This is a genomic window from Streptomyces sp. NPDC006309 (genome assembly GCF_040613095.1).
GTDB lineage: Bacteria > Actinomycetota > Actinomycetes > Streptomycetales > Streptomycetaceae > Streptomyces.
The window spans coordinates 168,778-217,983 of the sequence record NZ_JBEXRO010000006.1; the positions used below are offsets into that span (position 1 = coordinate 168,778).

The following is a 49,206-nucleotide window of genomic DNA, read 5'->3' on the forward strand; positions in this document are numbered from 1 at the left end:
CTGCCCGCTCCAAGGCGTGGGCTGTCCGCCTCGTCAAGTGGCCGGTGCCCGGGCGGCAGTCGGAGCCGGGCCCGGCCGTGTGCGGCGGTCGCCGCCTGTCGCCCGCCGTATCCACGCCCGCGTCCACCACTGCCCGCTCCAAAGCGTGGCCTGTCCGCCTCGTCAAGTGGCCGGTGCCCGGGCGGCAGTCGGAGCCGGGCCCGGCCGTGCGCGGCGGTCGCCGCCCGCTGTCCGCCGGATCCACGTCCCCGTCCCTCACCCCGACTCCGTCCCCGTTCCCTTCCCCGACCCCGCGGGATCCACGTCCCCACCCGCCGGAGGGTTTCCTCGGTGAGCACTGAGCACTTCGCGAGCCCCCCCGACGCGCCACGCGTCCTGGTCCTGCGTGCGCTGGGCCTAGGTGACCTGCTGGCCGGCGTGCCCGCGCTGCGCGGTGTCCGCCGGGCCTTTCCCGGGCACCGGATCGTCCTCGCCCAGCCGCCGGGCCTGACCGAACTCGCCCTGGCCACCGGGGCGGTCGACGCCGTGTTCCCGGCCGGGGCACCGGGCCGGGCCGTCCCGGCGCTCACCCACTGGTCGGGCCCGCCCCCCGACGTGGCCGTCGACCTGCACGGCAACGGCCCCGAGAGCCGCGACGCGCTGGCCGCCCTGCGTCCGCGCCGGCTCCTCGCGCACGCCTGCCCGGACGGGCCGCCGTGGCGGGGACACCTCAACGAACGCGACCGCTGGTGCGCCTTCCTGCACGGGTACGGCATCCCGGCGGACCCCCTCGACCTGCGCCTGCCCCGGCCCACCACGCCGTCCCCGGCCCCGGGCGCGGTCGTCGTGCACCCCGGGGCCGCCTCGGGCTCGCGCCGCTGGCCGGGGGAGCGGTTCGCCGCCGTCGTACGGTGCCTGCGGGCGGCCGGACACCACGTGGTCCTCACCGGCGGCCCCGGCGAGGACGCCCTGGTCCGCTCGGTCGCCGAACGCAGCGGCCAGCGCGCCGGTGACGTGCTGACCGGCGGCCTGCCGTTCGCCCGGCTGTCCGCGCTGATCGCCGAGGCGTCCCTGGTGCTCAGCGGCGACACGGGCCTCGCCCACCTCGCGGTGGCCCACGGCACCCGCTCGGTCACCCTGTTCGGGCCGGTCTCCCCGCGCCTGTGGGGCCCGCCACCCGGCCCGGACCACTTCGCCCTGTGGAAACCCGGGCCGCCCGGCGACCCGCACGGCCGCACCCCGGACGCCCGCCTGCTGCGCATCGGCACCGGCGAGGTCGCCGCGGCCTGTCTGATGCTGCTGCGGGACGTCCGCGGCCGGCAGCGGCACAACGGGGAGGTCGCGCATGTCCACTGAGCAGGCACCCGGCCGTGTCCGCACGGCGCCCGCCGACGGCGATCCCCGGGTCACCGTCGCCGTCATCACCCGGGACCGCAGCGCGAGTCTGCTGCGCACCCTGGACGCCCTGGCCGCGCTGCCGGAACGGCCGCCGGTCGTAGTCGTCGACAACTCCCGTGACGACACCACCTACCGGGCCGTGTCCGGCCATCCGGCGATCACCCGCCTGCTGCGGCCCGCCGCCAACACCGGCGCCCTCGGCCGCAACCTGGCCGCCCGGCACGCCCGCACCCCCTACGTCGCCTTCAGCGACGACGACTCCTGGTGGAGGCCGGGCAGCCTCGCCCGGGCCGCCGACCTCCTGGATCGGCACCCCCGGCTCGGCCTGCTCGCCGCCCGCACCCTGGTCGGCCCCGAGGCCGCCGAGGACCCCCTCAACGCCGTACTCGCCGCCTCACCCCTGCCGTCCGAGCCGGACCTGCCCGGCCGCCCCGTCCTCGGCTTCCTCGGCTGCGCCTGCGTGGTCCGCCGCGAGGCCTTCCTCGGCGTCGGCGGCTACCACCCGCTGCTCTTCTTCGGCGGTGAGGAGACCCTGCTCGCCTACGACCTCGCCGCGGCCGGCTGGGGCGTCACCTACGAGCCCTCCCTCAGCGCCTGCCACCACCCCGAGGACCACGGCCGCACCGGCCGTTCCTCCCTCGTCCGGCGCAACCACGTGCTCACCGTCTGCCTGCGCCGCCCATGGCCGGTAGCCCTGCGCGCCGGCACCGGCCTCGCTCTGGCCGCTGCGGCCGGCCGTCCCGGCGCACGCAGTGCCCTGAAGGAGGCCCTCATCCGGTTCCCGGCCGCCCTCGCCCGCCGCCGCACCCTGCCCCCGCACGTCGAACACGCCGCCCGCCTGCTCGACCGGGAGCCGGCGGGCGGCCCGAGGAAAGGCGCCACGCGATGACCGGCACCACCGCGGCCGACGCCCGCCCCCGCACCGTCCCCGACGACCGTACGACCGTCGTCCTGATCACCTACAACCGCCGCGACGAACTGCTGCGCACCCTGACCCTGCTGCGCCGGCTGCCCGAGCGTCCGCCGGTGATCGTCACCGACAACGGCTCCACCGACGGCACCGCCGAGGCCGTCGCCCGCGACTTCCCCGAGATGACCCTGCTGCGCCCCGGCCGCAACCTCGGCGCCATCGGACGCAACCTGGCCGTCCAGCGGGTGCGCACCCCCTACGTCGCCTTCTGCGACGACGACACCTGGTGGGCGCCGGGCAGCCTCGCCCGGGCCGCCGACCTGCTCGACACCCGGCCCCGGCTCGCGGCCGTCACGGCACGGATCATCGTCGAGCCGGACGGCACCGAGGACCCGGTCGTACGCGAACTGCGCGAGTCCCCGCTGTCCGGCCCCGACTGGCTGCCGGGCCCCGCCCTCGGCTCCTTCCTCGCCGCCGCCACCGTGCTGCGCACCGACGCGTTCCGCGCCGGCGGCGGCTTCCACCCGGGGCTCTGGCTCGGCGGCGAGGAGGAGTTGCTCGCCTGCGACCTGCTGCGCCAGGGCTGGTGGCTGGCCTACGCCGAGGACCTCACCGTCCACCACCACGCCTCCGTGCTGCGCGACAGCACGGCCCGTCGCGTCCTCGGGCTGCGCAACACGCTGTGGTTCACCTGGCTGCGCCGCCCGCTCCTGCCGGCGCTGCGCCGTACCGGGCACCTCGCGCGGACCGTGCCCCGCGACATCGCCTCCGTCCGCGCCTTCGCGCACGCCGCCGCCGGGCTGCCGTGGGTGCTGCGCCACCGCGACCCCGTACCGCCGGACCTGGAGTACCGGCTGGCCGCGCTGGAACGGGCCCGCAGGAACTCACCCGCCCGGCGGTACGTCGGGTGAGTTTCGCGACGTACGACACGCCAGGTTGACGTCGTTGCGCCGGCCGACGGGCGCGGGCACAGTGAAGCCCCCGGTCAGGACGCGGCCGGCTGCTCCTTCCGCCCCGCTCAGGAAGCCCGGTCCCCATGGAATCCCGATCACTCACGGACAGCGGTCAGCCGGCCCCGGCCCGCGTCCGCCCCGGCGGTCCCGCCCCGCTGCTCCTCCAGACCGTGCACGAGCACCGCGCCGGGCTCGGCGCCATCAGCGTCCTGAAGGCCCGGGGCACGGTGGACGACTCCAACGCCCGGCAGTTCGCCGAGGCCCTCGCCGAACACGTCGGCCACGCCGGCCAGGCCGCGGAACATCCCCTCCTGGACCTGACCGAGGTATACTTCGCGTGCGCCGCCGCGATGCGCTCCCTGGACCGGGCGACCGGACCCCTCGCCCGGGCCGGCCGGGCGCTGGCCGTCGTACAGCCGCGCCCGCACGTGCGGGAGGCCCTGACGAACGCCGGTCTGCCGGGCGTCCGCGTGCACGCCACGCTGGCCTCCGCCCTGCACACCCTGCACGCTCTGCATCCCGCGCAAACCCCGCACCCTCCGCATTCCCCGCATCCCCCGGCGGACCGGGAACCGGCCCGAGCGGAGCCCGGCGACCCCGCCTGACGCCCGCGTCCGAGCGGGTGCCCGAGCCGGTGCCCGTGCCCCGGGCGGAGGACGGTGCGGTTGAGGGCCGGGGGCCCGGCGTGCAAAGTGGTGCAACGGTCAGGAAGAGGCCGAACGATCCCTGAGTGACGTCCTTTCTGGGGGATGCCATGACACCCTCTTCCACCCGGCCGGCCGCCCCGGCTCCCCTCGTCATCGACTCCTCCGTCGTGGAGGGTCCGTGCGCCGAGGGCGCCCTGCTGCTGCGCATGTCGGGCACCCTGGACGCCGACGGAGCCCAGGCCTGGTCGCACGCGCTGCGCGGCCACCTGGAGCGGGCGGACCGCGCCGGACTGCGGCCCGTCCTCGACATGGCCCACGTCCAGCTCGGCGGCGCCGCCGTGCTGCGTACGCTCAGCGAGACGGCCCGGGCCCGCACCGGACGCCCGGAGCTGATCATCGTCCGCGCCCGGCCCGGCGTGCGCGAGGCGGTGCACCTGGCCCGCCTGAACGGCGTCCGGCTGTACGCCACCCTCGAGGAGGCCCTGCGCGAACTGGGCCGCACCGCCACCGGAACGGAGGAGCCGCCCGCCTGGCGCTCACAGCTGACGGACCCGCTGCGGCCCTCGTACGACGACCTGTACCGAGAGGTCCGCGCGCTGCGCGCCCGGGTGCGCACGGCACCGGTGATCGGCATGGCGCAGGGCGCGCTCATGGCCCGCTACGGCCTGCCGGACCCCGGCAGCGCCTTCCGGGCACTCAGGGAGGCCTCCCAGCGGTTCAACGTGCCGTTGCGCGTCCTGGCCTCCGCCGTGGTGGTGGCCCGGCCCCCGGACGGCGAGGTGTGGTTCCCCGGCCGCCGTTGCCTGCCCGCGCCGCAGCCGCGGATCCTGGCCCGCGGCGGTCGCGACCCGCGCTACCGGCGGCAGATGATCGACGCCGTCCTGCGCGAGGCGCTGGCCATCGGGCGGGCACCCGCCGGATACGTGCGGTGGGTGGACCCGGCCGTCAACGCGCTGACCCTGGAGGCCCACCACGGCTGCGCAGAAACGTTTCTGGACCATCTCGAGCGCGGCGGGGCCGACACCGACACGGCCGCCCGGACCGAAAACCGCCCCGTGAGCGTGCCCGACGTCGCCACCGAGCCGCTGCTCCGCGACGACTTCCGGCGCGCCCTGCTGACCTCCGGCATCCGCGCCGTCCACAGCGTTCCGGTGCCGTCTCCCGCCGGCCCGTGCGCCGGCGTGATCACCGTGCACTGGCCCGAGGCCCGACACCGGCCGGTCGCCGGCGAGGCCTTCGCCCTGCTGGCCGCCGACACGTCGGCCTGGCTCAGCTGGTACCACCGCTCGGTACTCCTGGACGCCCTCGAACACCTGCACAGCGCGCTGACCGGCGGCGAACCGGCCGCACGGCAGTCCGGTCACGCGTGACCTGACGGGACTCTGCGGGGCGCGTCGTCCGGACCGGCCGGCCCGCCGCCCCGGCCGGCCACGAGAGCGGCCCACACGCGGGCCCCGGGCCGAAGGGAGCGCGCTACGCTCCGGGGTATGCGGATCTCCGTCTCCTCCGACATGGACGAACCCGTGGCCCGTCTCCTGGTGGCCGAACTGCGGCGCCGTGGCCACGACGTGCGGGAACACGGCGCGCTGCGCCCGGGGGCCGACGCGCAGTGGGCCGCCTGCTCGGAGGCCGCCGCCCGGGACGTGGCCGAGGACGCGGCCGACCAGGCGGTGGTGTGCTGCTGGACCGGCACCGGCGCCTCCATCGCGGCCAACAAGGTGCCGGGGGTGCGGGCGGCCCTGTGCACGGACGCCGCCACGGCGGACGGCGCGCGCCGCTGGAACGACGCCAACGTCCTCGCCCTGAGCCTGCGCCTGACCTCGGAGCCGGTGCTGAGGGAGATCCTGGACGCCTGGTTCGCCGCCGAACCCAGCCAGGACGCGGAGGACCGGCAGAACGTGGCCCGCGTCGGCCGCCTGGACGCCGCCCGGAAGAATTCCTAGGAGCGCAGGCGGTCCGGCGCGGGCCGGAGCCGATGGGCGGGCTGTTCGGGGAGCTCGGCTTAGGGGCTTCAGTGGGCGCCGAGTCCGCCGCCGCCGAACGAACCGCTGGACCCTCTGCTCCAGCGCGGGCGGTCCTCCGAATCGCTCGGCTGGGAATCCATGTTGGTCAGCTCGTACGGCGTGAGCGGGCGACCGCCCTTGGGGGTCTGCGGCACCTCCGCGCACTCCCTGTTCTGCCGCACCTCGTGCACCGCGCCCTCCGGCGGCAGCTTGGGCTGTTCCTCGGGCCGCGGGCGCGGCGGCTCGCGGTACTTGACGCGGGAGGTCATCCAGAAGCCGCCGCCGAGCAGCGCCAGGAGGGCCACGGCCACGATGAACAGGAAGAGGCTCATCAGGCCGCTCGCCGCGGCCAACTGCATCGATGCGGTGTTCATAGAACAGGGATACCCGTCACGAATGGGTGCGAACCCGGACAAGGCGGATGAATGGTGGGGGTGGCAATGAATTGCCCCCCGACCCGGGGACACGGGCCGCCTCGCCGGTCCGTGGCACCGGTCCCCACCGGTCCGTAGCACCGGCCCTTCCGGTCCGTCATCGGCCCCGGAATCTGGTTTGCGCCCCCACGCCCCGGCTACCCGCACGGTGTGACACCGCCGACTTCGCAGCAGCAGCTCTACCGGTTCCTGGAGGACCGCTTCGCCTGTGCGCAGGCGTGTACGGAGTGCGCCCGGACCTGCGCGGTGCGGGCGAGTCTCGTCGAACCGGACGGCACCGAGCGCCAGGAGCGCGTACGCCGGCTCGGCATCATGTGCGCCGAGGTGTGCGACGCCACCTGCCGGGTGCTGTGCGAGGAGAACCGTCAGGACGAGGAGGCGCTCCGCGTGCGGGTGGAGTGGTGCCGCTCGGTGTGCCTGGAGTGCGCGCACGCCTTCGACGAACACCCCGGTGCCGAGCCGGCCGCGGCGGTCTGCCGGGGCTGCGCCGACGCCTGCGCGGGTTTCCTGGAAATGCTGAAGTGAGCGCCCGTACGCCTTGAGCGCCCGGACGCCCTGCGTGCCCGTATCCCTGAGCGCCCGCGGACCCCTGGGACCCCGTAGGCCACTGGGACCCTGCCTGATCGATGCCGGCGTGTGAAACGCGTTCCACCGCGTGCGTCCGCGTGTTACGAAGGACCATGTCCGCGAACGAGGGAACCCGCGCGTACGACGCCGTCATCGTCGGCGGCGGCCACAACGGCCTGGTCGCCGCCGCCTACCTGGCCCGGGCCGGCCGCTCCGTACTGGTGCTGGAGCGGCTGGACCACACCGGCGGCGCGGCCGTCTCCACCCGCCCGTTCGCCGGGCTCGACGCCCGCCTGTCGCGCTACTCCTACCTGGTCAGCCTGCTCCCGCCCAAGATCGTGCGGGACCTCGGGCTCGACTTCCGCGTCCGCACCCGCGCCATCTCCTCGTACACCCCCACCGAACGGGCGGGCCGGCCGACCGGGCTCCTCGTCGGCGGCGGCGAGCAACGCACCCGGGAGGCCTTCGCCCGGCTGACCGGCGGCGACCGCGAGTACGAGGCATGGCAGCGCTTCTACGGCATGACCGGCCGCGTCGCCCGGCGTGTCTTCCCCACGCTCACCGAGCCCCTGCCCACCCGCGACGAGCTGCGCCGCCGCATCGACGACGAGGCCGCCTGGCGGGCCCTGTTCGAGGAGCCGGTCGGCGTCGCGGTCGAGGACACCTTCCACGACGACCTGGTCCGGGGTGTCGTCCTCACCGACGCGCTGATCGGCACCTTCGCCGACGCCCACGACCCGTCCCTCGCCCAGAACCGCTGCTTCCTCTACCACGTCATCGGCGGCGGCACCGGCGCCTGGGACGTGCCCGTCGGCGGCATGGGCGCGCTGACCGACGCACTGGCCGCCGCCGCCCGCGCGGCCGGCGCCCAGATCGCGACCGGCCACGAGGCCGTCCGGATCCACACCGACGGACACACCGCCGAGGTCACCTACCGCACCCGGGACGGCGAGGGCGTCGCCGCCGCCCGGCACGTCCTGGTGAACGCCTCCCCGCAGGAGCTGGCCGCGCTCACCGGGGACCCGGCGCCCGAACCCGCCGAAGGCGCCCAGCTGAAGGTCAACATGCTGCTCACCCGGCTGCCCAGGCTGCGCGACCCCGGCGCAGACCCCCGCGAAGCATTCGCCGGCACCTTCCACATCGCCGAGGGGTACCGCCGGCTGGCCACCGCCCACGCCCAGGCAGCCGCAGGCGAACTCCCCGCCGAACCGCCCTCGGAGATCTACTGCCACTCCCTGACCGACCCCACCATCCTCGGCCCGGAGCTGAGCGAGCGCGGCTACCAGACCCTCACCCTGTTCGGCCTGCACACCCCGGCCCGGCTCTTCGACCGTGACAACGACGGCGTGCGCGAGGAACTGCTGAGGTCCACCCTCGCCCAGCTCGACGCCCACCTCGCCGAACCGCTCGCCGACTGCCTGGCCACCGATGCCGACGGCCGGCCCTGCATCGAGGCGAAGACCCCGCTGGACCTCGAACGGGACCTGCGGCTGCCCGGCGGCCACATCTTCCACCGGGCCCTGTCCTGGCCGTACGCCGAGCAGGGGACGGGCCGTTGGGGCGTGGAGACCGGGCACGCCGGCGTCCTGCTGTGCGGGGCGGGCGCGGTGCGCGGGGGAGGCGTCAGCGGCGTACCGGGGCACAACGCGGCGATGGCGGTGCTGGAGGAGACCGCCTGAGGCGGCGGACCGGAGCCCCCGGCCCGTCATCGGTGTGCCGGCGACCCGTACGGTGATCCCCGCCCAGGGCGGTTGCGGGAGCCCCGCTGGTCCGGCGGGCCGGTCCCGGCGGTGGACGCGGTGCTTGACCGGCGCGTCCGGCGGCCCGAGGATCGGCTGTCATGACGCAGGGACAGGGCAGCAGCACGGTCGACGGGGTGCTGCGGCGCAGCGCCCGCCGCACCCCGGCGCGCGTCGCGGTGGAGTACGGCGAGCGCCGCTGGACGTACGGCGAACTCGACGACGCCGTCTCCCGCGCGGCCACGCTCCTGCGCGCCGAGGGCCTCACACCCGGCGACCGGGTCGCCGCCTACGGGCACAACTCGGACGCCTATCTGATCGCCTTCCTCGCCTGCTCCCGCGCGGGCCTGGTCCATGTGCCGGTCAACCACAGCCTCACCGGAGCCGACCTGGCCTACCTCCTCGGCCAGTCGGGCAGCGCGCTGGTGCTCACCGACCCGGACCTGGCCGGCCGGCTCCCGCAGGACGCGCGGGTACTGGCGCTGCGGGACACGGACGACTCGCTGCTGACCCGGCTCCCGCAGGCACCGCCGTACGACGGCCCCGAACCCCGCACCGAGGACCTGGTGCAGCTGCTGTACACCTCCGGGACGACCGCCCTGCCCAAGGGCGCGATGATGACCCACCGGGCCCTGGTGCACGAGTACCTCAGCGCGATCACGGCCCTCGACCTCAGCGCCGGCGACCGCCCGGTGCACGCCCTGCCGCTCTACCACTCGGCGCAGCTGCACGTGTTCCTGCTGCCCTTCCTCGCGGTCGGCGCGACCAACGTCATCCTGGACGCGCCCGACGGGGACCGGCTGTTCGACCTGATCGAAACCGGCCGCGTGGACAGCCTGTTCGCGCCGCCCACGGTGTGGATCGGCCTGGCGGGCCGGCCCGACTTCGCCACCCGTGACCTCACCGGCCTGCGCAAGGCGTACTACGGCGCGTCCGTCATGCCGGTGCCCGTGCTGGAGCGGCTGCGGCGGCACCTGCCCCGGCTCGCCTTCTACAACTGCTTCGGGCAGAGCGAGATCGGCCCGCTGGCCACCGTCCTCGGCCCCGGTGAGCACGAGGGCCGGCTGGACTCCTGCGGGCGGACGGTGCTGTTCGTGGACGCCCGGGTCGTGGACGAGAACGACGCCGACGTACCGGACGGCACGCCCGGTGAAATCGTCTACCGGTCACCGCAGTTGTGCGAGGGCTACTGGGACCGGCCCGAGGAGACGGCCGAGGCCTTCCGCGGCGGCTGGTTCCACTCCGGTGACCTCGCCGTGCGCGACTTCGACGGCTACTTCACCATCGTGGACCGGGTGAAGGACGTCATCAACTCCGGTGGTGTGCTGGTGGCCTCGCGCCAGGTGGAGGACGCGCTCCACACCCACGAGGCGGTCGCCGAGGCCGCCGTGATCGGTCTGCCCGACGAGCGGTGGATCGAGGCCGTCACGGCGGTCGTCGTCCCGCGCGGCGAGGTGACCGGGGACCAGCTCATCGCGCACGTGAAGGAGCGGCTGACCCCGTTCAAGGCGCCCAAGCGGGTGCTGTTCGTGGACGCGCTGCCCCGCAACGCCAGCGGCAAGATCCTCAAACGCGAACTCCGCGACCGCTTCGGCGCCTGACCGGGTCCCGCGCCGCCCGGGCCGACGGCAACGGCACGCCGGCCGGCGACCGCGATCCCGTCCTTGCTCCGCAGTACGGGCCGGCGCGGGCGTTACGGATCACGTCGACGGGTGTCCGGCGTCCCGTGGCCGCAGGTCCACGATCCGGCGGATCTTCCCCACCGACCGCTCCAGCGACTCCGGCTCGACGATCTCCACGCCGACCGACACCCCGACGCCGTCCCTGACCGCCGCGACGATCGACCGGGCCGCCGCGTCCCGTACCTCCGGCGTCGCGCCGGGGCGGGCCTCGGCGCGGACCGTCAGCGCGTCGAGACGGCCCTCCCGGGTGAGGCGCAGCTGGAAGTGCGGCGCCACACCGGGCGTGCGCAGCACGATCTCCTCGATCTGGGTCGGGAACAGGTTGACCCCGCGCAGGATCACCATGTCGTCACTGCGCCCGGTGACCTTCTCCATCCGCCGGAAGACCCGGGCCGTGCCGGGCAGCAGCCGCGTCAGGTCCCGCGTCCGGTACCGCACGACCGGCATGGCCTCCTTGGTCAGCGAGGTGAACACCAGCTCGCCGCGCTCGCCCTCCGGCAGCACCTCGCCCGTGACCGGATCGACGACCTCCGGATAGAAGTGGTCCTCCCACACATGGAGACCGTCCTTGGTCTGCGCGCACTCCTGGGCCACACCGGGGCCGATCACCTCGGACAGCCCGTAGATGTCGACCGCGTCGATCGCGAACCGCTCCTCGATCTCCCGCCGCATCTGCTCGGTCCACGGCTCGGCCCCGAAGACGCCCACGCGCAGGGAGGTGCCGCGCGGGTCCACACCCTGGCGTTCGAACTCGTCCAGCAGCGTGAGCATGTAGGACGGGGTGACCATGATGACGGACGGTTCCAGGTCGCGGATCAGCTGCACCTGGCGGGCCGTCATGCCCCCGGACGCGGGGACGACCGTACAGCCCAGGCGCTCGGCACCATAGTGGGCACCCAGGCCACCGGTGAACAGTCCATAGCCGTAGGCCACATGTACGACGTCGCCGGGCCGCCCGCCCGCCGCGCGGATCGACCGTGCCACCATGTCGGCCCACATGAAGAGGTCGTTGTCCGTGTAGCCGACCACCGTGGGGCGGCCCGTGGTGCCGCTGGAGGCGTGCAGCCGGCGGATCCGCTCGCGCGGCACCGCGAACATGCCGAACGGGTAGTTCTCCCGCAGGTCGGACTTGGTCGTGAAGGGAAAACGGGCCAGGTCGGCGAGCGAGCGGCAGTCCTCCGGGCGGACGCCGGCCCTGTCGAACGACTCCCGGTAGAACGGCACGTGCTCATAGGCGTGCCGCAGGGAGGCGCGCAACCGCTCCAGCTGCAACGCCCGCAGCTCCTCGGGCCCGAGCCGTTCGCCCGCGTCGAGCAGCTCCCTCGCATCCGTCATCGGGACGTCTCCCTCGCCAGACTCACATTCCGGACGACCGATCATTCGGTCGCTCTGTTCGGGATCAGTAATTCAGGCCGTCCGGATCCCGGGCAAGAGGGCTGCGGAATTTTTCGGGCCCGGACCGGGCCGGCGGACCCGACGGCGACGGACCGGACGGTGGCGTGCCCGGCCTGTGACGGAGGCGGGGCAGCGTCGCACCGGCCCGCGCGAAAGGGGCCGCGCCTCGCGCGAAAGGGGTCGCGCCTCGCGCGAAAGGCGTTGCGGCCGGGCGCGACGCGCCGGGATGATCACCGCATGCCCAGCTTCAGCGCACCCGACGGCACCCGGCTCGCCTACCACCTGCGCGGCACCGGCGAGCCCCTCGCCGTCCTGCCCGGTGGCCCGATGCGCGCCTCCGCCTATCTCGGAGACCTCGGCGGACTGACCGCGGACCGTCGGCTGGCTCTGCTGGACCTGCGGGGCACCGGGAACTCGGCCGTGCCGGCCGACCCGGCGACGTACCGCTGTGACCGGATGGTCGAGGACGTCGAGGTGTGGCGAGCCCACATGGGGCTGGACCACATGGATCTGCTCGCGCACTCCGCCGGAGCCGCCCTGGCCCTGCTCTACGCCGCCCGCCACCCGCACCGGATACGCCGGCTGGTGCTGATCACCCCCAACCCGTCCCCGCTCGGCATGCGCGCCACGCCCGAGGACCGGCTGGCCGCGGCCCTGCTGCGCGCGGACGAACCGTGGTTCGCACGGGCGTACCCCGCCTTCCGGGCCTGGCTCGCGGACGGCGCGGACTTCGATGACGTGTTCCTGCCGTTCTTCTACGGCCGCTGGGACGACACCGCCCGGGCACACGCCGACGCCGAACCGAAACAGACCGACGACGAGGCGGGCGAGCGTTACTTCGCCGAGGGCGCGTTCACCCCGGACGCGACCCGGACCGCCCTCGCCGCCCTGACCGCGCCGGTCCTCGTGTACGCGGGCGGAGCCGACGGCGGCCCGTGTCCCGGCCTCGCCCGCCGCACCGCCCGCGCCTTCCCCCACGCCGAGGTCACCGTCCAGCCCGGCGCCGGCCACTACCCCTGGCTGGACGACCCGCGGTGGTTCCGCGATCGCGTCGCCGCCTTCCTCGACACCCCGGCGGACACCACCCCGCCCCCGGCCCGGTGAGCCCGGCCGTACGCCCGAAGTCCTCCCCGCGTGCCCTGTCCGCCGTAGCGGCCGGTCGCTAGGCTGACCGCGGAGGACGAACCGGGAGGAGCAGGTACGTGGCCGAGACCATCACCCAGCAGCAGCCGCTCACGGGCTGGGACAAGCCGGAGCTGGACCTCAGCAGGGCCGAGTGGCAGTCCAGCAGCCAGGGCAGGGGCGACGTCCAGATCGCCTTCGTCGAGGGCTTCGTCGCGATGCGCAACAGCGGCCGGCCGGAGAGCCCCTCCCTGATCTTCACCCCCGCGGAATGGGGCGCCTTCGTATCCGGCGCGCGGGAAGGGGAGTTCGACCTCACCTGAACCGGGGATGCCGCCGGCGGATCTCCGGGACACGCGACCGGCAGCGCCCCGCCGGGCCCCCACCTGCGCGAGGCTGTCCCCGGCACGGGGAAAGCCGTGTCGCGGAGGTGAGGAAGACGAGCACTGCGCCGGTCATCGCCGCGGTCGACGGTTCCGGCGGCAGCCTGCGCGCCCTGGACTGGGCCCGGGACGCCGCCCGCCGCCGCGCGGCACCACTGCGGGTGGTGCACGTACGGCAGTACGCCGCCTGGGGCCAGGCCGACGTGCTGGTCGCCGGTCCGCCCGAAACGGAGGGCGATCCCGTGCTCGACGACGTGCGCGCCCGCCTCGCCGAGCACACCGGCGACACAGCCGTGGAGTACGTGACCCTGGCCGGCGTCCCGGGAGCCGTCCTGCCTGAGATCGGCGCCGACGCCCAGCTGCTGGTGCTCGGCTCCCGGGGCCGCGGCGGCTTCGCCGGCCTGCTGCTCGGCTCCAACGGCCTCGCCACGGCGCGGGACGCCGCATGCCCCGTGGTCGTCGTACCGCCGCCGGACCGCGACCGGGGCGCCGCCCACGCCGGACGGGACGGAGAGGAGCACGGCGACCGGCCCGCCGGGCCCGGCTCCCGGGTGGTGGTCGCCGGGCTCCACGCGGACAGCCCCGACCCGGCCGTCCTCGCCTTCGCCTTCGCCGAGGCCGCCCGGCGCGAGGCCCGGGTGCGGGCGATCGCCGCCTACCCGTGGCCCACGCACACCTGGTCCGCGCCCGGCTGGTCCGCGCCGCCCGTGGTCGACCAGGGCGCCGTCGAACAGGAGATCCGCGCCCTCGCCGAGGGCTTCCTGGCCCCGCACCGCGAGCGGCACCCCGGGATCCGCGCCGACGCCGTGGTGCTGCCCGGCCACGCGGCCGGCCACCTGGTCGCCGCGTCCCGGGACGCCGGCCTGGTCGTCGTCGGCAGGCACCGGCGGCGGCTGCTCGCCCCGGCCCGCATGCTGGGCTCGGTCACCCAGGCCGTACTGCTGCACGCGGCGAGCCCGGTCGCGGTGGTGCCGCCGGCCCCGCCGGACGACACGGCCTAGCAGACCCCGCGACGCCCCGCAATCCGCCCGCTGCCGACCGACGCCCCGGCGGCTGTGGTGCGCGGCGCCATGGTGCCCGGACACACCCGAACCTAACGTTCCGTAACCCCCGGCGCTCCAGGCGCCGTCCCCGCGCGGGAGCGGCCGGGACAGGTGTGTCCACCGAAGGAGCCGCCATGCCCCTGCCCCCGTTCAGCAAGGCACCCGGAGCACGACCACAGGCCCGGCTGCTGCCCCGCCTGTTCGCCGTCCTCGCCGTCGTCCTCGGCACCGCACTCGCCGGCCCCGCGCCCGAGGCCCGCGCCGCCGTCACGCTCACCAGGGTGAGCGACTTCGGCTCCAACCCGGGCGCCCTCACCATGTACGTCTACCGGCCCGCCGCTCTCCCCGCCCACCCGGCGGTCGTCGTGGCGCTGCACGGCTGCACGCAGAACGCCCAGACCTACGCCGACAACTCCGGCCTGCCCCGGCTCGCCGACCGCGACGGCTTCCTGCTCGTGCTCGCGGAGACCGGCACCGCCAACAACGCGAACCGGTGCTTCAACTGGTTCCAGTCCACCGACAACCGTCGCGGCCAGGGCGAGGCCTCCTCCGTCCGGCAGATGGTGGGCCAGGCCGTCACCGCCTACGGCGCCGACCCGGGGCGGGTCTACGTCACCGGCCTGTCCGCGGGCGGCGCGATGACCGCGGTCATGCTCGCCGCCTATCCCGACGTGTTCTCCGCGGGCGCGGTCGTCGCCGGCCTTCCCTACGACTGCACCCGGGACAACAGCCCCTACACGTGCATGAACCCCGGCGTCGACCTCGGCCCGGCCGACTGGGCCCAGCGGGCGCGCGACGCCTACCCCTCGTACACCGGGCCGTGGCCGCGCGCCGCCATCTGGTACGGCGACCAGGACACCACCGTCGTACCGCGCAACGCCACCGAACTGCGCGACCAGTGGACGGCCCTGCACGGACTGTCCCAGACGCCCACGCGCACGACGACGATCGGACCGGACGCCACCCGGCAGGACCAGTACCTCGCCCCCGACGGCACGGTCGCCGTCGAGGTCGACCGCGTCCCGGGCATCGGCCACGGCACCCCCGTCGACCCGGGCACGGGCGCCGAGCAGTGCGGCGGCACCGGCGCGCCGTACTTCCTCGACTCGATCTGCTCCAGCCGCTGGATCGCCCGGTTCTTCGGCCTGGACACCTCCGAGCCGGGCGGCTCCGACCCCGGCGGCGGTGACACGGCCGCCTGCTGGACGGCGAGCAACTACACCCACGTACAGGCCGGGCGGGCCACCACCAGCGGCGGCGTCACCTACGCCAACGGCTCCCACCAGAACATGGGTCTGTACAACACGTTCGTCACCCACACCCTGAAGGAGTCGCCCACCGGCTACTTCACCCTCGCCGACACCGCCTGCCCCTGACACACGGTCGGAGGCCGCGAGGGGCCGCCATGGTGGCCGACGACCCCCAACGGGCCGTCATCATGGCGGCCCCGCACATGTCCGGAGCCACCACACCACCCCTAGCCTCCAGCGCGTCCCCAACCCGCCGGAGGAACCGAATGCTTCCCCGCCACACGTCACCACCCGCCCGACGCGCCCGCCCCGCCCGGCGCACCACGCTGGGCGCGCTGTCGCTCGCCGCCGTCTGCTCCCTCCTGGCCACCCCCGCCACCGCCGCACCCGCAGGACCGGGAACACCCGACGGCCCCTGCGCCGGCCGCGCCCGGCTGCACGTCCCCGGCGCCGCCCACCAGCAGGCCGACTGCCTGGACGAACTGACCACCGCCGGCACCGTGTCCTCCGGCCACACCGACCCGGCCGACTACGCGGGTCTCACCCCGGCCGGCCTGCCCACCCCCGCCGGCGTCCCCGGCATCCAGATCGACGGCTACTTCCCGGACACCTCCACCACCAACACCGACCACGGCTGGCACCACGACTCCCAGTTCGTCATCCGGCTGCCCGACCACTGGAACGGCGGCCTGGTGGTCACGGGCACTCCGGGCAACCGCGAGCAGTACGCCAACGACCGGGCGATCGCCGACTGGGTCCTGGCCCGCGGCTACGCCTACGCCGCCACCGACAAGGGCAACACCGGCACCGCCTTCTTCCGCGACGGCCGCCGGCCCGGCGACGCCATCGCCGAATGGAACACCCGCCTCACCCAGCTCACCCGCGCCGCCCGCGCCGTCGTCACCCAGCGCTACCACCGGCCCCCGGCCCGCACCCTCGCCACCGGCCTGTCCAACGGCGGTTACCTGGTGCGCTGGCAGCTGGAGAACCACCCCGAGCTGTACGACGGCGGCGTCGACTGGGAGGGCACCCTCTGGCGCGCCGACGGCCCCAACCCGCTCACCTCCCTGCCCACCGCGCTGCGCCACTACCCCGCCTACGCCGCCGGCGGCCCCCGAGCCGCCGAGGCCGCGAGCGCGCTGCACCGGGCGGGCTTCCCGCCCGGCTCGGAGTTCCTGTGGCCGTACCACCACCAGGTCTACTGGGACCTCACCCAGCGCATCTACCGCGAGGAACTCGACCCCGGCTACGACGGGGACACCGAGGCCGGCACCCCGTTCTGCGCCTCCGGTACCCCCGCCTGCGACGCCGACTACGCCTACCCGGACCGCCCCGCCGCCGTCCACCGGGCGGTCGGCCGCATCGCCCTCACCGGCCGCATCGGCAAGCCGCTGATCACCCTCCAGGGCACCCTCGACGTGCTCCTGCCGATCAGCGAGGACTCCGACGTCTACGCGCGCATGGTCCACAAGGCCGGCCGCGGCTCCCTGCTGCGCTACTACCGCATCGAGGACGGCACCCACACCGACTCCCTCACCGACGCCTTCCCCGGCAGGCTCCGCCCGATGGTGCCCTGCCACCGCTCCGCGTTCACCGCCCTGGAACGCTGGCTCAGCGGAGCCGCCCGGCCGCCCGCGGACCACACGGTCGCACGCCCGGCCGGCGCGGACCCGGCGGCCCTGCTCACCAGCTGCCCGCTCGGCTGACACGCCCCGCCCGCCGGTACGCCGCCCGGCGCCCGCGGGTCACCCGGCGCGGCACGGGCACGTACCATGGCCGCATGTCGTTCCTCCGCCGCCGCAGCGCCACCCCTGCCGGACCCGACTTCGACGTGCTGGCCATGGACCCGGGCGACTGGCCGGGCAACCTCGGCGCGGGCCTGCTGCCCGCCCCCGACGGCACCTGCCAGGGTGTGTTCCTGCGCTACGACCTGTTCGGCGGCCGCGGCCCCGCGATGATCATCGGTAATCTGCCGGAGGGTTCCCCGGCCCGCGACGTGGCCGAGGGCGAGATCCCCTTCGAGGTGGGCCAGCTGCTGCTGGCGCTGGAGAACGACGAGGAGGTCACCGTCGTCGAGACCGAGGACACGCCGGTCCTCCAGGGCGACAACCTCCTCATCGTGCGGCGCCTGAAGCTGTCCGAGAGCCGGGTGTCCTGCGTCCAGTTCGACCGCAGCGACGGCGTCCTCGTCACCATCGCCGCCTGGGACCGCCCCATCACCGACGACCTGTACGCCCTGCTGAAGCCGCTCCCGGCGGAGCTTTTCCAGCAGGGCTGAGAGCGCGGGCCGCTACCGGCGGACCGAGCCCGCCGGCGTCACGTCCGCGGCACGGACGAAGGCGACCCGGTGGCCGTACTGGATCTCGTAGTACAGGTCCTTGCCCACCACGACCCGGTGCGAGTCGGTGGTGAAGGTGACCGCGTAGTAGTACTCGCCGGGCACCTCGTCACCGGCCACGTACGCCTGTCCGGCCGGGATCGTGTACGGCAGCGGCACCACCGACTGGGCCGGGACGTCCGCCGGATAGGCCTCCTTCTCCGGGTAGGCGCGCCCGTACACCGGAACGCTCGTCAGGCCGTCCCTCGGGGTCACCACCAGTCCCCGCGCCGGGACCGCCGCAGGTTCCTCGGGCGGGTTGCGGAACCAGGCCTTCTGCCCCAGGTACCAGATGGCCGTCCAGTCGCCCCAGCGGTCGGCCACCGCGTACTGCTGGCCGGTGGAGACCCGTGAGGACAGGTCGTTCACTCCGGTGGTCGGGTCCGTCCGCAGGCCGATGTCCCTGACCAGCGGGGCGGTCACGTCGTGGTCGGTGTAGAGCCGCACCTCGCTGGAGCCGTGCGCCGTGCAGGGCTCGCCCCTGGTGGTGCAGCCGGTGTACGTGGGCCGGTTGGAGTCGTAGTCCGGCAGGATCGTCACCACGGGGGAGTGCCGGCCGGCCGTGCGCAGGAACGGGTGGCCCAGCAGCTGGAAGTAGTGCCGCCAGTCCCAGTACGGGCCGGGGTCCGTGTGCATGCCCGCGATGGTGGAGGCGGTCGGCCCGGGCACGTTGTCGTGGCCCAGGATGTGCTGCCGGTCCAGCGGGACGTCGTACCTCCTGGACAGGTACCGGACCAGCCGGGCCGAGGAACGGTACATCGCCTCCGTGTACCAGGCGTCCGGGCTGGCGAGGAAGCCCTCGTGCTCGATGCCGATCGACTTCGCGTTGACGTACCAGTTGCCCGCGTGCCAGGCGACGTCCTTGGCCTTGACGTGCTGGGCGATCAGACCGTCGGTCGAGCGGATCGTGTAGTTCCAGGACACATAGGTCGGGTCCTGGATCAGGTTCATGACCCCGTCCCAGGCGCCCTCCGTGTCATGGATGACGATGTACTTGATGCTCTGTGAGGCCGGACGGTCGCCCAGGTCGTGGTTGCCGTAGTCGCCCTCCCCGAACTCCGCGTACGGCGCCGGGACCGACTCGCAGGACACCGACCTCGGGCACTCGGTGTCGTCCGTGGGCAGCGTGCGCAGGCCGGCCCGCCGCAGTGGGGCGGTGTCCGGGACCAGCCGCGGCTGCGCGGCCAGGAGCACCCGCTGGCCGTCGTCGGTGGTGCGCTCCTCACCCGTGCGCAGGACGTCGTACACGTCGTCGGCGTACGCCGCTGCGGTGGCCGTGTCGTCGGCGCCGGAGAAGCGGGCCACCGCGCCGTACCAGTCGGCCGGGTCGGCGCTCCGCGGCTCGCCCAGCTCCTTCTGCGCGGCGGCCAGCAGGGCGGCGCCGCCGGCCACGTTCGCCGCCGGGTCGGCGCGCAGTTCCCCCGCCGGGATGCCGGTCAGCTCCGCCGCCTTCGGCAGGGTCCGCAGCCGGGCCGGGACCGCGGAGGCGGCCGGCTTCCCGGCGGCCGGGTGCAGCGCGGCCCGCGCGGCGTCGCCCCGCGGGTCCTCCGCGCCCTCGGCGAAGTGCTCCGAGGCGGCGATCGCGGCCCGGGCGTCGGTGAGGTGCATCGGGCCGTAGCCGCCGGTCACGCTCGGCGCGCCACCGTGCCCGTCCCAGCGGGACTGGAGGTAGGAGACGGCCAGCAGGACGCTCTGCGGCACGTGATAGTCGGCCGCCGCGGTGGCGAACGCGTGCTGGAGCCGGTCCGCCGAGGAGTCCGTGACCCGGTGGGCGGGGGCCATGCCCAGCAGGGGCAGCAGCAGGGCCGCGGAGGCGAGCGGGACGGCGGTCCGCCGCAGGGGTCTGTGACCGGGGGTGGACGTGGGGTCGGTGGCGGATCCTCGCAAGGCGGCCTCCTGTGACGGGCGGAGCGTGGCGGGGCATGGCGGGGCCGGGCTGGGTCAGTGGTACCGGCTTGCCGACGATCCGTCAATGATGCCCGTAGGTAGTCGATTTCCCACGTCACGAAGGGTTTCCGGCGAGTTTCGCGGCGGTGGTGCCCGGGCCTGCGGGGCGTCACCGGCGTAGACCAGTGGCCGCCGGCCCCGGGCATACGCGAAGGTCCGCGGTGCGCCGCCACCGAGGGGCGCACCGCGGACCTTCGCCCGGGTCAGCGGGTGCCGACCGCCGCCCGGACGGCCTTGCGGGCCATCTGGCAGTCGTCGTGCAGCCGCCGGAGCAGCAGCCGCTGTTCCTCACCGGACGTCACGGCACCCGGATGGGCCGCACCCGGTGCCGCCGGGGCCGGGTCGCGCATCGAACGCTGCACGGCCGTCTCGTACGTCCGGATCTCCCGCGTCAGCAGGAGCATCAGGTTCACCAGGAAGGCGTCCCGGGACGCCGGGCCGGCGGACTGCGCGATCTGGGCGATCTGCCGCCGGGCCACCGGCGCGTCCCCGAGGACGAGCCACAGTGTCGCCAGGTCGTACCCCGGCAGATACCAGCCCGCGTGCTCCCAGTCCACCAGCACCGGACCGGCCGGGGAGAGCAGCACGTTCGACAGCAGGGCGTCGCCGTGGCAGAACTGGAGCATCCCCTGCCGGCCCACCTCGTGCGCGATGCCGTGCAGCAGCTTCTGGAGGTCGCCGAGGTCGCGGTCGGTGAGCAGGCCCAGCTCGTGGTAGCGGGAGATCCGGGCCGCGTAGTCCAGCGGCATGTCGAAGGTGCCCGCCGGGGGCCGCCAGGCGTTGACCCGGCAGATCGCGCCGAGTGCCGCCCGGATGTCCGCGCGGGGCGGAGCCTCCACGGGATGCCGCTGGAACGCCGCCGCCCGGCCCGGCATGCGCTCGATCACCAGGGTGCAGTTGTCCGGGTCCGCCGCGATCAGCCTCGGCACCCGGACCGGCGGCCGGTGCCGGACGAACGAGCGGTATGCGGCTATTTCCTGACGGCTCCGCTCCGCCCACGCGGGCGAGTGGTCCAGGAGGCACTTGGCGACGGCCGTGCTGCGCCCCGTCGTCCCGACGAGGAGGACGGACCGTCCGCTGCGCCGCAGGATCTGCACCGGAGCGAACTCCGGACAGATCCGGTGCACCGCGGCGATCGCGGCGCGCAGCTGCGTGCCCTGGGGGCCGGACAGGTCGAGCCTCCCGCTGAGCGGCTGCGCCCCGGGCTGGCCCGGGACCCGCCGCGGCCGGCCCGCGCCCAGCACGGGGACGCCCGGACGTGCCGCCGGGTCGAGGTACGGTCCGCCGCCCGCCGGGCGGGAGCGCAGCGGCCGGGGCGGGGCGGACACGGAGGACGGCGCTGCGTACATGGGAGATACAGATCCCTTCGTGTGCCTGCGGTGCCTGCCTGTGGGTCCGTGCTTCGAACCCATGCTCCGAGCCCTGCCCGAAAGCGTGGTTCCGAGAGCGTGCGCCCACCCGCCCGGCCGTCCGGGCGCACCCTGGGGAGTGGGCCCGTCATATGACGCTATGGGGCCGCCGTATGGGGGTGGCGACCGGTCGGGGTGGCGCTTTCCTACCTGACACCAGAGGCCCACTGGCACACCATCTGGCGGACCCTGGCGAACCGTGGCGAATAGTCGCCCGGCAACGTCCACGGGTCTACTGTCAACTCAGCCGAGAACCTGGGGGCTTGACGTGAGCGGACAACCCAACACCCGCCTTGCGGACCTGTTCGGCCTGGCCGGCTGGTCCAAGGGTGAACTCGCGAGGCTGGTCAACCGGCAGGCGGCGGCCATGGGCCACCCCCAGCTGGCGACCGACACCTCCCGGGTGCGGCGGTGGATCGACGTGGGGGAGATCCCGCGCGATCCGGTGCCGCGGGTGCTGGCGGCCCTGTTCACCGAGCGTCTCGGCCGTGTCGTGACCATGGAGGACCTCGGTCTGGTACGGCACGGGCGTGCGGGGAGACGGCAGGGCGACGGGAAAGAGGAACATCCCGACGGTGTGCCGTGGCCGCCCGAGCGGACCGCCGCGGTCCTCACCGAATTCACGGGAATGGACCTCATGCTCAACCGACGCGGCTTGGTGGGCGCGGGTGCCGCGCTCGCCGCGGGATCCACACTCAGCAGCGCCATGTACGAGTGGCTGCACACCGACCCGGCCCTGAAGGCCGACGCCCCTTTTCTCGACGACCCCCTGCACGCCGACCCCGCCGGGTTCGACCGCTACGAGGCCGCCCCCATCGGGTGGCAGGAGATCGAGGCGCTGGAGCGCTCGGTCGAGGTGTTCCGCGCCTGGGACGCGGCCCGTGGCGGCGGGCTCCAGCGCAAGGCGGTGGTGGGCCAGCTGAACGAGGTGGGCGGCATGCTCGCCTACCGTCATCCGCCCCATCTCCAGCGGCGCCTGTGGGGCGTCGCCGCCAACCTCGCCGTCCTCGCCGGCTGGATGTCGCACGACGTCGGCCTGGAGCCCACGGCGCAGAAGTACTTCGTCATCGCCGCCCATGCCGCCCGGGAGGGCGGGGACCGGCCGCGGGCCGGCGAGGCGCTGTCGCGGGCGGCCCGGCAGATGGTGCACCTGGGCCGGCCGGACGACGCGCTGGACCTGATGAAGCTCGCCCAGTCCGGTGCCGGTGACCGTCTCCAGCCGCGGACGAAGGCGATGTTCCACACCATCGAGGCCTGGGCGCAGGCGTCGATGGGCAAGGGCCAGGCGATGCGCCGCACGCTCGGGCAGGCGGAGGGACTCTTCGTCTCCGAGGGGCAGGACGTGGAGCAGCCGGAGTGGATGCAGACCTTCAAGGACGAGGACCTGTACGGCATGCAGGCGCTCGCCTACCGCACCCTGGCGGAGTTCGACCCGGGCGCGGCCACGCACGCCCGGTACTACGCGGAGAAGGCCCTGGCCCTGCGCGTCGACGGACGTGAGCGGTCGAAGATCTTCGACCATCTGTCCATGGCCTCGGCCTGTTTCATCGGCGACGACCCCGAACAGGCCGACCGTTACGCCCGGCTGGCCCTGATGTCGATGGGCTCGAACTCCTCCCGTCGGACCTGGGACCGGCTGCGGCAGATGTACCGGCTGACCGCGGAGTACGCCGAGTACCCGAGGATCCAGGAACTGAGGGAGGAGATCAGGCTGGCCCTGCCCAGGCCGAGGGCCAGGTCGGACGGCGACAGCGCGTCCGCCTAGGGCGCCCGGGCGCGGTCCGGGGGGCCGGGCCGGTCAGCCGACGACCTTGGCGACGAGGACGCAGGCGTCGTCCTCGCGTCCGGCTCCGCCGAACTCCTCGACGACCGCTCGCACACAGTCCCGCGCGGTGCGCGCCGCCCCGAGGCGTGGGGCGAGGGCGAGCAGCCGGTCGGCGGTCGCGGTTCTGCTGTGGCCCGGCACGAGCGCGTCGGTGTGCAGCAGGAGCAGGTCGCCCGGCCGCAGGGTGGCGGCGCACTGCCCGTACACGGCGCCTGGGGAGGCGCCGAGGGGTGTGCCGTCCGGCGCGTTCAGCGCGCTCCCCGTCCCGTCGCGGTACAGCAGCGGGGCGGGGTGTCCCGCCTGCGCCCAGGTCAGGGTGCGGGTCTCGGGCTGGTAGTGGCAGCAGACGGCGCTGCCGAGGGCGGGTTGCACCGTGGCGTCGAGTAACCGGTTGAGCAGGGTGAGCAGGTGGCCGGGTTCGGTGCCGGCCATGGCCATCCCGCGCACGGCGCCGAGCAGCATCGCCATGCCCGAGGTGACGGCCACTCCGTGTCCGACCAGGCCGCCGACGCCGAGCAGGGTCCGGCCGTCGGGCAGTTCGAGTGCGTCGTACCAGTCGGCGCCGATCGGTGTGCCGGCGTCGGCCGGCAGCCGGTGGGCGGCGAGGTCGAGGGTCTGCGGTCCCTGGTGGGGGAGCCGCAGGGAGCCGCGCCAGGGCGGCAGTACGGCTTCCTGCAGTTCGGCCGCGATCCGGTGCTCGGTCCGCTCCTGCCGGCGGTGGCGGTGCAGCGAGTCACGCCTCTCGCGCACCGTCCGCTGCTCGCGGCGCAGGTCGCTGACGTCGCGCAGTACGGCCCACATGGAGGCGGTGCCGCCGTCGGCGCCGAGCACGGGTTCGCCCATCATGTGCACGGTCCGTACGGAGGTGTCGGGGCGTACGATGCGGAACTCGCCGTCGATCGGTCTGGCGTCGACCAGGCAGTCCGTCACCATCGCGGTGAGTTTCGGCCGGTCCTCCTCCAGCACCAGGGCGGGCAGTTCGTCGAGGGTGGCGGCGGGGCGGGCCGGGTCGAGGCCGAGGATCTGGTACAGCTCCCCGGACCAGGTCGCCTCGTCCGTCAGCAGGTTCCACTCGGCGCTGCCGACGCGGCTGAGCAGCGAGCCGCGCGAGGCGGTGACCGGTGCGGGCCGGGGGGCCGGCGCCTCGGGGGGCCCGGCCGGGGCGGGGGCCGGGCCGTCCCGCAGCTGGGCCAGGTGGGTGTCCAGGTCGTCGAGCTGGTGCAGGGCGAGGTCGTACAGGGCGCGCTGCCAGCGTTCCTCGGGGTCCGTTCCGTCGCTGCGGGTGTCCCGCCGTACGGCGTCCACGTCGCCCTTGAGCCGTCGCGTCTGCCGGATCAGCGCCTCGACCGAGCCGGGACCGGGTGGCTGGGCGGCGGGGCGGTCCGCGGAGACTGGGGACGGCATGACGCACTCCGATGAGGGGGGACGGTACGGGCGGGGACGGCGGGGGACCGCTACGACTGTGGCACAGCCCGCGACGCGCTGTAAGGGATTCGGCGACACACGATACGGTGGTGCTCCCGGCATATGCCAGAGTCTTCCCGGGCTGGTCCGTACGGACGGACCGCGTACGCGCCGCGCCAGTCAAGTCGTAGATGACGTACGCGAATTGAGGCAGTCGTTCCGCTCGGGCCCGCCCTGAAGCGCGTGTTCGACGCTTCTCTGTTCCCCTCCGTCACGCAGGGGCCTGTACCTGCCGAACTCTGACCGGATCTGGCGCCATGCGACAGGCCTTCGCCGACTCCTTAATGGCATGGACATCATCGTCGAACAGCTCGCCCATGCCCGGCTCATCACCGCCGAGGACCGGGAGGTGCCGGTGTCGGCCACGCTGCGCTACTCCGCGGAGGATCCCCTCGCCGTCTTCGTGGACTTCCCGGCCGAGGCGGCACTGAACGGCGAGGAGGTCACCTGGACCTTCGCCCGCTCCCTGCTCGACCAGGGGCTGCGCGCCCCGGCCGGTCACGGGGACGTACAGATCTGGCCGTACGGCCGTACCCGCACCGTCCTGGAGTTCCACTCGCCGCACGGCATGGCCCTGCTCCAGTTCCAGGCGTCGGCGCTGCGCCGTTTCCTGCTGCACACCTACGCGGTGGTCGCCGGCGGACAGGAGGACCTGGCCGGCGTGGTGGAACGGGGGCTGAGCACGCTGTTCGGCGGGGTGTGAGCCGGTGGCGGGACGCCGCGGGGGCGCCCCGGACCGCGACTCGTGGGGCCGCGTGCCCCTGAACGGCGGTGACGGGGCCGGGTCAGTGACCGGCCCCGGCGTACAGGGCGGGGCGCGGGGCGAGGTCGACGGCCACCCTGGCGCCGGTCTCCAGCGCCCGGACGCCCGCCTCGGCGACGACGGAGGCGGCGTAACCGTCCCAGGCGCCCGGCCCGGTGACCTCCCCGCGCCGGGTCGCGTCCACCCAGGCCTGTAGCTCGCGGTCGTAGGCGCCGGCGAAACGGACGAGATAGTCCTGTGCCACCTCCTCGCGGGCGCCGCCCCCGGCGGTGACCACCATGGTGTGCTCGTCACCGATCCGGGCGCTGCCCGCTTCGCACACGGCCTCGCAGCGCACCTGGTAGCCGAAGCCGCAGTTGACGAAGACCTCGACGTCCACGAGGGCGCCCCGCTCGGTCTCGAAGAGCACGAACTGCGGGTCGAGCAGGCCCTCGGGCGCGCCCGGGGACGGTGTGGGCCGCAGCACGGTGACCGCCGTCAGCTCCTGCCCGAGCAGCCAGCGGGCCGCGTCGATCTCGTGCGAGACGGAGCTGTTGATCAGCATCGCGCTGGTGAAGCCGGCGGGGGAGGAGACGTTGCGGTGGGTGCAGTGCAGCATCAGCGGTCTGCCCAGGCGGCCCCCGTCCAGCAGCGCCTTCAGCCGCCGGTACTCGGTGTCGTAGCGGCGCATGAAGCCGACCTGCGCCAGCCGGCGGCCGACCCGCGCCTCGGCCTCCACGACCCGCAGCGCACCGGTGGAGTCCGGCACCATGGGTTTCTCGCACAGCACCGGCAGTCCGCGGGCGAAGGCGCCGAGCAGCGCCTCCTCGTGGGCCGGACCGGGGGAGGCGACGAGGACCGCCTGTACACCCGGCGCGTCGAGCGCGGCGATCGGATCCGGGTGCACGGTGACGCCGGTGAGGCCGGCCGCCGCCTCCCGGGCCCGGGCGAGGTCCGGATCGGCCACGGCCACCACCCTGGCTCCGTTGACCACCCGGTCGAGACGCCGTATGTGGTCGGCCCCCATGTGCCCGGCACCCAGCACCGCCACCCCCAGCAGGTCACCCATGTGCGCGCTCCCTCCCGGCGGTCGGTGCTTGTCGGGGTCACGCCGTAGCGTACGCCGACGCCGGGGGAGTTCCGGTGGTGGCGGATCTTCCGCGTCAGTACCGCAGGACGCCCGCGATGCCGTCCGCGTCGCCGAGGGTGCCGTCGGGGACGAAGCGGACGTCGGCGCCGGTCTCCAGGCAGCGCTCGACGATCTCGTCCACGATGTCCTCGCGGGCGTAGGGGTCCCCGGCCTCGGCCGGCACCAGATGGCCGCCCTGGTCGCGGACGGCCGCGCGGTAGTTGTCCTCCACGGCCAGCAGCCGGACCCGGCCCTCCCGGGCGCTCTGCCACAGCTCGTCCGGACCGGCCGCGAAGGTCCGGTGGCCGCGCGCCGAGGTGAGGTCCCGGACCACCGAGCCGGCGTCCTTGGCCGTCTCGGCCTCCAGCACCGGGCGGACGGCCTGCCACACGGCGTCGGGGCCGGCGTGGGCGAGCCCGCCGTGCCGCACGTGCACGGCGTTCCTGGCGACGCTGCCCGCCTCGTCCAGCAGGGCGAGCGCCGCCTGCTCACCGGTGACGTACAGCGGGCGCGGCCGGACCCGCAGCACCGCGCCGAGCGCGGTGTCCGCCGTCCGCAGGAACTGGCGGGTGCCCTCGTCGCGGAAGGTGCTCGGCAGATCACCGACGCGTTCCTGGCGTTCGGCGTCGAAGTTCCCCCGCCCGCGGGTCAGCGGGAAGCCGCCGGACCGGTCCTCGACGACCCGGTCCGCGCCGCCGCTCCACAGGGTGGCGCGGTCCGCGGAGACGGACAGCACCCAGAAGGGCCGCTCGGCGGTCTGCGCGGCGACCAGGTTGCGGGTGAGGAAGGTGTCCGAGAGCACCACCCGCTCGGGGACGGGGCGGGCCAGCGACCAGACCTGGTGCTCGCCCGGCGCGGCGAAGATCACCAGGCCGTCCTCGGCGTGCGTCAGGTCCACCTCCGCCAGCGCGCGGTCGAGCTGCGCCACGACGTCGGCGCGCCGCTCCCGGGTGACGGCGGGATCGGACTCCAGACGTCGGCGTGCCTCGGTCACCACGTTGCGCAGCCGGACCGGGTCCTGGCCGCTCCCGCGTTCCCGGCGGTGCGTCGGGGTCAGCACGGAGACCGCCGGATAGGGGCGCGGGCGCCGCAGTTCGGACAGGGTCGCGGGACTCAGTGCGTGCTCCATGACAGAACGATAGGGCGGATTCACCTTTACGGCATTCGGGGTAATTCGGGGTATCGGGGAAGCCGTCCGGACCGGCCGGGGCGTTCGGCTGATTTCTGGCCGCGAAGCCGTAACGCGCGGGCTGCTTGGGGAAGTTTTTGCCTGTGGCCGGTTCCTGGCGGTCACGGCCCGGTGGCGCGCCCGTCCGCGGTTTTCGCGGAGGCAAAACCCGGCCGAAACCGTGGGGGCGTGCGGGGGTGTCCTGTTACGGCCACGTTGACCGGGCCCCGGGGTCGGGCGGACGCTCGTCATATAGATGCTCGATACAACTGGTTTGCCGGTCCGTTCCCCGCGGCCAAGAAAGCCCAGGCCGGCGGGGAGACGGCCGCCAGCCGGAGGCAGGAGGTAACGCATGTGCGGCATCACCGGATGGGTCTCCTTCGACCGCGACCTGACCACCGAGGCCACCACATTGCATGCGATGACCGAGACGATGGCCTGCCGGGGCCCGGACGACCGCGGCACCTGGACCGAGGGCCCCGTCGCCCTGGGCCATCGCCGCCTCGCCATCATCGACCTCCCCGGCGGCCGTCAGCCGATGACCCTGCCGACCCCCCGGGGGACCCTCGCCCTCGTCTACTCCGGCGAGGCGTACAACTTCACCGAACTGCGCCGCGAACTCCAGGACCGCGGCCACCGGTTCACCACCGACTCCGACACCGAGGTCGTCCTGCACGGCTATCTGGAGTGGGGCGACGCGGTCGCCGAACGGCTCAACGGCATGTACGCGTTCGCCGTCTGGGACGGCCGGCACGACAAGCTCGTGATGATCCGCGACCGCATGGGCATCAAGCCGTTCTACTACCACCCCACCGCCGACGGCGTCCTGTTCGGCTCCGAGCCCAAGGCCGTCCTCGCCAACCCGCTGGCCCGCCGCCGCGTCACCCTGGACGGCCTGCGCGAACTGTTCGTCATGGTCAAGACGCCGGGACACGCCATCTGGGACGGCATGCGCGAGGTGGAGCCCGGCACCGTCGTGACCGTGGACCGCTCCGGGCTGTCCACCCGCGTGTACTGGCGGCTGGAGACCCGCCCGCACACCGACGACCGCGACACCACTGTCGCCGGGGTGCGCTCGCTCCTCGACGACATCGTGCGCCGGCAACTGGTCGCCGACGTGCCGCGCTGCACCCTGCTCTCCGGCGGCCTCGACTCCTCCGCCATGACCGCGATCGCCGCCCGCCGGCTCGGTGAGCAGGGCGAGAAGGTGCGCAGCTTCGCCGTCGACTTCGTCGGCCAGACCGACCACTTCGTCGCCGACGAACTGCGCGGCACCCCCGACACGCCCTTCGTGCACGACGTGGCCCGCCTCGCCGGCACCGACCACCAGGACATCGTCCTGGACGCCCGGACCCTCGCCGACCCGGCCGTGCGCGAGCAGGTCGTCCGGGCCCGCGACCTGCCGGCCGGCCTCGGTGACATGGACGCCTCGCTGCTGCTGCTCTTCCGCGCCATCCGGGAGAAGTCCACGGTGGCCCTGTCCGGCGAGTCAGCCGACGAGGTCTTCGGCGGCTACCTCCAGTTCTTCGACGAGGAGGCACGCCGCGCCGACACCTTCCCCTGGCTGGCCACCATGGGCCGCCACTTCGGCGAGGACGCCGACGTGCTGCGCGCCGACCTCACCAGGTCCCTGGACCTCAAGGGCTATGTCGGCGACGGATACCGCACCGCCGTCGCTGGTGTCGACCGGCTGGAGGGCGAGAGCGACTTCGAGTACCGCATGCGCCGGATGAGCCACCTCCACCTGACCCGCTTCGTGCGCATCCTGCTCGACCGCAAGGACCGGATGAGCATGGCCGTCGGCCTGGAGGTCCGGGTGCCGTTCTGCGACCACCGGCTGGTCGAGTACGTGTACAACGCGCCGTGGGCGATGAAGTCCTTCGACGGCAGGGAGAAGAGCCTGCTGCGGGAGGCGACGGCGGACGTCCTGCCGCGCTCGGTGTACGAGCGCGTGAAGAGCCCGTACCCGTCCACCCAGGACCCGCGGTACGCCCGCGCCCTCCAGGAACAGGCCAAGGACCTGCTCACCCGGCCCTCCCACCCGGTCTTCGACCTGGTCGACCGGGACCGGGTCCGCAGGGCCGCCGACCACGACGCGCCGGTCAGCACCCAGGCGGCCCGGCGCGGCCTGGAACGCACCCTGGACCTGGCGCAGTGGCTGGACCTGTACACGCCCGAGCTGGTGCTCAGCTGAGCCCGATGGCACGGTCGGCCGCCGCCGCCGACCGCTGCCACCACGTCGTCACCGGCTCCCACACGAGGACCCGGGGCCCGGTGCCGAGCCGGGCGGCGCCGAACTCCCGGCCGGCGTGCGCGGCGGAGGCGGCGACGGTGACCGTGTCCACCCGGCGGGCCTCGGGGTCCGCCGGGTCGGCGATGGTCCGCACGTCGGCACAGGCCGTGCCGCCCGGCGCGAGCCGGTAGGTGCCGGTGCCGCCCTCCGGCACCGGCAGCGCGGCCCCGTCCAGGTCCCCGAAGGTCACCGTGGGCACGCGGTCGACGAGGCAGGCGCGAGCCCCGCGGTTGGTGACGTCGACCCGCAGTACGGCCGGGGTGCCGGCCACGGCCTTCGCCCGTACGGCCAGCGCCCTCCGGGCGCAGCGCCCGGGCCGGCCGGGGCCCGTGACGGCCTTGCCGTGCGGTGCGGCGGCCAGCTTGTCGCCCGTGACGGCCGTGCCGTGCGGTGCGGCGGGCCGGGAGTGGCCCGTGGCGGCCTGGCTGTGCGGTGCGGTCAGCAGCAGGGCCGCCACGGCGGCCGAGGCGGCGGGTACGGTGACGGCGGCGCGGATGCGCATGACGGTGCCCCCTGTGTGGTCGTGTCCCGGACACGGCGGCCGAAGCACGCCTGCCCGGTGTGACGACCGGGACGGTCCCGGGGTTGCCCCCGGTGCGCCCCTGTCACCCGTTCGCGCCGGACCCGTCACCGGCCGGCAGTGGCACCGGTCACGGTCTCCCCGTCGCCGTCCGCCGGACAGGAACTGCCGCTCGGGGGCAGCGAGCCGTAGAGCAGGAAGTCGTTGATCTTGCCGTGCACGCACGAGGAGGACACGTACCCGGTGTGGCCCTCGCCCTTGCTGTCGAGCACCACGGCCGCCGGGCCGAGCCGCCGGGCCGTCTCCTCGGTCCACTGATACGGGGTCGCCGGGTCGCCGCGCGTGCCGACCAGCAGCATCTTCGCCGAGTGCACGTCCCGGACCCGGTCCCGGATGAAGTCGGTGCCCCTGGGGCGGCCGTAGCACAGCAGCAGCTGGGTGAGCCGGTAGCGTCCGAAGACCGGCGAGGCCCGGTCGTACGCGGCCCGCAGGTCCTTCAGGTCCCGGGTGATCCGCTCCGCGGTGGGCCGGTCGGGGTCGTCCGCGCAGTTGATCGCCATCAGGGCGGCCGGCAGGTTGTCCATCGGGACGTCCTGGACGTCGGTCAGCCCGCCGTCCGTGCGGACCCGGCCGCGGGGCCCGTCGATGCCGCCCGACGAGAAGGCCAGGATGCGCCGGGTGTCACCGTCCTCGATCAGGGAGGCCAGGGCGCGCTCCAGCGAGGGCCACAGCTCCTTGCCGTACAGGGCCTGCCCGATGGCGCCGACCAGGTCCTGACCGGTGAACGAGCCGCCGAAGTCCGTGGGCACCGGGTTCCGGTCGAGCGAGCGCACCAGCCGGAGCACCTCGTCCCCGGCCGCCCGCCGGTCCCGGCCGAACGGGCAGGCGAGATCCGTCGTGCACCAGTCCAGGAAGTCGTCCAGCGCGGTCTGCTGGCCCTGGGCGCCCGCCAGGCCCTGCTCGGACAGCGGCTCGGTCAGCGTGTCCACGCCGTCGAGCACCATCCGGCCGACCTTGCCCGGGAACTGCGCCGCGTACACCGAGCCGAGCCGGGTGCCGTAGGAGAAGCCGAGGTAGTTGAGCACCTTGTCGCCGAGCGCCTGGCGGATGACGTCCAGGTCGCGGGAGGCGTTCACGGTGCCGATGTGGGGCAGCACCGGACCGGAGTGCCGGGCGCACTGGCCGGCGGCCTCGCGCAACTGCCTCAGCAGCGCCCCGGGCCGGTCGAGGCCGGCGTCCCTGCCGGTCATGGAGAAGGCTCCCTCGCCGTCCCCGCCGCAGCTGACGGGGGAGGACCGGCCGACACCGCGCGGATCGAAGGTGACCACGTCGTAGCCGTTGGTCAGGTCCATGAACCGGCGGCCGTCGGCGGCCAGCTCGGGAATGCCGGCACCGCCGGGACCACCGAAGTTCAGCAGCACCGAGCCCCGTGAGTGCCCGGTGGCGCGGTAACGGGCCAGCGCCACGTCCAGGGTGCCCGCGCGTGGCCGCGCGTAGTCGAGGGGGACGGTGACCTTGGCGCACTGGAGGTCGTCCGGCATGTCCGGCCCGTCGCAGGCCTGCCACGTCACCTTCTGCCGGTAGAACCGGGACAGGTCGGGCTGCGGCCGGTCGGCGGCAGCCGCGGGCAGCCCGGCGCCGAGCAGGGCCAGGGCGAGGGCCGAGGCACCCGCGCAGCGCCGCACCGCGGGCCGTGTGGACAGCTTGGCCAGCATCGTTCGCCTCCCGGAGCGCCTGCCGCGGACCGGGTCGGCGCCTCGGATCACCATAGGCGCGCCCCGCACGGCCCGCCTCCGGGCGAGCGGGGCGGCGACCGCCGCCGTATGCTGCGCGCCCGCACTCCCCGGGTATCACCGAGCCGCTTCGCACGCGGTTCGATAGCAGTGGCACTCGATGGGGTGAAAGGCCGACAAGCCATGACCCGGGTGGTTCGTCTGCGTTTTCCTGAGGTGCGGGCGAGTGCCCGCACGACGTCTGGAAGGCAGGGAACTATGAGACGGGCTACCCGAAACGGTGTGTTCGCCGTCGCCGCCGCGTCCGGCGCGATGGCCGTGGCGCTGCCGGTGTCCGCCGCCTTCGCGGCCGACGGGGCCGGTGCCCGGGGTGCCGCGGCCGGTTCCCCCGGACTGGGCTCCGGCAACACCGTCCAGCTGCCGGTGGACGTGCCGGTGAACGTGTGCGGCAACACCGTGAACGTGGTGGGACTGCTCAACCCGGCCGCGGGCAACGCCTGCGCGAACAAGGCGGCCGGGGCGCGGGCGGGGTCGGCCGCGTCCGGCGGCGCGTCCGCGCAGGGCGCGGCCACCGGCTCGCCCGGTGTGATCTCCGGCAACGGCGTCCAGCTTCCCGTCCATCTGCCGGTCAACGTCAGCGGCAACAGTGTCGACGTGGTCGGCGTGGGCAATCCGGCGCAGGGCAACCGGTCGGTCAACGGCCCCGGCGACCAGCTCCGGCGCCCCCCGCACACCCCGGCACCGCACCACCGCACCCCGAAGCCCCCGGCCGCGCCCCGGGCGCACCACCCGGCCCCGCACACCCCGCGTCCGGTGGCCTCCAGCCTGGCGCACACGGGCGCGGACATGACGGCCCCGGCCGTCGCCGGCAGCGCCGCGCTCGTCCTCACCGGCGCGGTCCTGTACCGCCGCTTCCGGCCGGGCCGCAACGGCTGACCCATCCCGTCCGGACCTGACCGCGCACGCGGCCCCACCGCGCGCCCACGGCCCCGCCGGCCCCGGCCCGGCGGGGCCGTGCCGTGCCGTCCACGCGACCGGCCGGTGACCGGGATGTCTGCGGCAGGGAAGCGTCGGGCGGACGCCGTCCCGCCGAAGCGGCTCCAGGAGCACGCGGCACCCCTCGGGCAGGGGCCAGTACGTGCTCCGGGCCGTGCAGCGCCGCTCCGCTCACGGGCTCGCGCGCGGCGCTGCGCCGCCGTAGGGGGCGGCCGGCGGCGACGGCCGGGCCGCACCCCCGCCCGTACGGCTTTCCCGGCCCCCGCCGACAGGGCGGCCAGGGGGAGGGCCCGCGGCGATGGCCCGGCCGAAGGCCTCGGCCGCACAACGCTGTCGCCTCCGTCGGCAGGACGGACAGGGCCGGCCCGTACCCGGTGGCCGGGCCGAACTCCCCGCACTGCTCAGCGGGATGGGTGCCGCGTCGGCTGATCTTCCCGTGGCGCGGCCCTCGTCGGTCCGGAAGGATGCTGTGCGGCAGTCCCCCCGACGGATACGGAGCACACCCATGACCTTCGCGGCCCCCCACGACCTCGTCGTCACGCAGGCCACCCTCGCCGACTGGCCGGTGATCAGCGGATGGGCGGCGGCGGAGGGCTGGAATCCCGGACTGACCGACGGACCCGCGTTCTTCGCCCAGGACCCCGACGGCTTCTTCCTCGGCCGGATCGACGGCCGGCCGGTGTCGGCCGTCTCCGTCGTCACGTACGGCCCCGCCTACGCCTTCCTCGGCTGCTACCTCGTCCGCCCCGACCTGCGCGGCCACGGCCACGGCCTCACCACCTGGAAGACCGCCCTGGCCCACGCCGGCGGCCGGACCGTCGGCCTGGACGGAGTCGTCGCCCAGCAGGACAACTACCGCCAGTCCGGCTTCGAACTCGCCTACCGGACCATCCGGTTCACCGGCACCGCCCCCGCCGGCGAGACACCCGCCGGTGTCCGCCCGGCCGCCCCCGCCGACCTGGCCGCGATCACCGCCTACGACGGCGCCTGCTGTCCCGCGGACCGCCCGCGGTTCCTCGCCGCATGGCTCACCACACCCGGCCACCGTGCCGTGGTGCGGGAGGACGGCGGGCGCCTCACCGGCTACGGCGTGATCCGCCCCGGTCACGACACCCTGCGCGTCGGCCCGCTCTTCGCCGACACCGCCGACGACGCCCGGGCCCTCTTCGCCGCTCTGACCGCCGACGCCGGCGGCCGGGAGGTCGCGCTCGACGTGCCCGAGCCGAACACGGCCGGTGTCGCCCTCGCCGAGGAGGCGGGACTGCGCCCCTCGTTCGAGACCGCCCGCATGTACACCGGACCGGTCCGCGACCACGCCCGGGAGCGCGTCTTCGGCGTCGCCACCCTCGAACTCGGCTGACCCCTGGGGCGGTTGGCGGTCCGGCCGCCGGGATGACCGGACCGGCCCGCCTCCCGCCGTCCGCCCGGCCGGTAAATCCGTTGCCGGGTCCCGCCGCTCATGCTGGGGTGCACCGCATGGACCACACCGCTGTGCTCGCCCTGTACGACCGTGAGATGCGCGAGAACGCCCGCCCCGACGGGCCCGGGGCCCGTATCGAGCGGACCGGCGCCGTGGTGCGTCAGGTCGCCGGCGCGCACGGGTGGAACGGCGTTCTCTGGTCCGCGCTCGACGCGGCGGGCGCCGGCCGGGCGATCCGCGACGAGATCGCCCACTTCACCGGCCTGGGCCTGGACTTCGAGTGGAAGGCCTACGGCCACGACGAGCCGGCGGACCTCGGTGACCGGCTCCTCGCCGCCGGATTCCGGGCCGAGCCGGCGGAGACGCTGATGATCGGTGAGGTGGCCGGGCCGGTGTCGGCCGCCGAGCCTCCGGCCGGCATCCGCGTGGTGCGGGCCACCGATGCGGCAGGTGTGGACCTCGTCGTGGACGTCCACGAGAGGGCCTTCGGCACCGACGGCGCCGGGCTGCGGCACCGGTTGCTCGCACGGCTGGCCGCCGACCCCGGCACGGTCGTGGCCGTGGTCGCGCTGGCCGGGGCGGAGCCCGTCGGCGCCGCCCGCACGGAACTGGTGCCCGGCACCCGGTTCGCCGGGCTGTGGGGCGGCGGCACCGTCGAGGCCTGGCGGGGCCGGGGCGTCTACCGGGCTCTGGTCGCCCACCGGGCCCGCGTCGCCGCCGCCCACGGCTGCCGCTACCTCCAGGCCGACGCCTCACCCATGAGCCGCCCGATCCTGGCACGCCTCGGGTTCCACGCGCTGAGCACCACGACGCCCTACCTCTGCGCGGCCTGACCCACCACCGGGGAGACCCCCGGCGAGGCCCCACGTGTGCGCGGCGGGCGGACCACTGGGCTCCGGTCGTGGCGGGGCGCCTCTGTTCACCGCGCCTTCATGCCATGTACCTTTCAATCAATCGACGCGTGTAGAACTCTCGAGCAGGCTCTACGCGCGCAGAACGCGCCCGCACCGCCTCTCCCCACCCCACACGGAGGTTCGCCGGATGCCCGGAACCAGGAGTTCCCGCCGCAGACTCACCACCGCCCTGGCCGGCCTCGGGCTGCTCCTCGGCGGAGCCGCCTTCCAGCTCGGTACCGGCGCCCCCGCTCACGCGGCGGCCCCGCACCGCATCCTGTTCGACAACGCCCACGCCGAGACGGCCGGCAACGCCGACTGGATCATCTCCACCAGCCAGCCCGACCCGCTCGGCCAGGACTCCTCCCCGTCCGCCGAGACCGACTGGACCGGAGCCCTCTCCTCGTGGGGCGTCGCGCTGGAGAAGACCGGCGCCTACAGCCTGAAGACGCTGCCGCAGGGCTCCGCCCTCAGCTACGGCGGCACGTCCGCGACCGACCTGTCCAACGTCGACACCCTGGTCCTGCCGGAGCCGAACACGCTGTTCACGAGCGCCGAGAAGACGGCCATCATGACCTTCGTGAAGAACGGCGGTGGTCTGTTCATGATCTCCGACCACACCGGAGCGGACCGCAACAACGACGGCGAGGACGCGGTCGAGATCCTCAACGACCTGATGACGAACAACGGCGTCGACTCCACCGACCCCTTCGGCTTCTCCATCGACTCGCTGAGCATCAGCTCCGACCATCCCGCCGCGATCAGCGACAGCACCGACCCGGTCCTGCACGGCTCCTTCGGCACCGTCACCAAGAGCCTGATCGCCAGCGGAACGACCGCCACGCTCAAGCCCGCCGACAACCCCGCCGTCAAGGGCCTGCTGTACCGCACCGGTTACTCCGGCACCACCGGCGCGTTCTTCGCCACCAGCACCTTCGGCAGCGGCCGGGTCGCGTTCTGGGGTGACAGCTCCCCGATCGACGACGGCACCGGCCAGTCCGGCAACACCCTGTACGACGGCTGGAACGACTCCAGCGCCACCGACGCGGCCCTCGCCCTGAACGCCACCGCGTGGCTGTCCGGCGCGAGCGGCGGCGGCACCGGCGGCGGCTCGACGTCCTGCACGGCCGCCCAGCTCCTCGGCAACAACGGTTTCGAGTCCGGCAGCACCGTGTGGAGCGCCACGAGCGGCGTCATCACCGACGCCACCGGTGAGAAGGCCCGTTCGGGCTCGTACTACGCCTGGCTCGACGGCAACGGCACCGCGACCACCGACACGCTCGCCCAGTCGGTGACCATCCCGTCCGGCTGCCCGGCCGCACTCGGCTTCGCCCTGCACGTCGACACGGCCGAGACCACCACCAGCACGGCCTACGACACCCTCAAGGTCCAGGTGGTGAGCGGCTCCGGCACGGTCCTGGCCACCCTGGCGAGCTATTCCAACCTCGACGCCGCGTCCGGGTACACCCAGCGCACCTTCGATCTCGGCGGCTACGCCGGGCAGACCGTCACCCTGAAGTTCACCGGCACCGAGGGCTCCAAGTACCAGACGTCGTTCGTCGTGGACGACACCGCGCTCCAGGTCGGCTGAGCCGGGCAGGGGCACGTCAGGCGGCCGGCACCGTCCGCTCCGGCGCGTTCCAGCCGGAGACCCGCACCCGTGGTGCCGGCCCGTGCAGGTCGCCGGTGCGGTAGGTGGCGGTCAGGGTCAGCCGCTCGCCGGGCCACAGGCTCACCTCGTTGTCCGACCAGCGCACCGGCAGCACCGGCCGGCCCTGCGCGTCCACGAGACGGACGTCCGTGAACAGCGCCGGGGTCGCGCCGGCCCCGGTGTTGCGCAGGGTCACCGTCGTGGTCGAGGTGTCCCGCCCCGACCGGGTGACCGCCGTCGCCGTCACCGGCACCCGCGGCATCGAGGCGAGTCCGCCGAGGTCGGCGTAGCCCGTGGTCGGGGTGTGGTACCAGTCGGTGCCGTCCCAGTCGAGGGTGTCCGGCCTGGTGGAGAGCCAGTACACGTTCCGGCTCACCTCCGTGCCGCCGGCGTCGGTGAGCACCAGCCGGAGCAGGTGGGTGCGTGCCGGACCGGGCACCGAGGCCGGCAGGGTGAGCGCGGTCGCGCGGGCCCCGTCGCCGGCGACGGCCGTCCCGGTGACGGTCCTGTCGTACCTGCGCGTGCCGTCGGGGTCGAAGAGCGCGGCCCGGACGGTGAGCCCGCGCTCCCGGGTGTGCCGGCTGTTCACCACGACGACCGAGCGGTCGTCGTAGGAGTACTGGACGTGCAGCGGTTCGTTGGCCTTCTTCGCGCCGAAGTAGGCGCCGTTCTGGTCGAGGTAGCGGTCCGTCAGCTGCCAGTGCAGGGAGGTCCAGCCGCTGTTGAACATCCAGTGCACGACCCCGGTGGCGGGCCGCTCGGTGTCCGTGGCGTTGCGCCCGTAGGCCTCGAACTGGGCGCGGACGTTCTCGTACTGGGCCAGCTGGGCCTTGCGGACGTAGTCGGTGAGGCCCGTCGGGGCGCCGTAGCGGCCGGCCAGGGCGCGGTCGTAGAGCGCGAGCGTACCGAAGGTGGCGGACGGTGAGCGGTGGTACTGCCGGGCGTCCGGATCCCGCCAGAGGGTGTCGAGTTCGGCGGGTGTCAGCATCCGGCGCAGGGTGGCCAGGGTGGGGATGCTGGGGCCCGCGCTCGTCTCGGAGTTGAAGCCGGTGGCCCCGCCCTCGCGTTTGGCGTACCAGTAGGCGGGCGGCACCCAGTCGTACGGGCCGGTCATCTTCATGCCCGAACGGCCCAGCCGCGGGGTGGAGGCGTCGGAGGCGGCGGGGATCACGGGGGCGGTGAAGTCGGCGGCCCCCAGCGCGTCGAGGTACTCCGTCTCGATCGTCGCGTTCGGGGCGGAGTCGCTGCCGATCAGGAAGGACAGCACGCTGGGGTGGTCGCGCAGCCGGGCGGCCTCGGCGGCCATGGACGCCCTGGCGACGCGATGGTCGGCGGCGGTCCACTTCTTCCCCGACCCGCTGGGATTGACGTCGCCCTCCCACTTGTCGCAGCACTCCCAGCCCGGGAGGGTGAGGACGCCGTAGCGGTCGGCCAGGGCGAAGAACTCGTCGGGCTCCAGATGACCCTCCAGGCGGAGGGTGTTCAGGCCGAGGTCGACGGCGTACTTCAGCCGGTCCTCGACATAGGCGCGGTCCCAGCGCAGGAACTCGTCCGGGGACCAGCCGCCGCCCCGGACCAGCAGCCTGCGGCCGTTGATCCGGTACTGCCGGGCGCCGTCCGCGTTCAGCGGTGCCCGCACGTCCCGGATGCCGAAGCTCTCGTGGGCCGTGTCCGAGACCGTGCCGGCGACGGACGCGGTGAGGGTGAGGCCGTACAGCGGCTGCCCGCCCATCCCGGCCGGCCACCACACCTTCGGCGCGGTCAGGCGCAGGCCCGGGGTGTCCTCGGGGGTGAAGGTGACGGTCTTCGTCTCGTGGGCGGCCAGCGGTACGGTCCGGGTGAGCCGCGTGCCGGCGACGCTGCCGGAGATCCGGGCGGTCACCGGCGTGCCGGAGTCGTTGCGGGCCCGGGCCTTCACCGTCAGGCGGGCCGTGGCGAGCGACGGCACGGCCAGCTCCGTCATCACGTGCGTGTCGCGCAGGGCGACCGGGCCGCCCCGGCGGACCAGGACGTCGCGGACGAGGCCCATGTTGCGGTCGGGCGGCGGCTGGAGCCAGTCGAGCCAGCCCATGGTGAGGTCGCGGTCGGGGTCGTTGGGCCGGACCCGGAAGGCGACCGTGTTCGTGCCGGACCTGACCAGCGGGGTGATGTCCAGTTCGTGGCGGGTGTAGGCGCCGGTGACCTCCGCGGCCCCGGCCACCCGGTGGCCGTTCACATAGACGTCGGCCGCCGAGACGACCCCGCTGAAGTCCAGGAAGGTGCGCCGCGCGGTGTCCTCGACGGTGAAGTCGGAGCGGTACCACCAGGGCACCTCGAAGTCGGCCTTCGGGATCTTCTGCTGGCCGGTGGAGCGGAACGGGTCGGCGTACACGCCGTTCGCCAGCAGTGCGGCCAGCACCGTGGAGCGCGGGCCCGCCGGATACCAGCCCGTCGCCGGGTAGCCGGGGGAGGAGACGGCCGCGGCGGAGTCGGTCACCCGAGCGGTGGACCGGACGGCGTAGCCGGCGAGCGGGGTGCTGGTGCCGGCGGCGGCGGGCACGTGTGTGACCCGGGCGGACCGATGGGGTTCCGTCGCCTCCCGGGGGCCGGCCCAGGCACCGGCGGTGAGGGTGCCGGCCAGGGCGAGCAGCGCGACGGTCCCGGGGAGCCGGCGGGCGGGACGAGGGAACACGGCGGACTCCAGCCTCGTAAAGTTAGGAAACTTTACAAACGCCGGTCACGCTAGGGCTGCCCCCGGACCCTGTCAACGACCCTCGCCGTCGTGCTCGTTGAACGGGTCAGGTTCCGGCCGTCCGGCGCTCGAACACCACGTTCCGGGCCGTGTCCAGGGCCGTGGCCACCGCGCCGAGCAGCACCGCGTCCGCGCCGAGCCGGCTCGGCGCTATCCGCGGGCGCAACGGGGTGAGCGTGCGCAGCCGCTCGCGGACCGGCCGGAGCAGCAGCCCGGCGCTGAGGCCGAGCCCGCCGCCGAGGACGACGAGGTCCGGGTCGAGCACGGCGGCGGCGGCCGCCACCGTGTGCGCGATCCGCTCGGCCTCCAGCTCCACGGCCCGCACGGCGGCCGGCTGCCCCTGCCGGGCCGCGTCGAACACGGCCTTCGCGGTCAGCCGGCCGCTCATCCCGAAGCGCCGGGCGGACTCCACCACCGCCATCCCCGCCACCGCGTCCTGAAGCGGCTCCGGCTTCCCCCGGCCGGCCCAGGGCAGGAGGCCGATCTCGCCGGCCAGCCCGTGCGCGCCCGTGAACAGCCGCCCCTCGCTGACGACGCCCATGCCCAGACCGGTGCCGATCAGGAGGTACGCGAAGAGCCGGCTGCCCGCGCCGGCGCCGTACGCGTACTCGCCGAGCGCGGCCAGATTGGCGTCGTTGTGCACCTCCAGCGGGACGCCCAGCTCCCCGCGGATCCGGTCCATCAGCCCGGCGCGCCCCCAGCCCGGCAGGTGCGTCGCGTACCGGACCCGCCGGTGCCGCTCGTCGTACACCCCGGGCGTGCCGAGCACCCCGTGCGCCACCTCGGCCGGGTCCGCGCCCGACCGCTCGATCGCCTTGCGGGCGGTGTCCACCACCAGGGCGGCCAGGGCTGCGGAGGTGCGGGCCGGATTGGGCACGTCGGTCCGTGCGACGACCGTGCCGTCCAGGTCGGCCACCGCCACGCGCAGCCGGCCCCGGCCTATGTCCACCCCGAGCGCGTACCCGGCGGCCGGGTCGGGGGCGTACAGCACGGCGGTGCGGCCGCGCTCGGGGGTGTGCGTGCCGGCCTCGCGCACCAGGCCGGCCGACTCCAGCGAGGCCAGCGCGCTGGAGACCGTCGGCTTCGACAGGCCCGTGTCCCGGGCCAGTTGGGCGCGCGAAGCGGCACCGAGGGCGCGCAGCCGGTCCAGGAGCAGCCGCTCGTTGGCACTGCGCAGGCGCCGGCGGCTCCAGGGCTGTTCCGGCGGCTCCGTGACGTCGCTGGCAGGCATCACACCATTCTCGTGCATGCCCGGCGCATACTTGACGCCTCTCGTAAGGCTCCTTAACTTTGTCGGCCCGCCGGCCCCGCCGGGTGCGGCGTGTTCCCGTGGCGTCAGGAGTCCCCATGTCCGGCAGCCCGCCACCCACGGGTGGTTTCGTCCGTCGCGTCGGCCTGTTGCAGGCCACGGCGATCAACATGAGCCAGATGTGCGGCATCGGGCCGTTCGTGACGATCCCGCTGATGGTCGCCGCGTTCGGCGGCCCCCAGGCGGTCACCGGATTCGTCGCGGGCGCGGTCCTGGCGCTGTGCGACGGGCTGGTCTGGGCGGAGCTGGGGGCGTCGATGCCCGGCTCCGGCGGCAGTTACGTCTATCTGCGCCAGGCCTTCCAGTACCGCACCGGCCGCCTCCTGCCGTTCCTGTTCGTGTGGACGGCGATGCTGTTCATCCCGCTGATCCTGTCCACGGGCGTGGTCGGCTTCGTGCAGTACCTGGGCTATCTCGCCCCCGGCCTCGGACGGACCGCCGGCGATCTGACCGGCCTCGGCGTCATCGTCCTGGTGGTCCTGCTGCTCTGGCGCGGCATCGAGCACATCGCCCGCATCACCCTCGTCATGTGGGCCGTGATGATCACCTCGGTGCTCCTGGTGATCGCCGCCGCCGCGACCGGCTTCAGCCCGCACCGCGCCTTCACCTACCCGGCGCACGCCTTCGACCTGACGAGCGGTCACTTCTGGCCGGGCTTCGCCGCGGGCCTGACCATCGGCGTCTACGACTACCTCGGCTACAACACCACCGCCTACCTGGGCGCCGAGATCAAGGACCCCGGCCGCACCCTGCCGCGCTCCATCGTCCTGTCGATCCTCGGCATCATGGCCATCTACCTGCTGCTCCAGATCGGCACCCTCGGCGTCGTCGACTGGCACCGGATGACCGACCCCCACGACATCGCGTCCACCTCGGTCGCCTCCGCGGTGCTGGCGCAGACGTGGGGCCGGGGCGCCGCCGACACGGTGACCGTGCTCATCCTGGTCACCGCGTTCGCGTCCGTGTTCACCGGGCTGCTGGGCGGCTCGCGGGTGCCCTGCGACGCCGCCCGCGACGGCGTCTTCTTCCGGCCGTACGCACGGCTGCACCCCCGGCACCGTTTCCCGGCGCTCGGACTCGCGACGATGGGAGTGATCACCGCCGTCGGCTTCCTGATCGGCCGTCACACCGACCTGCTGACACTGATCCAGCTGCTCACCACGGTGATGGTCATCGTCCAGGCGCTCGCCCAGATCGTCGCGCTCAGCGTGCTGCGCCGCCGGCAGCCGGACATGCGCCGTCCGTACCGGATGTGGCTCTACCCGCTGCCGGCCGTCATCGCCTTCACCGGCTGGTGCGTGATCTACGGATACGCCGACCACAACTCCCCGGGCCGCCGCCCCGTCGAGTGGTCACTGGCCTGGCTCGCGCTCGGCTGCGCGGCCTTCCTGGTCTGGGCGTGGCGGGAGCGCGTGTGGCCGTTCGGCGCGAAGGAGATCAGCGAGGAGTACAACGCCCTGGAGGCGAGCCCCGGCTGACGTGCGGAAGGCCGGTCCGCCCGGGCGGACCGGCCCCGCTCGCCCCACCGCTTGTGCTACGGCCTGGGCCCGCTCCTCGCCGCCGCACCGGCGCAGACCAGTCCGAGGACGAGGGCCAGGGCGCCGATGACGATGTTGTTGACGATCACCCCCGCGTCCGGGGCGCGGCCCACGATCCACGGCGCGATGATCATCCAGATGCCCATGGCGCACATGGCCCAGCTCAGGCCGTACATCCGCTCGGGGGCGCGGGTGAATCCCAGCGCCAGCAGGCCTATCGCGATGCCCATGATCAAGTTATGGGTCGCGAGTGCGGGCTGGTTCGCCGTGTAGTGCAGGATCCACGGGGAGGCGGCGCAGTACAGGCCGAGCAGGAACACCGGCCCGTCCACGAGCGCCACATCACGACCGTCGAGCATACGGGCGTAGCGCGCCTGCATCTCGGGGACATCGGGGTGGCTCCTCATGTCACCCCGGTGCGAGACGTTCGCCATGATTCGTCTCCTTCGACTCTGCGGCCGGACCAGCGCCCGGCGTCGGGCGCGGTGTGCGGTGAGTGCCGCAGAGTCCATTTTGCACTTATCTGGTTCTTATGTGTAGTGATGCCCGGCCTTGTTCATGCCCCTTCCGTCTGCTGTTCCATACTGCTGCGCAAACGATGCAGGCCCCGGCGCGCATAACTCTTGACCGTACCCAGCGGCCACCCGGTCCGCTCCGCGATCTGGGCCTGGGTGAGGTCCTCGTAGTAGGCGAGACGCAGGACGCGCTGCTGGGGCGCGGGCAGCCGGGCCAGTTCGTGCCCCACGAGCACGCGGTCTAGGGCGGCCTCGGGCCGCTCGGCGGCGCACTCGTCCGGCGGCAGGGCCGCGCCCGCCGCCGCGACCAGCTCGCCGCGGCGCGTCCGGGCGGAGAGAGCGTCGGCGATCTTGCGGCGGGTGATGCCGACGATCCATCCGGCCACCGTCCCCCGCTCCGGCCGGAAGCCGGCGCGGCCCCGCCAGACACCGAGGAAGACCTGCTGGGTGACGTCCTCGGCCTCCGTGGCGTCGCCCAGCGTGCGCCAGGCCAGCGAGTGCACCAGCCCCGCCCAACGGCGGTGGACCGCGGCGAGACATGCCTCGTCGCCCGCCATCAGACCCCGTGCGAGTTCCTCGTCGGTGAGCGGCTCCCCGGCGGGCAGCCACGACGGCGGGCCGGCGGACCGGTCGGCCGGGGCCGCGGTGCGGGGCGCGACGGCGGTCGAATGCGGGCTCATGACGACGGCTCCTTCGCGTCGGACGGGACGGCCGGAGCGGCCGGGCCGTCCCTGCGGGCCGGTATGTTCCGGGGTGCGCTCCGGGCGTTCATCGTGTGAGTCCGTGGACCGGCCGGACAACTTGCATCGGTTCTGCGTCGTATGGCGGACGTATGGTCGTCCTATGGATGCGACCGACCCTGCGGGGATGCCGGGGAAACCGCGGATACCGGGGAGCGGCCGGGCGGGGTCCGCCGGGGCCGGGGAGCCGGGGCTGACCACCGGCGCGCTGGCCCGTCGGCTGGGCGTCTCGCCCACCACGCTGCGTTCCTGGGACCGCCGTTACGGCATGGGCCCCGCCGCCCGCGCCGACGGCCGGCACCGCCGGTGGACGCCGCGTGACGTGACCATGCTGGAGACGATGTGCCGGCTGACCGCCTCCGGGGTGCCACCCGCCGACGCCGCCCGGGCCGCGAAGGAGCGGGCCTGCCCGGGAGCCTCCCGCCCCCCGGCCGACGGCGCGCCCGCCGTGGCACCGCCGGCCGTACCCGCCGTACCGGCCGCTCCGGCCGTCCCCGCGGTGTCCGCCCCCGGCGTGCCGTCTTCCGGTGCCGCCCGGCAGGAGGGCCGCGGGCTGGCCCGGGCCGCCGTCCGGCTCGACGCGGCGGCCGTCGGGGAGCGGCTGGAGGCCGCCGTGGACCGGTACGGCGTGGTGGCCGCCTGGCAGGACGTGATGCTGCCGACGCTGCACGCGGTGGGCCGCCGATGGGAGTCGTCGGGGGACCGGTACGTCGAGGTGGAGCACCTGCTCTCCTGGCAGGTCTCCACGACCCTGCGCCGCCACACCCGGCAGCCCGTGGCGACGGCCGGCCCCACGGGCGCGGGACCCGTGCTGCTGGCCTGCGTCCCCGGCGAGCAGCACACCCTTGCGCTGGAGGCGCTCAACGCGGCACTGAGCCGGCTCGGCGTCGCCACCCGCATGTTCGGTGCCGCGGTGCCGGCGGACGCACTCGTCGCGGCGGTACGGCGTCTGGGCCCGGCCGCCGTGGTGCTGTGGGCGCAGGCCCGCTCCACCGCGAGCCTGCCGCTCGCCGAGCACGTGGCCGCGATGGAGTGGGGCGTCAAGGGCGCCCGCGCGCAGCCCCTGGTGATGCTCGGCGGCCCCGGCTGGGCGGGCCGCCCCGCCCCCGGCATGCTCCGCCCGGCCACCCTGACCGAGGCCCTCACCCCCCTGGTCACCGCCTACGGCACGCCCCCGCCCACCGAACCCGCCTGACCGACCGCCCCGCCCCTGCCCCCTGACGCCCCACCGACCCCCGCCGCCGGCCCGCTCCCGGACCGCCGGCCGACCAGCCGGCGACGCGGACGGCGCGGCCCCGACGACGCGCGGGGAGCAAGGGGGCCGGGGCTCCCCGGCGCTCGAGCCGCCGGTCGGCGGTTGCGCGGGCGGCGGTCCCGGCGGACCGTTCGGCGCGGCCCCGGAGCCGGTCGCAGGCACATCAGCCGGGGCGCCCCCGGCCCCGTCCCACCCTCGGCGGCGCCGGGAGCGGGCGGGTTGGCGAGGCGTGCGACCGGGGTCGGAGTCGCCCCCCCCCCCGTGCTGGGCAGTTCCCATCCTCCGCGGTGCCGGGAGCGGGTCCCTCTTCGCGGGAGCGTTCAGCCGGGGCCGGAGCCGGCCGGGGCGGATCAAGCACGGGTGTCGCCGGTCCCCGGCCCGGGCGCGATCCCATGCCCGTGGTGCAGAGCGCGGGCGTCTTCGCGCAAAGTTCAGCGCCGTCCCGGTGCCGTACCGGGCGGGGCAGCCGGGGCGGGTGTGTCGTCCCGGCCTCGGCACCGGGAGCGAGGCAGTCGGGTGGGGCTTGGGTGTCAGTCGGGGGCGGGGTCGCGGTCGCGGGCGCGGCGGAAGCGGGAGAGGCCCTCCGCCAGGCCGATGACCGGGTCCGGGTAGTCGCCGGTGCGCGCCCGGTCCGCGGTGCCCAGCTTCCACGGCTCGTGCACCGCCGCCCCGGCGATCTCCCGCAGCTCCGGCACCCAGCGCCGTACGTACGCGCCGTCGGGGTCGTGCCGCCTGGCCTGGGCGACGGGGTTGAGCACCCGGTTCGGGCGGGTGTCGGTGCCGGTGCCCGCGACCCACTGCCAGTTCAGCTGGTTGTTGGCCAGGTCCCCGTCGACCAGCAGCCGCAGGAAGTGCCGGGCGCCGACGCGCCAGTCGACGTACAGCGTCTTGGCGAGGAAGCTCGCCGTGAGCAGGCGGGCGCGGTTGTGCATCCACCCCTCGTGCAGCAGCTGGCGCATCCCCGCGTCGACCACCGGATAGCCGGTACGGCCCTGGCGCCACGCCTCGATGTCCTCCCACGCCGTCCGCTCCGACCGCCAGTGGTCGTGCTTGGTGCGGTAGTCGGCGCCGGCCGCGGCGGGCCGGGCCGCCAGCAGCTGGCGGTGGAAGTCCCGCCAGGCGATCTGCCGTACGAACGCCTCCCCGCCCGGCCCGCCCGCCAGGCGTGCCCGCCGCACCACCTCGACGGGGGACAGGGTGCCGAAGTGCAGGTGCGGGGAGAGCCGGGAGGTCGCGTCGCCCGCCAGGTCGTCGTGCCGGTCCTCGTAGGCGGCGACGCCGGAACGCAGCCAGGCGGCGAGCCGCTTCCTGCCCGCCGTCTCGCCGCCCTCGGCCAGCCCCGGCGACAGCCCGGACAACGCGGCCCGGGACGGCAGTTCCTCGGACCCGATGCCCGGCGGGACGCGGACCGCGCGCGGCGCGTCGCGCACGTCCCGCACGGCCTGCGCCGACCACTGCCGGAAGTACGGCGTGAACACGGCGAAGTGGTCGGAGGAGGCCGGGGTCACCGCGCCCGGTGTCACCACGGTGGTCACCGTGTCGTGGACGTGCAGCCGCCGCCCGTCGGCCTCCAGGGCGCGCCGCAGCCGCTGTTCCCGCCGGTGGGCGTAGGCGCTCACGTCGGCCGCCAGATGCACCTCGTCGGCGTCCGCCTCCGCGGCCACCCGGCACACCTCCGCCACGACGTCGCCGGAGCGCACGACCAGGTGTCCGCCCCGCCGGCGCAGCCCCGCGTCCAGGTCCCGCAGGCAGTCCGCGAGGAACGCCAGCCGGTTGGGGGCGGCGAAGCCCACGGCGTCCACCCCGGTGTCCCGTACGAACAGCGGGACGACCTGACGGGCGCCCTCCAGCGCGGCCCGCAGGGGCGGATGGTCGTACAGGCGCAGGTCGGCGGTGAACAGGACGACCGAGACGTACATGGCGCGGCTCCGGGGCGTGGGATGCGGACGCTGGGCAGTTCCGGCGCGGCGGGCGCGGCGGATGCGGTGTCAGCGGGCGGACGCGGGCGCCTGCCGGGCCGCCGCCCGCGCGATGTTGCGGGCCATCCCGCCGAAGACCACGGCGTGGAAGGGGGAGACGCTCCACCAGTAGGCGTGGCCGAGCAGGCCATGGGGATGGAACAGGGCCCGCTGGCGGTACCGGCTGCGGCCGTTGCCGTCGCTCTCCGCGCACATCTCCAGCCAGGCCAGTCCCGGCAGCCGCATCTCCGCCCGCAGCCGCAGCAGGTGTCCGGGTTCGATCTCCTCCACCCGCCAGAAGTCCAGCGAGTCGCCCACCCGCAGCCGCTGGGCGTCCCGCCGGCCCCGGCGCAGGCCGACCCCGCCGGCCAGCCGGTCCAGCCGGCCGCGCAGGCTCCAGGCGAGCGGGAAGGAGTACCAGCCGTTGTCCCCGCCCACGCCCTCGATCACCCGCCACAGCTCGTGCGCCGGTGCGTCCACCGCCGCCTCGCGGTGGTCGGTGTACAGGCTGCCGCCGGCCCAGTCGGGGTCGGTGGGCAGCGGATCGCTGGGCGCCCCGGGTACGGCGGCGGACGACCAGCGGGTGGTCACCCGCGCCTCGCGCACCCGGCGCAGGGCCAGCCGTACCGCCTCGTCGAAACCGAGCGGATGCCCCGGCGGGCCGGGCACGTAGCGGTCGATGTCGTGCTCGTGGCAGATCACCTCGTGGCGCAGCGACTCGGTCAGCGGGCGGGCGAGGGACGCGGGGACGGGGGTGACGAGGCCCACCCAGTGGCTGGAGAGGCCGGGGGTGAGGACCGGCACGGCCACGATGAGACGCCGCGGCAGGCCCGCGACGCGCGCGTACCGCTGCATCATCTCCCGGTACGTCAGGATGTCCGGCCCGCCGATGTCGAAGGTGCGGTTGACGTCGTCCGGCAGGCCCGCGCTGCCGGCCAGTAGCCGCAGCACGTCCCGTACGGCGACGGGCTGGATGCGGGTGCGCACCCAACTGGGCGTGATCATCACCGGCAGCCGCTCGGTGAGGTAGCGCAGCATCTCGAAGGAGGCCGATCCGGAGCCGATGATGACGGCGGCGCGCAGCACGGCCGTCGGCACGCCCGAGGCCAGGAGGATGCGGCCGACCTCCGTCCGGGATCTCAGGTGCGGGGAGAGCCGCTCCTCGGGCACCCCGGCCGGTGCGAGCCCGCCGAGGTACACGATGCGGCGCACACCGGCCGCTTTCGCCTGCTCACCGAAGACGCGGGCGGCGCGGCGGTCGGTCTCCTCGAAGCCGCTGCCGCTGCCCAGCGCGTGCACCAGGTAGTAGGCCACGTCGACGTCTCGCATCGCCTCGGCGACGGAGGCGGCGTCGGTGACGTCGCCCCGCACCACCTCCGTCTCGCCCGCCCACGGATGGTCGCGCAGTTTGCCGGGGGAGCGGGCCAGGCAGCGCACCCGGTGCCCGGCGGCGAGCAGCTCGGGTACGAGCCGGCCGCCGATGTAGCCCGTGGCTCCGGTCACCAGACAGCGGAGCCCGCCTGCCGGGTCGTCGTTGTTCATCGCTTCCAGGACCTCCGTGTCGGTGACCCCCCGGAACATGCCTTCCCGCCGGGCGGCGTCCGCGGATGCGTGTCCTTCTATAGGCTGATCACGTGGTGACAGCGGACGACCGGGAGCGACGCTCCGGACCGCCGCGGGATCCGGCGCCGGACCCGCGGTCCTGCGCCGTGCACCCGCGCCGGACGAACGGCGAGGCCGGCCGGCCGGTCCACGCGTCCACCGGGGCCGCCCACGGGCCGCACGCCACCGGCGCCCGAGCGCCGGCGCCCGAGCGGGACGCGGCGGAACCGATGACGCCGGGTCGTGCTCGCGTGCGTCCGGTCGCGGCCTCGGCGGTCACCGTCTGTCCGGGTCGTGCCCGCGTACGTCCGGCCCCGACCTCGGCGGTCACCGCCTGTCCGGGTCGTGCTCGTGTGCGTCCGGTCGCGGCCTCGGGGGTCGCCGTCTGTCCGGGTCGTGCTCGTGTGCGTCCGGTCGCGGCCTCGGGGGTCGCCGTCTGTCCGGGTCGTGCTCGTGTGCGTCCGGTCGCGGCCTCGGGGGCGTACG

At 74.6% G+C, this 49,206-nt stretch carries 40 protein-coding genes; 24 read left to right on the top strand and 16 right to left on the bottom strand.

Annotation, left to right across the window (positions count from 1 at the left end; translation table 11 throughout):
• Positions 1-330 precede the first annotated feature (330 nt).
• The 3 genes from ABZ117_RS11610 to ABZ117_RS11620 are packed head-to-tail and all read left to right on the top strand — an operon-like array spanning position 331 to position 3,198.
• Positions 331-1,335, top strand: a complete 1,005-nt coding sequence (locus ABZ117_RS11610; protein ID WP_356819647.1) for a glycosyltransferase family 9 protein — start codon at positions 331-333, stop codon at positions 1,333-1,335.
• On the top strand, positions 1,325-2,266 hold the full coding sequence (locus ABZ117_RS11615; RefSeq protein WP_356819649.1) for a glycosyltransferase: 942 nt from the start codon (positions 1,325-1,327) through the stop codon (positions 2,264-2,266). Before ABZ117_RS11610 ends, ABZ117_RS11615 begins: the two co-directional genes overlap by 11 nt.
• Positions 2,263-3,198 carry a glycosyltransferase gene (locus ABZ117_RS11620; RefSeq protein ID WP_356819652.1) on the top strand — a complete coding sequence of 312 codons (936 nt, stop codon included), beginning with the start codon at positions 2,263-2,265 and terminating at the stop codon, positions 3,196-3,198. Before ABZ117_RS11615 ends, ABZ117_RS11620 begins: the two co-directional genes overlap by 4 nt.
• 137 nt (positions 3,199-3,335) lie before the next feature.
• Here ABZ117_RS11620 and ABZ117_RS11625 read toward each other — a convergent pair whose 3' ends face one another.
• Positions 3,336-3,545: a hypothetical protein gene (locus ABZ117_RS11625; RefSeq protein WP_356819869.1), complete on the bottom strand. Its 210-nt coding sequence runs from the start codon at positions 3,543-3,545 to the stop codon at positions 3,336-3,338.
• Between ABZ117_RS11625 and ABZ117_RS11630 the strand changes: the two genes are divergently transcribed.
• From ABZ117_RS11630 to ABZ117_RS11640, 3 genes are all read left to right on the top strand, one after another.
• Positions 3,468-3,845 carry an STAS domain-containing protein gene (locus tag ABZ117_RS11630; protein WP_356819863.1) on the top strand — a complete coding sequence of 126 codons (378 nt, stop codon included), beginning with the start codon at positions 3,468-3,470 and terminating at the stop codon, positions 3,843-3,845. The two genes, ABZ117_RS11625 and ABZ117_RS11630, sit on opposite strands and share 78 nt — an antisense overlap.
• 149 nt (positions 3,846-3,994) lie before the next feature.
• Entirely contained in the window at positions 3,995-5,257 is a 1,263-nt protein-coding gene (locus ABZ117_RS11635; protein ID WP_356819654.1) for an ANTAR domain-containing protein, read from the top strand.
• Positions 5,258-5,374: 117 nt separating this feature from the next.
• The gene (locus ABZ117_RS11640; RefSeq protein ID WP_356819656.1) at positions 5,375-5,830 is read left to right on the top strand and encodes an RpiB/LacA/LacB family sugar-phosphate isomerase; all 456 of its coding nucleotides are present in this window, start codon (positions 5,375-5,377) and stop codon (positions 5,828-5,830) included.
• Between the two features lie 68 nt (positions 5,831-5,898).
• Here ABZ117_RS11640 and ABZ117_RS11645 read toward each other — a convergent pair whose 3' ends face one another.
• Entirely contained in the window at positions 5,899-6,264 is a 366-nt protein-coding gene (locus ABZ117_RS11645) for a DUF6479 family protein (protein ID WP_356819658.1), read from the bottom strand.
• 210 nt (positions 6,265-6,474) lie between these two features.
• Between ABZ117_RS11645 and ABZ117_RS11650 the strand changes: the two genes are divergently transcribed.
• The 3 genes from ABZ117_RS11650 to ABZ117_RS11660 all read left to right on the top strand — a co-directional run bounded on the left by ABZ117_RS11650 (position 6,475) and on the right by ABZ117_RS11660 (position 10,231).
• On the top strand, positions 6,475-6,849 hold the full coding sequence (locus ABZ117_RS11650) for a ferredoxin (protein WP_356819660.1): 375 nt from the start codon (positions 6,475-6,477) through the stop codon (positions 6,847-6,849).
• A gap of 155 nt (positions 6,850-7,004) precedes the next feature.
• Complete coding sequence (locus tag ABZ117_RS11655) at positions 7,005-8,570, top strand: NAD(P)/FAD-dependent oxidoreductase (RefSeq protein WP_356819661.1); 1,566 nt, start codon at positions 7,005-7,007, stop codon at positions 8,568-8,570.
• Between the two features lie 161 nt (positions 8,571-8,731).
• Positions 8,732-10,231 carry an acyl-CoA synthetase gene (locus ABZ117_RS11660; protein WP_356819663.1) on the top strand — a complete coding sequence of 500 codons (1,500 nt, stop codon included), beginning with the start codon at positions 8,732-8,734 and terminating at the stop codon, positions 10,229-10,231.
• Between the two features lie 99 nt (positions 10,232-10,330).
• Here the strand turns inward: ABZ117_RS11660 and paaK are convergent, their stop codons facing one another.
• Positions 10,331-11,647, bottom strand: coding sequence for a phenylacetate--CoA ligase PaaK (gene paaK, locus ABZ117_RS11665; RefSeq protein ID WP_356819665.1), 1,317 nt, complete (start codon positions 11,645-11,647; stop codon positions 10,331-10,333).
• Positions 11,648-11,944: 297 nt separating this feature from the next.
• Between paaK and ABZ117_RS11670 the strand changes: the two genes are divergently transcribed.
• The 6 genes from ABZ117_RS11670 (at position 11,945) to ABZ117_RS11695 (ending at position 17,783) form a co-directional block, all read left to right on the top strand.
• Positions 11,945-12,811, top strand: coding sequence for an alpha/beta hydrolase (locus tag ABZ117_RS11670; RefSeq protein WP_356819667.1), 867 nt, complete (start codon positions 11,945-11,947; stop codon positions 12,809-12,811).
• Positions 12,812-12,909: 98 nt separating this feature from the next.
• Positions 12,910-13,152, top strand: a complete 243-nt coding sequence (locus ABZ117_RS11675; protein ID WP_356819668.1) for a DUF397 domain-containing protein — start codon at positions 12,910-12,912, stop codon at positions 13,150-13,152.
• A gap of 107 nt (positions 13,153-13,259) precedes the next feature.
• Positions 13,260-14,213, top strand: coding sequence for a universal stress protein (locus ABZ117_RS11680; RefSeq protein ID WP_356819670.1), 954 nt, complete (start codon positions 13,260-13,262; stop codon positions 14,211-14,213).
• A 176-nt stretch (positions 14,214-14,389) separates the two neighbouring features.
• Positions 14,390-15,631, top strand: a complete 1,242-nt coding sequence (locus ABZ117_RS11685) for a PHB depolymerase family esterase (RefSeq protein ID WP_356819672.1) — start codon at positions 14,390-14,392, stop codon at positions 15,629-15,631.
• Positions 15,632-15,771: 140 nt separating this feature from the next.
• Positions 15,772-17,211 carry a 3-hydroxybutyrate oligomer hydrolase family protein gene (locus ABZ117_RS11690; RefSeq protein WP_356819674.1) on the top strand — a complete coding sequence of 480 codons (1,440 nt, stop codon included), beginning with the start codon at positions 15,772-15,774 and terminating at the stop codon, positions 17,209-17,211.
• 74 nt (positions 17,212-17,285) lie between these two features.
• The gene (locus ABZ117_RS11695; RefSeq protein ID WP_356819675.1) at positions 17,286-17,783 is read left to right on the top strand and encodes a hypothetical protein; all 498 of its coding nucleotides are present in this window, start codon (positions 17,286-17,288) and stop codon (positions 17,781-17,783) included.
• A gap of 12 nt (positions 17,784-17,795) precedes the next feature.
• On the opposite strand, the gene ABZ117_RS11700 is transcribed toward ABZ117_RS11695, so the two are convergent.
• A complete protein-coding gene (locus ABZ117_RS11700; protein WP_356819677.1) occupies positions 17,796-19,769 on the bottom strand; it encodes a peptidoglycan recognition family protein in 1,974 nt (657 codons plus the stop codon).
• Positions 19,770-20,032: 263 nt separating this feature from the next.
• The gene (locus tag ABZ117_RS11705) at positions 20,033-21,178 is read right to left on the bottom strand and encodes an aminoglycoside phosphotransferase family protein (protein ID WP_356819679.1); all 1,146 of its coding nucleotides are present in this window, start codon (positions 21,176-21,178) and stop codon (positions 20,033-20,035) included.
• 328 nt (positions 21,179-21,506) lie between these two features.
• On the opposite strand from ABZ117_RS11705, the gene ABZ117_RS11710 reads away from it, so the two are divergent.
• A complete protein-coding gene (locus ABZ117_RS11710) occupies positions 21,507-23,003 on the top strand; it encodes a hypothetical protein (RefSeq protein WP_356819681.1) in 1,497 nt (498 codons plus the stop codon).
• Between the two features lie 33 nt (positions 23,004-23,036).
• On the opposite strand, the gene ABZ117_RS11715 is transcribed toward ABZ117_RS11710, so the two are convergent.
• Complete coding sequence (locus ABZ117_RS11715; RefSeq protein ID WP_356819682.1) at positions 23,037-24,467, bottom strand: SpoIIE family protein phosphatase; 1,431 nt, start codon at positions 24,465-24,467, stop codon at positions 23,037-23,039.
• A gap of 349 nt (positions 24,468-24,816) precedes the next feature.
• On the opposite strand from ABZ117_RS11715, the gene ABZ117_RS11720 reads away from it, so the two are divergent.
• A complete protein-coding gene (locus ABZ117_RS11720) occupies positions 24,817-25,230 on the top strand; it encodes an SsgA family sporulation/cell division regulator (protein WP_356819684.1) in 414 nt (137 codons plus the stop codon).
• A gap of 82 nt (positions 25,231-25,312) precedes the next feature.
• Here ABZ117_RS11720 and ABZ117_RS11725 read toward each other — a convergent pair whose 3' ends face one another.
• Both ABZ117_RS11725 and ABZ117_RS11730 read right to left on the bottom strand, forming a co-directional pair.
• The gene (locus ABZ117_RS11725; protein ID WP_356819686.1) at positions 25,313-26,338 is read right to left on the bottom strand and encodes a Gfo/Idh/MocA family oxidoreductase; all 1,026 of its coding nucleotides are present in this window, start codon (positions 26,336-26,338) and stop codon (positions 25,313-25,315) included.
• Positions 26,339-26,432: 94 nt separating this feature from the next.
• Positions 26,433-27,527 carry a chemotaxis protein gene (locus ABZ117_RS11730; RefSeq protein ID WP_356819688.1) on the bottom strand — a complete coding sequence of 365 codons (1,095 nt, stop codon included), beginning with the start codon at positions 27,525-27,527 and terminating at the stop codon, positions 26,433-26,435.
• 391 nt (positions 27,528-27,918) lie between these two features.
• Between ABZ117_RS11730 and asnB the strand changes: the two genes are divergently transcribed.
• The gene (gene asnB / locus ABZ117_RS11735) at positions 27,919-29,760 is read left to right on the top strand and encodes an asparagine synthase (glutamine-hydrolyzing) (RefSeq protein WP_356819690.1); all 1,842 of its coding nucleotides are present in this window, start codon (positions 27,919-27,921) and stop codon (positions 29,758-29,760) included.
• Here the strand turns inward: asnB and ABZ117_RS11740 are convergent.
• On the bottom strand, positions 29,753-30,361 hold the full coding sequence (locus ABZ117_RS11740; RefSeq protein ID WP_356819692.1) for a DUF4232 domain-containing protein: 609 nt from the start codon (positions 30,359-30,361) through the stop codon (positions 29,753-29,755). The two genes, asnB and ABZ117_RS11740, sit on opposite strands and share 8 nt — an antisense overlap.
• Before the next feature lie 125 nt (positions 30,362-30,486).
• Entirely contained in the window at positions 30,487-32,094 is a 1,608-nt protein-coding gene (locus tag ABZ117_RS11745; RefSeq protein WP_356819694.1) for an alpha/beta hydrolase, read from the bottom strand.
• A gap of 276 nt (positions 32,095-32,370) precedes the next feature.
• Here ABZ117_RS11745 and ABZ117_RS11750 point away from each other — a divergent pair, with 276 nt between their 5' ends.
• The 4 genes from ABZ117_RS11750 to ABZ117_RS11765 all read left to right on the top strand — a co-directional run bounded on the left by ABZ117_RS11750 (position 32,371) and on the right by ABZ117_RS11765 (position 37,012).
• The gene (locus tag ABZ117_RS11750) at positions 32,371-33,048 is read left to right on the top strand and encodes a chaplin (RefSeq protein WP_356819696.1); all 678 of its coding nucleotides are present in this window, start codon (positions 32,371-32,373) and stop codon (positions 33,046-33,048) included.
• A gap of 565 nt (positions 33,049-33,613) precedes the next feature.
• Positions 33,614-34,468 (top strand): GNAT family N-acetyltransferase, encoded by an 855-nt coding sequence (locus tag ABZ117_RS11755; protein WP_356819698.1) that lies wholly within the window; start codon positions 33,614-33,616, stop codon positions 34,466-34,468.
• A gap of 116 nt (positions 34,469-34,584) precedes the next feature.
• A complete protein-coding gene (locus ABZ117_RS11760; protein WP_356819700.1) occupies positions 34,585-35,361 on the top strand; it encodes a GNAT family N-acetyltransferase in 777 nt (258 codons plus the stop codon).
• Between the two features lie 208 nt (positions 35,362-35,569).
• Positions 35,570-37,012 carry a hydrolase gene (locus ABZ117_RS11765; protein ID WP_356819702.1) on the top strand — a complete coding sequence of 481 codons (1,443 nt, stop codon included), beginning with the start codon at positions 35,570-35,572 and terminating at the stop codon, positions 37,010-37,012.
• Between the two features lie 16 nt (positions 37,013-37,028).
• Here the strand turns inward: ABZ117_RS11765 and ABZ117_RS11770 are convergent, their stop codons facing one another.
• Both ABZ117_RS11770 and ABZ117_RS11775 read right to left on the bottom strand, forming a co-directional pair.
• On the bottom strand, positions 37,029-39,743 hold the full coding sequence (locus tag ABZ117_RS11770) for a sugar-binding domain-containing protein (RefSeq protein ID WP_356819704.1): 2,715 nt from the start codon (positions 39,741-39,743) through the stop codon (positions 37,029-37,031).
• Between the two features lie 106 nt (positions 39,744-39,849).
• Positions 39,850-41,034, bottom strand: coding sequence for an ROK family transcriptional regulator (locus ABZ117_RS11775; protein WP_356819706.1), 1,185 nt, complete (start codon positions 41,032-41,034; stop codon positions 39,850-39,852).
• 116 nt (positions 41,035-41,150) lie between these two features.
• On the opposite strand from ABZ117_RS11775, the gene ABZ117_RS11780 reads away from it, so the two are divergent.
• Positions 41,151-42,590, top strand: coding sequence for an APC family permease (locus ABZ117_RS11780; RefSeq protein ID WP_356819708.1), 1,440 nt, complete (start codon positions 41,151-41,153; stop codon positions 42,588-42,590).
• A 56-nt stretch (positions 42,591-42,646) separates the two neighbouring features.
• On the opposite strand, the gene ABZ117_RS11785 is transcribed toward ABZ117_RS11780, so the two are convergent.
• Both ABZ117_RS11785 and ABZ117_RS11790 read right to left on the bottom strand, forming a co-directional pair.
• The gene (locus ABZ117_RS11785; protein WP_356819709.1) at positions 42,647-43,084 is read right to left on the bottom strand and encodes an SPW repeat protein; all 438 of its coding nucleotides are present in this window, start codon (positions 43,082-43,084) and stop codon (positions 42,647-42,649) included.
• A 122-nt stretch (positions 43,085-43,206) separates the two neighbouring features.
• Positions 43,207-43,845: a sigma-70 family RNA polymerase sigma factor gene (locus tag ABZ117_RS11790; RefSeq protein ID WP_356819710.1), complete on the bottom strand. Its 639-nt coding sequence runs from the start codon at positions 43,843-43,845 to the stop codon at positions 43,207-43,209.
• Between the two features lie 187 nt (positions 43,846-44,032).
• Between ABZ117_RS11790 and ABZ117_RS11795 the strand changes: the two genes are divergently transcribed.
• Positions 44,033-45,100: a MerR family transcriptional regulator gene (locus ABZ117_RS11795; RefSeq protein ID WP_356819712.1), complete on the top strand. Its 1,068-nt coding sequence runs from the start codon at positions 44,033-44,035 to the stop codon at positions 45,098-45,100.
• Positions 45,101-45,690: 590 nt separating this feature from the next.
• Here the strand turns inward: ABZ117_RS11795 and ABZ117_RS11800 are convergent.
• Both ABZ117_RS11800 and ABZ117_RS11805 read right to left on the bottom strand, forming a co-directional pair.
• Positions 45,691-47,079, bottom strand: coding sequence for a deoxyribodipyrimidine photo-lyase (locus tag ABZ117_RS11800; RefSeq protein ID WP_356819713.1), 1,389 nt, complete (start codon positions 47,077-47,079; stop codon positions 45,691-45,693).
• Between the two features lie 69 nt (positions 47,080-47,148).
• Positions 47,149-48,660: an SDR family oxidoreductase gene (locus ABZ117_RS11805; RefSeq protein ID WP_356819864.1), complete on the bottom strand. Its 1,512-nt coding sequence runs from the start codon at positions 48,658-48,660 to the stop codon at positions 47,149-47,151.
• Positions 48,661-49,206 lie beyond the last annotated feature (546 nt).

Coding starts and splice junctions, on each gene's coding strand:
- ABZ117_RS11615 (WP_356819649.1), top strand. CDS start 1,325: ATGTCCACTGAGCAGGCACCCGGCCGTGTCCGCACGGCGCCCGCCGAC.
- ABZ117_RS11620 (WP_356819652.1), top strand. CDS start 2,263: ATGACCGGCACCACCGCGGCCGACGCCCGCCCCCGCACCGTCCCCGAC.
- ABZ117_RS11625 (WP_356819869.1), bottom strand. CDS start 3,545: ATGTTCCGCGGCCTGGCCGGCGTGGCCGACGTGTTCGGCGAGGGCCTC.
- ABZ117_RS11635 (WP_356819654.1), top strand. CDS start 3,995: ATGACACCCTCTTCCACCCGGCCGGCCGCCCCGGCTCCCCTCGTCATC.
- ABZ117_RS11640 (WP_356819656.1), top strand. CDS start 5,375: ATGCGGATCTCCGTCTCCTCCGACATGGACGAACCCGTGGCCCGTCTC.
- ABZ117_RS11645 (WP_356819658.1), bottom strand. CDS start 6,264: ATGAACACCGCATCGATGCAGTTGGCCGCGGCGAGCGGCCTGATGAGC.
- ABZ117_RS11655 (WP_356819661.1), top strand. CDS start 7,005: ATGTCCGCGAACGAGGGAACCCGCGCGTACGACGCCGTCATCGTCGGC.
- ABZ117_RS11660 (WP_356819663.1), top strand. CDS start 8,732: ATGACGCAGGGACAGGGCAGCAGCACGGTCGACGGGGTGCTGCGGCGC.
- paaK (WP_356819665.1), bottom strand. CDS start 11,647: ATGACGGATGCGAGGGAGCTGCTCGACGCGGGCGAACGGCTCGGGCCC.
- ABZ117_RS11670 (WP_356819667.1), top strand. CDS start 11,945: ATGCCCAGCTTCAGCGCACCCGACGGCACCCGGCTCGCCTACCACCTG.
- ABZ117_RS11685 (WP_356819672.1), top strand. CDS start 14,390: ATGCCCCTGCCCCCGTTCAGCAAGGCACCCGGAGCACGACCACAGGCC.
- ABZ117_RS11690 (WP_356819674.1), top strand. CDS start 15,772: ATGCTTCCCCGCCACACGTCACCACCCGCCCGACGCGCCCGCCCCGCC.
- ABZ117_RS11695 (WP_356819675.1), top strand. CDS start 17,286: ATGTCGTTCCTCCGCCGCCGCAGCGCCACCCCTGCCGGACCCGACTTC.
- ABZ117_RS11705 (WP_356819679.1), bottom strand. CDS start 21,178: ATGTACGCAGCGCCGTCCTCCGTGTCCGCCCCGCCCCGGCCGCTGCGC.
- ABZ117_RS11715 (WP_356819682.1), bottom strand. CDS start 24,467: ATGCCGTCCCCAGTCTCCGCGGACCGCCCCGCCGCCCAGCCACCCGGT.
- ABZ117_RS11720 (WP_356819684.1), top strand. CDS start 24,817: ATGGACATCATCGTCGAACAGCTCGCCCATGCCCGGCTCATCACCGCC.
- ABZ117_RS11725 (WP_356819686.1), bottom strand. CDS start 26,338: ATGGGTGACCTGCTGGGGGTGGCGGTGCTGGGTGCCGGGCACATGGGG.
- ABZ117_RS11730 (WP_356819688.1), bottom strand. CDS start 27,527: ATGGAGCACGCACTGAGTCCCGCGACCCTGTCCGAACTGCGGCGCCCG.
- asnB (WP_356819690.1), top strand. CDS start 27,919: ATGTGCGGCATCACCGGATGGGTCTCCTTCGACCGCGACCTGACCACC.
- ABZ117_RS11740 (WP_356819692.1), bottom strand. CDS start 30,361: ATGCGCATCCGCGCCGCCGTCACCGTACCCGCCGCCTCGGCCGCCGTG.
- ABZ117_RS11745 (WP_356819694.1), bottom strand. CDS start 32,094: ATGCTGGCCAAGCTGTCCACACGGCCCGCGGTGCGGCGCTGCGCGGGT.
- ABZ117_RS11750 (WP_356819696.1), top strand. CDS start 32,371: ATGAGACGGGCTACCCGAAACGGTGTGTTCGCCGTCGCCGCCGCGTCC.
- ABZ117_RS11755 (WP_356819698.1), top strand. CDS start 33,614: ATGACCTTCGCGGCCCCCCACGACCTCGTCGTCACGCAGGCCACCCTC.
- ABZ117_RS11760 (WP_356819700.1), top strand. CDS start 34,585: ATGGACCACACCGCTGTGCTCGCCCTGTACGACCGTGAGATGCGCGAG.
- ABZ117_RS11765 (WP_356819702.1), top strand. CDS start 35,570: ATGCCCGGAACCAGGAGTTCCCGCCGCAGACTCACCACCGCCCTGGCC.
- ABZ117_RS11775 (WP_356819706.1), bottom strand. CDS start 41,034: ATGCCTGCCAGCGACGTCACGGAGCCGCCGGAACAGCCCTGGAGCCGC.
- ABZ117_RS11780 (WP_356819708.1), top strand. CDS start 41,151: ATGTCCGGCAGCCCGCCACCCACGGGTGGTTTCGTCCGTCGCGTCGGC.
- ABZ117_RS11785 (WP_356819709.1), bottom strand. CDS start 43,084: ATGGCGAACGTCTCGCACCGGGGTGACATGAGGAGCCACCCCGATGTC.
- ABZ117_RS11790 (WP_356819710.1), bottom strand. CDS start 43,845: ATGAGCCCGCATTCGACCGCCGTCGCGCCCCGCACCGCGGCCCCGGCC.
- ABZ117_RS11795 (WP_356819712.1), top strand. CDS start 44,033: ATGCCGGGGAAACCGCGGATACCGGGGAGCGGCCGGGCGGGGTCCGCC.
- ABZ117_RS11800 (WP_356819713.1), bottom strand. CDS start 47,079: ATGTACGTCTCGGTCGTCCTGTTCACCGCCGACCTGCGCCTGTACGAC.
- ABZ117_RS11805 (WP_356819864.1), bottom strand. CDS start 48,660: ATGAACAACGACGACCCGGCAGGCGGGCTCCGCTGTCTGGTGACCGGA.